This is a genomic window from Micromonospora marina, from assembly GCF_900091565.1.
GTDB classification, from domain to species: Bacteria; Actinomycetota; Actinomycetes; order Mycobacteriales; family Micromonosporaceae; genus Micromonospora; species Micromonospora marina.
Genome location: NZ_FMCV01000024.1, coordinates 1 through 54,422 on the forward strand (window position 1 = coordinate 1; position 54,422 = coordinate 54,422).

58 protein-coding genes, 1 pseudogene and 1 riboswitch (1 of these 60 running past the window's edge) are annotated in these 54,422 nt (G+C 73.5%); of the genes and pseudogenes, 23 read left to right on the forward strand and 36 right to left on the reverse strand.

Annotation, left to right across the window (positions count from 1 at the left end):
- Positions 1-202 precede the first annotated feature (202 nt).
- From GA0070215_RS22995 to GA0070215_RS23010, 3 genes are all read right to left on the reverse strand, one after another.
- Positions 203-457 carry a Txe/YoeB family addiction module toxin gene (locus tag GA0070215_RS22995; protein WP_091046349.1) on the reverse strand — a complete coding sequence of 85 codons (255 nt, stop codon included), beginning with the start codon at positions 455-457 and terminating at the stop codon, positions 203-205.
- The gene (locus GA0070215_RS23000; RefSeq protein WP_018787151.1) at positions 454-738 is read right to left on the reverse strand and encodes a type II toxin-antitoxin system Phd/YefM family antitoxin; all 285 of its coding nucleotides are present in this window, start codon (positions 736-738) and stop codon (positions 454-456) included. The genes GA0070215_RS22995 and GA0070215_RS23000 overlap by 4 nt, the downstream gene beginning before the upstream one ends.
- A 735-nt stretch (positions 739-1,473) precedes the next feature.
- Positions 1,474-2,157 (reverse strand): HAD family hydrolase, encoded by a 684-nt coding sequence (locus GA0070215_RS23010; RefSeq protein ID WP_091049665.1) that lies wholly within the window; start codon positions 2,155-2,157, stop codon positions 1,474-1,476.
- Positions 2,158-2,400: 243 nt separating this feature from the next.
- Between GA0070215_RS23010 and GA0070215_RS23015 the strand changes: the two genes are divergently transcribed.
- Positions 2,401-2,715, forward strand: a complete 315-nt coding sequence (locus GA0070215_RS23015; RefSeq protein ID WP_244167102.1) for a hypothetical protein — start codon at positions 2,401-2,403, stop codon at positions 2,713-2,715.
- A gap of 269 nt (positions 2,716-2,984) precedes the next feature.
- Here GA0070215_RS23015 and GA0070215_RS23020 read toward each other — a convergent pair whose 3' ends face one another.
- Positions 2,985-3,452 carry a hypothetical protein gene (locus GA0070215_RS23020; protein WP_244167103.1) on the reverse strand — a complete coding sequence of 156 codons (468 nt, stop codon included), beginning with the start codon at positions 3,450-3,452 and terminating at the stop codon, positions 2,985-2,987.
- Positions 3,453-3,525: 73 nt separating this feature from the next.
- Between GA0070215_RS23020 and GA0070215_RS23025 the strand changes: the two genes are divergently transcribed.
- A complete protein-coding gene (locus GA0070215_RS23025; RefSeq protein WP_231394823.1) occupies positions 3,526-3,966 on the forward strand; it encodes a hypothetical protein in 441 nt (146 codons plus the stop codon).
- 497 nt (positions 3,967-4,463) lie between these two features.
- Positions 4,464-5,234: a GNAT family N-acetyltransferase gene (locus tag GA0070215_RS23030; protein ID WP_091049677.1), complete on the forward strand. Its 771-nt coding sequence runs from the start codon at positions 4,464-4,466 to the stop codon at positions 5,232-5,234.
- Between the two features lie 74 nt (positions 5,235-5,308).
- Here GA0070215_RS23030 and GA0070215_RS23035 read toward each other — a convergent pair whose 3' ends face one another.
- On the reverse strand, positions 5,309-6,001 hold the full coding sequence (locus tag GA0070215_RS23035; protein WP_377469278.1) for a hypothetical protein: 693 nt from the start codon (positions 5,999-6,001) through the stop codon (positions 5,309-5,311).
- An 83-nt stretch (positions 6,002-6,084) separates the two neighbouring features.
- On the opposite strand from GA0070215_RS23035, the gene GA0070215_RS23040 reads away from it, so the two are divergent.
- From GA0070215_RS23040 to GA0070215_RS23050, 3 genes are all read left to right on the forward strand, one after another.
- The gene (locus GA0070215_RS23040) at positions 6,085-6,468 is read left to right on the forward strand and encodes a hypothetical protein (RefSeq protein ID WP_018787143.1); all 384 of its coding nucleotides are present in this window, start codon (positions 6,085-6,087) and stop codon (positions 6,466-6,468) included.
- Positions 6,469-6,515: 47 nt separating this feature from the next.
- Positions 6,516-6,788 (forward strand): hypothetical protein, encoded by a 273-nt coding sequence (locus GA0070215_RS29280; RefSeq protein WP_244167104.1) that lies wholly within the window; start codon positions 6,516-6,518, stop codon positions 6,786-6,788.
- A gap of 330 nt (positions 6,789-7,118) precedes the next feature.
- A complete protein-coding gene (locus GA0070215_RS23050) occupies positions 7,119-8,048 on the forward strand; it encodes an LLM class F420-dependent oxidoreductase (protein ID WP_091049683.1) in 930 nt (309 codons plus the stop codon).
- A 56-nt stretch (positions 8,049-8,104) separates the two neighbouring features.
- On the opposite strand, the gene GA0070215_RS23055 is transcribed toward GA0070215_RS23050, so the two are convergent.
- Positions 8,105-8,455, reverse strand: coding sequence for a hypothetical protein (locus tag GA0070215_RS23055; protein ID WP_091049686.1), 351 nt, complete (start codon positions 8,453-8,455; stop codon positions 8,105-8,107).
- Positions 8,456-8,522: 67 nt separating this feature from the next.
- On the opposite strand from GA0070215_RS23055, the gene GA0070215_RS23060 reads away from it, so the two are divergent.
- Complete coding sequence (locus GA0070215_RS23060; protein WP_091049912.1) at positions 8,523-9,749, forward strand: FAD-binding protein; 1,227 nt, start codon at positions 8,523-8,525, stop codon at positions 9,747-9,749.
- Positions 9,750-9,771: 22 nt separating this feature from the next.
- On the opposite strand, the gene GA0070215_RS23065 is transcribed toward GA0070215_RS23060, so the two are convergent.
- Positions 9,772-10,911: a site-2 protease family protein gene (locus GA0070215_RS23065; RefSeq protein WP_091049690.1), complete on the reverse strand. Its 1,140-nt coding sequence runs from the start codon at positions 10,909-10,911 to the stop codon at positions 9,772-9,774.
- 93 nt (positions 10,912-11,004) lie between these two features.
- Between GA0070215_RS23065 and GA0070215_RS23070 the strand changes: the two genes are divergently transcribed.
- Positions 11,005-11,274: a type II toxin-antitoxin system prevent-host-death family antitoxin gene (locus GA0070215_RS23070; RefSeq protein WP_091049915.1), complete on the forward strand. Its 270-nt coding sequence runs from the start codon at positions 11,005-11,007 to the stop codon at positions 11,272-11,274.
- A 193-nt stretch (positions 11,275-11,467) separates the two neighbouring features.
- Here the strand turns inward: GA0070215_RS23070 and GA0070215_RS23075 are convergent, their stop codons facing one another.
- From GA0070215_RS23075 to GA0070215_RS23085, 3 genes are all read right to left on the reverse strand, one after another.
- The gene (locus GA0070215_RS23075; protein ID WP_141708239.1) at positions 11,468-11,890 is read right to left on the reverse strand and encodes a hypothetical protein; all 423 of its coding nucleotides are present in this window, start codon (positions 11,888-11,890) and stop codon (positions 11,468-11,470) included.
- Positions 11,891-11,980: 90 nt separating this feature from the next.
- The gene (locus GA0070215_RS23080; RefSeq protein WP_091049699.1) at positions 11,981-12,187 is read right to left on the reverse strand and encodes a DUF397 domain-containing protein; all 207 of its coding nucleotides are present in this window, start codon (positions 12,185-12,187) and stop codon (positions 11,981-11,983) included.
- Positions 12,188-12,200: 13 nt separating this feature from the next.
- Positions 12,201-13,037: a helix-turn-helix domain-containing protein gene (locus GA0070215_RS23085; protein WP_091049703.1), complete on the reverse strand. Its 837-nt coding sequence runs from the start codon at positions 13,035-13,037 to the stop codon at positions 12,201-12,203.
- Positions 13,038-13,305: 268 nt separating this feature from the next.
- On the opposite strand from GA0070215_RS23085, the gene GA0070215_RS23090 reads away from it, so the two are divergent.
- The 3 genes from GA0070215_RS23090 (at position 13,306) to GA0070215_RS28535 (ending at position 14,086) form a co-directional block, all read left to right on the forward strand.
- Positions 13,306-13,620 carry a DivIVA domain-containing protein gene (locus GA0070215_RS23090; protein ID WP_018787134.1) on the forward strand — a complete coding sequence of 105 codons (315 nt, stop codon included), beginning with the start codon at positions 13,306-13,308 and terminating at the stop codon, positions 13,618-13,620.
- Entirely contained in the window at positions 13,617-13,871 is a 255-nt protein-coding gene (locus GA0070215_RS23095; protein ID WP_091049706.1) for a hypothetical protein, read from the forward strand. Before GA0070215_RS23090 ends, GA0070215_RS23095 begins: the two co-directional genes overlap by 4 nt.
- A 62-nt stretch (positions 13,872-13,933) precedes the next feature.
- Complete coding sequence (locus GA0070215_RS28535; RefSeq protein WP_155945559.1) at positions 13,934-14,086, forward strand: hypothetical protein; 153 nt, start codon at positions 13,934-13,936, stop codon at positions 14,084-14,086.
- Positions 14,087-14,154: 68 nt separating this feature from the next.
- Here the strand turns inward: GA0070215_RS28535 and GA0070215_RS23100 are convergent, their stop codons facing one another.
- The 4 genes from GA0070215_RS23100 to GA0070215_RS23115 form a co-directional block, all read right to left on the reverse strand.
- Complete coding sequence (locus tag GA0070215_RS23100; RefSeq protein WP_091049710.1) at positions 14,155-14,574, reverse strand: PIN domain nuclease; 420 nt, start codon at positions 14,572-14,574, stop codon at positions 14,155-14,157.
- Positions 14,571-14,780, reverse strand: coding sequence for a type II toxin-antitoxin system VapB family antitoxin (locus GA0070215_RS23105; RefSeq protein ID WP_018787130.1), 210 nt, complete (start codon positions 14,778-14,780; stop codon positions 14,571-14,573). Before GA0070215_RS23105 ends, GA0070215_RS23100 begins: the two co-directional genes overlap by 4 nt.
- A gap of 123 nt (positions 14,781-14,903) precedes the next feature.
- Positions 14,904-15,794 carry a L,D-transpeptidase gene (locus GA0070215_RS23110; protein WP_091049714.1) on the reverse strand — a complete coding sequence of 297 codons (891 nt, stop codon included), beginning with the start codon at positions 15,792-15,794 and terminating at the stop codon, positions 14,904-14,906.
- A gap of 73 nt (positions 15,795-15,867) precedes the next feature.
- Positions 15,868-17,313 (reverse strand): alpha-amylase, encoded by a 1,446-nt coding sequence (locus GA0070215_RS23115; protein ID WP_091049717.1) that lies wholly within the window; start codon positions 17,311-17,313, stop codon positions 15,868-15,870.
- A gap of 291 nt (positions 17,314-17,604) precedes the next feature.
- On the opposite strand from GA0070215_RS23115, the gene GA0070215_RS23120 reads away from it, so the two are divergent.
- Genes GA0070215_RS23120 through GA0070215_RS23130 form a run of 3 tightly spaced genes read left to right on the forward strand, consistent with a single transcriptional unit; the run spans position 17,605 to position 21,294 of the window.
- Positions 17,605-19,230, forward strand: a complete 1,626-nt coding sequence (locus GA0070215_RS23120) for a hypothetical protein (protein ID WP_026268301.1) — start codon at positions 17,605-17,607, stop codon at positions 19,228-19,230.
- Positions 19,227-20,693: an NADH-quinone oxidoreductase subunit NuoF family protein gene (locus tag GA0070215_RS23125; RefSeq protein ID WP_091049720.1), complete on the forward strand. Its 1,467-nt coding sequence runs from the start codon at positions 19,227-19,229 to the stop codon at positions 20,691-20,693. Before GA0070215_RS23120 ends, GA0070215_RS23125 begins: the two co-directional genes overlap by 4 nt.
- 16 nt (positions 20,694-20,709) lie before the next feature.
- Entirely contained in the window at positions 20,710-21,294 is a 585-nt protein-coding gene (locus GA0070215_RS23130; RefSeq protein ID WP_091049722.1) for a TlpA family protein disulfide reductase, read from the forward strand.
- A gap of 67 nt (positions 21,295-21,361) precedes the next feature.
- Here the strand turns inward: GA0070215_RS23130 and serS are convergent, their stop codons facing one another.
- From serS to GA0070215_RS23155, 5 genes are all read right to left on the reverse strand, one after another.
- On the reverse strand, positions 21,362-22,645 hold the full coding sequence (gene serS / locus GA0070215_RS23135; RefSeq protein ID WP_091049724.1) for a serine--tRNA ligase: 1,284 nt from the start codon (positions 22,643-22,645) through the stop codon (positions 21,362-21,364).
- Positions 22,646-23,089: 444 nt separating this feature from the next.
- A complete protein-coding gene (locus GA0070215_RS23140; RefSeq protein ID WP_091049729.1) occupies positions 23,090-24,211 on the reverse strand; it encodes a DNA polymerase III subunit beta family protein in 1,122 nt (373 codons plus the stop codon).
- Between the two features lie 31 nt (positions 24,212-24,242).
- Positions 24,243-25,418, reverse strand: a complete 1,176-nt coding sequence (locus tag GA0070215_RS23145) for a saccharopine dehydrogenase family protein (protein WP_091049732.1) — start codon at positions 25,416-25,418, stop codon at positions 24,243-24,245.
- 31 nt (positions 25,419-25,449) lie between these two features.
- Entirely contained in the window at positions 25,450-26,589 is a 1,140-nt protein-coding gene (locus tag GA0070215_RS23150) for an alcohol dehydrogenase catalytic domain-containing protein (RefSeq protein WP_018787122.1), read from the reverse strand.
- Positions 26,586-26,975 (reverse strand): hypothetical protein, encoded by a 390-nt coding sequence (locus GA0070215_RS23155; protein ID WP_377469283.1) that lies wholly within the window; start codon positions 26,973-26,975, stop codon positions 26,586-26,588. The genes GA0070215_RS23150 and GA0070215_RS23155 overlap by 4 nt, the downstream gene beginning before the upstream one ends.
- A gap of 205 nt (positions 26,976-27,180) precedes the next feature.
- Between GA0070215_RS23155 and GA0070215_RS23160 the strand changes: the two genes are divergently transcribed.
- Complete coding sequence (locus GA0070215_RS23160; protein WP_091049740.1) at positions 27,181-29,955, forward strand: helix-turn-helix transcriptional regulator; 2,775 nt, start codon at positions 27,181-27,183, stop codon at positions 29,953-29,955.
- 3 nt (positions 29,956-29,958) lie between these two features.
- Here GA0070215_RS23160 and GA0070215_RS23165 read toward each other — a convergent pair whose 3' ends face one another.
- The 3 genes from GA0070215_RS23165 to GA0070215_RS23175 all read right to left on the reverse strand — a co-directional run bounded on the left by GA0070215_RS23165 (position 29,959) and on the right by GA0070215_RS23175 (position 31,854).
- Positions 29,959-30,513 (reverse strand): DsbA family protein, encoded by a 555-nt coding sequence (locus tag GA0070215_RS23165; protein WP_018787119.1) that lies wholly within the window; start codon positions 30,511-30,513, stop codon positions 29,959-29,961.
- A 100-nt stretch (positions 30,514-30,613) separates the two neighbouring features.
- Complete coding sequence (locus GA0070215_RS23170) at positions 30,614-31,288, reverse strand: BON domain-containing protein (protein ID WP_091049744.1); 675 nt, start codon at positions 31,286-31,288, stop codon at positions 30,614-30,616.
- A 161-nt stretch (positions 31,289-31,449) separates the two neighbouring features.
- A complete protein-coding gene (locus GA0070215_RS23175) occupies positions 31,450-31,854 on the reverse strand; it encodes a hypothetical protein (RefSeq protein ID WP_018787117.1) in 405 nt (134 codons plus the stop codon).
- Between the two features lie 419 nt (positions 31,855-32,273).
- Here GA0070215_RS23175 and GA0070215_RS23180 point away from each other — a divergent pair, with 419 nt between their 5' ends.
- The gene (locus GA0070215_RS23180) at positions 32,274-32,633 is read left to right on the forward strand and encodes an STAS domain-containing protein (RefSeq protein WP_018787116.1); all 360 of its coding nucleotides are present in this window, start codon (positions 32,274-32,276) and stop codon (positions 32,631-32,633) included.
- A 101-nt stretch (positions 32,634-32,734) separates the two neighbouring features.
- Complete coding sequence (locus GA0070215_RS23185; RefSeq protein ID WP_018787115.1) at positions 32,735-33,187, forward strand: SRPBCC family protein; 453 nt, start codon at positions 32,735-32,737, stop codon at positions 33,185-33,187.
- Positions 33,188-33,209: 22 nt separating this feature from the next.
- Here GA0070215_RS23185 and GA0070215_RS23190 read toward each other — a convergent pair whose 3' ends face one another.
- From GA0070215_RS23190 to GA0070215_RS23205, 4 genes are all read right to left on the reverse strand, one after another.
- Positions 33,210-34,325 carry a coiled-coil domain-containing protein gene (locus GA0070215_RS23190; protein WP_091049749.1) on the reverse strand — a complete coding sequence of 372 codons (1,116 nt, stop codon included), beginning with the start codon at positions 34,323-34,325 and terminating at the stop codon, positions 33,210-33,212.
- Positions 34,326-34,329: 4 nt separating this feature from the next.
- Positions 34,330-34,460, reverse strand: a riboswitch (cyclic di-AMP (ydaO/yuaA leader).
- Positions 34,461-34,603: 143 nt separating this feature from the next.
- Positions 34,604-35,518 carry a cation diffusion facilitator family transporter gene (locus GA0070215_RS23195; protein WP_091049753.1) on the reverse strand — a complete coding sequence of 305 codons (915 nt, stop codon included), beginning with the start codon at positions 35,516-35,518 and terminating at the stop codon, positions 34,604-34,606.
- A gap of 92 nt (positions 35,519-35,610) precedes the next feature.
- Positions 35,611-37,725 (reverse strand): HelD family protein, encoded by a 2,115-nt coding sequence (locus tag GA0070215_RS23200; RefSeq protein ID WP_091049756.1) that lies wholly within the window; start codon positions 37,723-37,725, stop codon positions 35,611-35,613.
- A gap of 125 nt (positions 37,726-37,850) precedes the next feature.
- Positions 37,851-38,765, reverse strand: a complete 915-nt coding sequence (locus GA0070215_RS23205) for an alpha/beta fold hydrolase (RefSeq protein ID WP_091049760.1) — start codon at positions 38,763-38,765, stop codon at positions 37,851-37,853.
- Between the two features lie 145 nt (positions 38,766-38,910).
- Between GA0070215_RS23205 and GA0070215_RS23210 the strand changes: the two genes are divergently transcribed.
- Positions 38,911-39,540, forward strand: a complete 630-nt coding sequence (locus GA0070215_RS23210) for a carbonic anhydrase (protein WP_018787110.1) — start codon at positions 38,911-38,913, stop codon at positions 39,538-39,540.
- Between the two features lie 37 nt (positions 39,541-39,577).
- Here the strand turns inward: GA0070215_RS23210 and GA0070215_RS23215 are convergent, their stop codons facing one another.
- On the reverse strand, positions 39,578-39,907 hold the full coding sequence (locus tag GA0070215_RS23215; RefSeq protein WP_026268296.1) for a hypothetical protein: 330 nt from the start codon (positions 39,905-39,907) through the stop codon (positions 39,578-39,580).
- Positions 39,908-40,237: 330 nt separating this feature from the next.
- On the opposite strand from GA0070215_RS23215, the gene GA0070215_RS23220 reads away from it, so the two are divergent.
- Both GA0070215_RS23220 and GA0070215_RS23225 read left to right on the forward strand, forming a co-directional pair.
- Positions 40,238-40,729, forward strand: a complete 492-nt coding sequence (locus tag GA0070215_RS23220; RefSeq protein WP_091049763.1) for a DUF3145 domain-containing protein — start codon at positions 40,238-40,240, stop codon at positions 40,727-40,729.
- A gap of 33 nt (positions 40,730-40,762) precedes the next feature.
- Positions 40,763-42,487 (forward strand): glycoside hydrolase family 3 protein, encoded by a 1,725-nt coding sequence (locus tag GA0070215_RS23225; RefSeq protein WP_091049767.1) that lies wholly within the window; start codon positions 40,763-40,765, stop codon positions 42,485-42,487.
- A 179-nt stretch (positions 42,488-42,666) separates the two neighbouring features.
- Here GA0070215_RS23225 and fabF read toward each other — a convergent pair whose 3' ends face one another.
- The 5 genes from fabF to GA0070215_RS23250 form a co-directional block, all read right to left on the reverse strand.
- Entirely contained in the window at positions 42,667-43,893 is a 1,227-nt protein-coding gene (gene fabF, locus GA0070215_RS23230) for a beta-ketoacyl-ACP synthase II (RefSeq protein ID WP_018787106.1), read from the reverse strand.
- 1 nt (position 43,894) lies between these two features.
- Complete coding sequence (locus GA0070215_RS23235) at positions 43,895-44,134, reverse strand: acyl carrier protein (protein ID WP_007072348.1); 240 nt, start codon at positions 44,132-44,134, stop codon at positions 43,895-43,897.
- Positions 44,135-44,217: 83 nt separating this feature from the next.
- Entirely contained in the window at positions 44,218-45,162 is a 945-nt protein-coding gene (locus GA0070215_RS23240) for a beta-ketoacyl-ACP synthase III (protein ID WP_018787105.1), read from the reverse strand.
- Positions 45,163-46,332: an acyltransferase domain-containing protein gene (locus tag GA0070215_RS23245; RefSeq protein ID WP_018787104.1), complete on the reverse strand. Its 1,170-nt coding sequence runs from the start codon at positions 46,330-46,332 to the stop codon at positions 45,163-45,165.
- Between the two features lie 97 nt (positions 46,333-46,429).
- Positions 46,430-47,704, reverse strand: coding sequence for a PucR family transcriptional regulator (locus GA0070215_RS23250; protein ID WP_369753671.1), 1,275 nt, complete (start codon positions 47,702-47,704; stop codon positions 46,430-46,432).
- Positions 47,705-47,807: 103 nt separating this feature from the next.
- Here GA0070215_RS23250 and GA0070215_RS23255 point away from each other — a divergent pair, with 103 nt between their 5' ends.
- Positions 47,808-48,137, forward strand: coding sequence for a hypothetical protein (locus tag GA0070215_RS23255; protein ID WP_018787102.1), 330 nt, complete (start codon positions 47,808-47,810; stop codon positions 48,135-48,137).
- Positions 48,138-48,203: 66 nt separating this feature from the next.
- Here the strand turns inward: GA0070215_RS23255 and GA0070215_RS23260 are convergent, their stop codons facing one another.
- Complete coding sequence (locus tag GA0070215_RS23260; protein WP_091049770.1) at positions 48,204-48,866, reverse strand: hypothetical protein; 663 nt, start codon at positions 48,864-48,866, stop codon at positions 48,204-48,206.
- Positions 48,867-49,079: 213 nt separating this feature from the next.
- On the opposite strand from GA0070215_RS23260, the gene GA0070215_RS23265 reads away from it, so the two are divergent.
- The gene (locus tag GA0070215_RS23265) at positions 49,080-49,688 is read left to right on the forward strand and encodes a copper resistance CopC family protein (RefSeq protein WP_244167105.1); all 609 of its coding nucleotides are present in this window, start codon (positions 49,080-49,082) and stop codon (positions 49,686-49,688) included.
- A gap of 81 nt (positions 49,689-49,769) precedes the next feature.
- Here GA0070215_RS23265 and gltX read toward each other — a convergent pair whose 3' ends face one another.
- The 3 genes and pseudogenes from gltX to GA0070215_RS23280 all read right to left on the reverse strand — a co-directional run bounded on the left by gltX (position 49,770) and on the right by GA0070215_RS23280 (position 53,844).
- On the reverse strand, positions 49,770-51,179 hold the full coding sequence (gene gltX, locus GA0070215_RS23270) for a glutamate--tRNA ligase (protein ID WP_091049776.1): 1,410 nt from the start codon (positions 51,177-51,179) through the stop codon (positions 49,770-49,772).
- Between the two features lie 145 nt (positions 51,180-51,324).
- Positions 51,325-52,536, reverse strand: a complete 1,212-nt coding sequence (locus GA0070215_RS23275; protein WP_091049779.1) for an MFS transporter — start codon at positions 52,534-52,536, stop codon at positions 51,325-51,327.
- Positions 52,533-53,844, reverse strand: a pseudogene (locus GA0070215_RS23280) (GH1 family beta-glucosidase). Before GA0070215_RS23280 ends, GA0070215_RS23275 begins: the two are co-directional and overlap by 4 nt.
- A 201-nt stretch (positions 53,845-54,045) precedes the next feature.
- On the opposite strand from GA0070215_RS23280, the gene GA0070215_RS23285 reads away from it, so the two are divergent.
- Positions 54,046-54,422: the 5' portion of an SRPBCC family protein gene (locus tag GA0070215_RS23285; RefSeq protein WP_018787096.1), read on the forward strand. The gene runs 70 nt beyond the window's last position; the window shows 377 of its 447 coding nt (coding positions 1-377); it begins with the start codon at positions 54,046-54,048; its stop codon lies off the right edge, out of view.

Consider the following 54,422-nt stretch of genomic DNA (forward strand, 5'->3'; position numbering starts at 1 on the left):
CGGCCCACCTTGTTGATCTTTCATGGGAACCGGTGCCCGCGCCGCGTGGTGACGCTCGGCTCGGCTTCTCGACGCGGACTGTGGCTGACCACGGTGGCGCGGTGCTGGACGGGCCGGGATGTTGTCGTACGGCAAGTCGCATGACGACGGCACGCAGCCGCCGCAGGGCCGTGTCCCTCGGCGGAGGGCGTGGTCCTCTACCTCATTCGTAGTGGTAGCGGCACTGGGCGACCTGCACTGTGTCGTCCATGATCCGGTATACGAGGCGGTGTTCCTGGTCGATGCGTCTCGACCAGAATCCCGCCCAGTTTCCGCGGAGCTGCTCCGGTTTGCCGATGCCCTGGTGGCCGTTGCGTCGGATGTCCTCGATCAAGGCGTTCACTCGTTTGAGCATCTGGCGATCTCGTTGCCAGGTCAGATAGTCTTCCCAGCCTCGGCCGGCGAACTGGACCTTCACGCTGCCGATGCCTCGCCTGAACTGGCGTCGGGGTCGATCAGGTCGTGCATCTCCCCACCCCCGTTACGCAGCTCTTCGACGGCTTCATTCAGACGGCGGGCGTTGGCGGGGCTGGCCATCAGGTAGGCCGTCTCCTTCAACGACTCGTACTCGCGCAGCGAGATGATGACCGCGGCCTCCCGGCCGGAACGGGTGACCACCACTTCCTCGGCGTCGTCCACGACATGGTCGAGCATCTTGGCCAGGTTCTGCCGGACCTCTGAGTAGGGAACGGTGCGCATGCTGCCGCCTCCAAACGTTACGTACAACAAATTGTACAAGTCTGCCGAGGCTCCTCGTCACATGGTCCGACGTCTGGCCCTGAACTGTCGATCAGGCTCAGGAGCGGCGCGGGCGTAGCGGCAGCGGATCACCGGTGATCGTGGCGAGGTGGGTTTTTCCTGTTCATCGCGTTGGTGGCGACCCGGGCTGATCGCGTCGAGGTCCGGTCCGACGCTCTCGGTCCGCACCGAGGCGTCAGGCCCGCGAGTCCGACCCACGGCTTCTCCCTACCGCACGGGAATCTGGATCTGCCGTTTGGCGATCGTCTTGGCTGTTTTTCCGTGGCCGTTCCGGGCGGCGGGGGTGCGGCTGATGTCCCCACAGGGGGCGGCGACGATGGCTGCCGTTGGCGTCATCCTGGTGTTAGTCGGCCATAGTCTCGTTCTCCGTGCTCATCAGCGAGCGGGGTATTTCGGTGACGGCTACGACCCGTTGCGGCCGCCGGGCGGCCTGGTTGCCCGAGACGTGTTCCGCCTGACGTACTGGTAGCCGCATCGGTTCGGACAGCCTGTGACGGTTGTGCTGTACAGCCGGTCGTACAGCCAAGACCACCGGCTGACGCCGACAACACCCGACAACGACAGACGGGCTGACCATGTGCGCGGCCACCTGATCAGCCATCCGTGATCTCCTTTGGGATCCCAAGGCCGCAGGTTCGGCTCCTGGCCAGGCAAACAGGTACTGTCCTTCGGACATCAGACCTGTCCGGACGCAACCTGGGCAAGCCTGAGCACGTACTCGAAGCCGCGGTTCTGGGCGGGTGAATTCACCATCGGCAGGATCAGCGCTGGTATGCCGGCGGAAACCGATCCGCCGTCGCCGGTGGGATGATCACCGACCATCAGGGTCTGGCCCGGTACGGCATGGAGGGCGTCGAGGGCGGTGCCCCAGAACCGAGGGTCCGGTTTGACGAAGCCGACCTCGTAGGACAGTACGAACGCGTCGACATAGCCGTCGAGTCCGTGCCGCGCAAAACATTCGCGGATGTCCCAGCCGACGTTGCTGACGACGCCGATGCGAACACCGCTGTCACGCAATGCGGACAGGGTGGCGACGGTGTCGGCGTACGGCTCGATCGCTTCGGCGTGTGTCTCGTGCAAGATCGATGCCAGCCGCTGGTCCACCCCCGGGATCTGCTCCAACACGGTGAGGATCGCCCGATCCCAGACTCGCGGATCCAGATCTCGGGCGATGTGAGCCGGATCCGTGGCCGTCTTCCGCAACAGTTCCGCGAAGTCGCGAGCAATGCGGTGCGCCTCGCCGGCAGTCAGTGTCCGGCCGATCGATGCCGCCGCGTTGCCCACCCAGCGCTCCGAGTTCCGGGCGAACAGAGTCCAAGCGAAGTCGAACAGTACCGTCGTCACGGGCCTGGCGGTCATCGCATCACCCTAGATAGATAATTCGATGGGTGGCGCCGCGGGGGTCGTCGAGGACCGCGGGTTCCCGAGGGCCGGGGGGTCGACCACACGCCGAGGCGGTGAGCAGCGTCGCAGCAACCGCAGAGTCCGAGCCGTCGTACCGTCACGTCGTATCCCATTTCGCGATCTTGCGGAAGCGTGACGGTACACGGCGGGCGCGGTGGCGGCCATCAGCCGGCTGGACCGGCCGGGCATGCTTGCCGGATGGAGAACGCTCATGTGGCGGCGCCGCTTGCTCTGCACCTGTACTGCAGGGTCGACGTCCTGGTGACCGATGCCGAGGCTCTTGCCGATCACGCTGTCGACGAACTGCGAGATGCAGATGTCGACTGGTCTGCGGAAGACGACGACTTCGAATCGGCGGCCGGAGAGCTGCGCGGCAGCATCGCTGACTCGCTCGGGGCGGTAGCGGACATCAGCCGCCTCATCGAGAACGTCCCGGGAGTCGAGTTCCGAGGCGGTTGGTGCCGGGCGGAGCCGGGACCGCCGCGAGAGATCCCCGCTCCTGAAGGCCGTTGAGCGACGGGATCCGTCGGCGTGCGGCCTGCGATCGATCCGGCAAGAACTTGCCGATGACGGCCCCGAACGCCGCGGCATCAGCCCGTACGGCGAGCTGTTGCTTTCCCTGCCAGCGGCGATGCTGCGGGTGCCGTCTCCGCGAGTTCGGCGGGAAGGTGCCCACGGTCGAACGCTCGCCGCTCGGCCCTGAGAAGGCGGTCGTCTACCTCTGCCTCGTCTCGCAACCTGATCACGCCGATGGTTCCCGGTCGCCAGCACGTTCCCGGCGATCAGACTTTCGGCGTGACCTGGACGATGCTGCTGCCACTGGTCGTGGTGTTTCCGTCGCCGATCACTGAGGTGGTCAGGTCGTAGAAGCCCGGCTCGGCATCGGCACCGATCGCGATCGTGCTGACGGGGCGTTCGCCGGGTGCGCCGACCGGCCGCACCGGCGCGGCTTCGAAGGTGACCAGTCCCGGAACCGTCGAAGCGGCCTTGAGGTCGTCCACCGTGCCGTACGGACCCGTCAGCCGTGCGGCCAACTCGACCTGCGGCGAGGTGGAACTCGGCTCGTCCGGGAATTCGACCGTCCAGTGGACGGTCAGGGTCTGGCCCGGCTGGTACGGCCGGTCGACGTCCAGGGCCTCACAACAGGTGTACGTCGGCGGCGCTGCCGCCACCTCCGATGGTCCGGTGCCGCAGGCTGCCAGGAGCGGCACTGCGAGGCAGCAGAGGAGGCGCAGGCGCGGCGAGTTCATGCGCAGGATCGTAGGCGGGGCTCGCCGCTGCCAGGGGGCGGCGGAGAGATGCGCGGCGACCTATGGTTGCCGCGTGAACAGACGCCTCTGGGTGATGTCGGCACTGGCCGTGACCGCGTTGCTCGCCGTCCCGGTGACGGTCGTCGGCGTCCACGTGGCCCACCCGCGGAGCGAGAGCGGATACCTGGCGCACCTGAAGCAGTACGGCGACCGGCGGAACGACCGGCCGCTGGCGGTGCTGCCGCCCAGCACTGACCTGGTCGCCGAGGGCGACGCGGCGTGTGACTGGTTGCGCGAGCAGCCGTACGCGCTCTGGCGGCACGATCCGGAGTACCGCGAGCTGGTCGTCTACGAGCGCTATGTCCGGCAGGTCGAGAACCGCCTGCCGGCCTGGGGTGACGAGCTGCCCGATCGCAGATCGGTGACGGGAGCCGCGTGGACCCACCTCTGCCCGGCGGAGTGGGAACTACGCCAGCCCCGCCGTAACCCCTTCGCCCCCGAGCCGCCGGACTGAACGCCCCACGTCCATCGCCCTCGCAGGATTGATCTTGAAGTTGTGTGCCTCGCAGAAGCCGCGGGCAGGACATTCGAGGCGCCACAACTCCAAGACGACGAAGAGCCCCGCGCGGGCGCGGTCAGTGCGCGCCGTTCGTGGCCATCCAGGCGGTGGCGAAGTCGACGAGGGTGCGCTGGCGCATCAGCCGTGCCGTCGCGTTGCCGACCCGACCGGTCGTCGAGCCAGGTCATGGTCATGGTGCCCGCGTACGCCGGGTCGTCAGCCTGGAACACGGCCGTCTGCCGCCGGAGTGGCGGCGATCGTCCGCCCGCCCCGATCGATCCTGTCCACCCTCCGACCATAGGTCCCACGGCCCGCAAGTGTGCTCGTCGACCTCGGCGTCGTGGCGGTGAACGAATGCCCCCGAACGGGGCGATACGGACGCCACAACTCCACGATGGACGGGAAGCGAAACCGGGACGCGGGACCGGGGCGCGCCCGGTACGCTGCCGCGAATGCCGGTACGCCCCCACGCCGAAGACCCCGCCGATGTCCTGCTGCTCGGCGACGACGACACCCCGCTGGCCCGGATGCGGCTGCGGGACGACGACGGCACGGCGGTCGCGGCCGAGGTTCGGCCGCTGCCCGAGGCACCGCTCACCCGGCTCGTCGTCCAGGTGCGGCGTGACCTCGCCGGGCACCGGCTGGAGACGCCGGACGAGGCGCTGGCGGCGGCGCTGGTGGCCGACGGCCTGAAGCTGGACCGGGCCGCCACGGACATGCGGCACGACCTGACCGACGTACCGGAACCGGTGGTGCTGCCGGACGGCTGGTCGCTCGGCGCCCCCGGCTGGGACGACGACCTCGCCGCAGGGCTGGACGCGGCGTACGGCCCGGACCACCCGGACGGCCGCTGGCAGCCCGGTGACACCGACGAGGTACGGGGGATGTTCGACACCGGCGAGCCGGTCCCGCCCCTGGTGCCGGCGTCGGCCCGGCTGGTCGACAGGGACGGCCGCAGCGCCGGGCACGTGCTGTGCGCCGGGCCGGTGCCGTGGACCGACGACGACTGCGTCTGGATCCTCAACCTGGGCGTCGCGCCCCGCGCGCAGCGCCGTGGGTTCGGCCGCGCGTTGCTCGTCCACGCGTTGCGCGGCGCGCGGGAGGTCGGCCTGCCGTCCGTCGGCCTGTCGGTGGCCGACGGCAACCCGGCCCGCCGCATGTACGACGCGGCCGGCTTCCGCGTCCTCACCCGGGTGCTCACGGTCCGGATCCCCGCCGCTTAGGCCGCCCCGACCTGCGGCGTTGCGCCGTTCGCGGTCGCCGTGCCGTTCCGCTGAGATCCCGTACGCGTACCAGCTCACGCGCCGGTGAGCAGCGGGCGGTGCTCGGCCCAGAGCCAGCGCAGGTAGTCGCGCAGGCGTTCGGGGGTGGCGATCCAACCCTGGCCGGGATAGCGCAGCAGCCGGCTGACCTCGCCGGCCACCAGGTCGTACCCGGCCGCGCCGGTCTCCGGCACCGGGGCGTCCGGTGCGACGGCTACGGGCAGCGGGACCATCGGGAGCCGCACACCGGCGTCGTCGCAGGCCCGCAGCACGGTGAGGTAGACCCGGACCAGGTGGTACGGCGAGACGACGAGCGCGGCGCTGCCGATGCCCAGCGCTCGCACCCGCTCCACGATCCACGCGGCCTGCCGGCCGGTTCCGGTGATCGGCTCGGTCTGGAGCACGACCCCGTCGGTCCGGCGCAGGCCGAGACCGCGCAGCCGGTCGAGCGTGAGCGGGCGGTAGGTCCGCTCGGCGGGATCGGTGTTGGCCACCAGCAGGTGCCGCAGTGCCGGGCCGCTCTCCCAGACGCCGATCGCGTCGGTGAGCCGCCAGTCCTCGCCCTGGCCGGTGGGCACCACGAGCGCGTCCACCCGCCCGGCGGCGTGGTGGGGAAGCGTGAGGACCATCGTGACCGCCTCCAGCACCGCCAGGAGCCGGTCCGCGGGGACGTCCGCTAACGCCTCCGCCGGCACCAGCCGCGGCAGCGGGCGGGACACACTCGTCACGCCCACGATCTTGCCACCCCGGGCCGGAAATCGAGTACGGATGCTCAGGCATCCAACCGCTGCCGCCGGGAAGGATTTCCGGTGTGACGACGAGACGTACGCTGCTCGGCGGTCTGCTCCTGGCGCTGGCCACAGCCGGTGCCTGGGCGGCCTGGCTGAGCTGGGAGGCCGGCTGGACCGTGGACCCGGAGACCGGCGCGACGAGCGGGCCGTACGCGGTCTGGCAGGTCGCCGCCGCGGTGCTGACCCTGGGTGCGCTCGCCGCGGTCGCCGGCTGGTGGTTGAACATCTGGCTGGTGGCGATCGTGATGACTGTGGCGTTCACCGTGCCGTGGGCGGTGCACGCGGCGTCGACCGACGACAGCGGCCTGTGGGCGGTGGGGGCGGCGCTGGTGGCGATCGGCACGACCATCGGTACGACGCTCGTCGGGGGCGCCGCGGGCTGGCTGCGCCGCCGGACGGGGTGACGAGTCGGATGGCGCGGCAACGCCGGCTGCTGCCATAGGATGACCTCATGAGCGCTGAGGCGGTCGGCATGCACATGCCCGCCGTCGTGACGCTCGACGACGTGGCGACGATGAATGCCGCCGACCCGAACGGCCACCGCTACGAGACCAGCCCCGAGAGGGTTCTGTCGGTCATGCCGCCGCCCGACTCGGAGCACGCCATCATCGCGAGCCGGATCTTCGCCTGGCTGATCATGGCTGGTTGGCCCTGCCGAGCAGGTGCTCCAGGCCGTCGGGGTGCGGGTGCCGGGGCCCAGCGGCGACGGTGGCCGGATCCCTGACATCACGGTGTGGCGGAAGCCGCCCAGCCGGCGCGTCTGGTCCGCCGTGGCCGACATGGTGCTGGTGGTCGAGATCGTCTCGCCCGGCTCGGCCGGTACACCGAGCACGCCCGGATGCCGCTCGCCTGGCTGCTGCAGACCGCGCCCGCCGACCACCTCGACGCATAGGGCGGCGGGTCGTGCCCAGCGCGTCCACCAGCTCGCCCACGCTGCTCTCCGCCCGGCGCAGCCGGTCGAGCATGCGGCTGCGATATGCCTCAGCGGTCATCCGCCTGGCAGGTGATGACAGGTCGCGCTGCCCCGGCACGGCCGGCTCCATATGCTCGGGGGATGGAACTGCGGATCTTCACCGAGCCCCAGCAGGGGGCCACATACGACCAGCTCCTTGCCGTGGCCCGCCGCGCGGAGGAGACCGGCTTCGCCGCGTTCTTCCGCTCCGACCACTACCTGAAGATGGGTTCGGGGAGCGGAGATCCCGGCCCGACCGACGCCTGGACCACGCTCGCCGGGCTCGCCCGCGACACCACCCGGATCCGGCTCGGCACGCTGATGAGCGCCGCCACGTTCCGGCTGCCCGGCCCGTTGGCGATCACCGTGGCGCAGGTCGACCAGATGAGCGGCGGCCGGGTCGAGCTGGGCATCGGCACCGGCTGGTACGCCGAGGAGCACACCGCGTACGGCATCCCGTTCCCGCCGCTGGGGGAGCGGTTCGACCGGCTGGAGGAGCAGCTCGCGGTCATCACCGGGCTCTGGTCGACCCCGGAGGGCTCCACGTTCGACTTTTCCGGCACGTACTACCCGGTCAGCGACTCACCGGCGCTGCCCAAGCCGGTGCAGCGCCCCCGCCCGCCGATCCTGCTCGGCGGCATGGGCCCGAAGCGCACGCCCCGCCTGGCCGCCCGGTACGCCGACGAGTTCAACCTGCCGTTCGCCTCCGTCGAGGACACCGTCGCGCAGTTCGGGCGGGTGCGGGACGCCTGCGCCGGGATCGGCCGTGACCCGTCCACGATGACCTGGTCCAACGCGCTCGTGCTCTGCTGCGGACGCAACGAGGCCGAGGTGAGGCGCCGTGCCGAGGCGATCGGCCGTGACCCGGCCGAGCTGCGCGCCAACGGCGCCGCCGGCACGCCCGCCGAGGTGGTCGACACGCTCGGCCGGTACGCCGAGGCCGGCAGCTCGCGCGCCTACCTCCAGGTGCTCGACCTTACCGACCTGGACCACGTGGAGCTGGTGGCCGCCGAGGTGATGCCCCAGGTCTGACCCGCCGCCGCCCGCCGTCCGGCGAGATCTTGGTATGGAACGGTAGCGGCGGGGCGTCAGCGTGGGGTTGCGCGGCGGACGGTGTCGAGGCGACCGTCGCGGTCGCTGTCCAGGTACGTCACGTCAGGCACACCGTCGCCGTCCAGGTCGACCTGCACCACGTCGGCCACACCGTCGCCGTCCAGGTCGGTCACCACCTCGACGGAACCGTCCAGGTGCCGGGTCACTATCGACCGGCCGGACGCCTGGCGGGGCGGCGGCCCCGGGTGGGGCACCGGGTCCGGCTCGGGCTCCGGCGTGGGCCCCGGCACCGGCGCGGTGGCGACGGGCCCCACGCCGGTCGGGTCGATCTCCTCCTCCGACGGGTACACGTCGCCGCGGAGGCTCGGGTCGCGGTAGCTGCTCATCCCGCCAGGATTCCCGCCGAGTGGCCGGGGCAACCCTGCCGGCGCATGATGGCGCATGATGCAGCGCATGACTCACACCAACTGGGCCGGAAACGTGAGCTGGTCGGCGCGTACCCGATCGCGGCCGACCTCGGCCGACGAGCTGCGCCGGCTGGTCGCGGAGACCGACCTGGTCCGGGCCGTCGGCACCGGCCACTCGTTCAACCGGCTCGGCGACACCACCGGCAGACAGGTCGCGCTGGACGGCCTGCCGCCCGCTGTCGCGCTCGACCCGGACCGCGGCACAGTCACCGTCGCGGCCGGTCTGCGCTACGGCGACCTGGCCACCGCGCTCCAGGCCCAGGGGTACGCGCTGGCGAACCTCGCCTCGCTGCCGCACATCTCGGTGGCCGGCTCGGTCGCCACCGCCACCCACGGCTCCGGCGCGCGGAACCGCAACCTCGCCGCCGCCGTCGCCGCGCTGGAACTGGTCACCGCCGACGGCGACCTGATCACCGTCGACCGCAGCGACGGGCGGTTCGCCGGGCTGGTGGTCAACCTGGGCGCGCTGGGCGTGGTCACCCGGCTCACGCTCGACGTGGTGCCCACGTACGAGATCCGGCAGTACGTCCGTCTCGGTCTGCCCCGCGCGGCGCTGGACGAGGCGCTCGACGCCGCGTACAGCGTCAGCGTCTTCACCTCGTGGCGGTCGGAGCGCTTCGACCAGGTGTGGCTGAAGCAGTACGCCGACGAGGCGCCGCCGCCCGCCGACTGGCTGGACACGGTGGCCGCCGACTCGCCCCGGCACCCGGTGCCCGGCATGTCACCGGAGCACTGCACCGCGCAGCTCGGCGAGCCGGGGCCGTGGCACGAGCGGCTGCCGCACTTCCGGCTCGGCTTCACCCCCAGCAGCGGTGACGAGTTGCAGTCCGAGTGGCACGTGGCCCGCGGCGACGCGTCGGCGGCGCTCGCCGCGCTCGATCCGGTCGCCGACCGCATCGCCGCCGTGCTCCAGATCTGCGAGCTGCGTACGGTCGCCGCCGACGAGCTGTGGCTCAGCCCGAACTTCCGGCGCGAATCGCTGGCGCTGCACTTCACCTGGATCGGTGACCCGGTGGCTGTCGCGCCGGTGCTGGCCGAGGTGGAGGAGCGGCTCGCCCCGTTCGCGCCGCGCCCGCACTGGGGCAAGCTGTTCGAGCGCGATCCCGCCGCCGCGTACCCCCGGCACGCCGACTTCGCCGCACTGCTGCGCGAGTTCGACCCGAAGGGGAAGTTTCGCACCGCCGAGCTGGACCGCTACTTCCCCCGGGACTGAGCCGGCTTTTTTCGGGACTGGCTCAGCGCCCGGCCGGCATCTGCTGGCGCAGGCTGCCGCGCTGGACCGCCCGGCTGATGTCGCTGGGCGAGACGATGCCGACCAACTGGTCGTCGACCACCACGAGGGCCCGGCCGTCGGTGCACTCGTTGAGCCGGGGGAGCAGGTCGGTGAGTTGCTCCTCCGGGCGGGCGAGCACCAGTTCGTCGGCCCGGCAGGACACCTCGGCCAGCGTGGTCGACGCGCGGCGGTCCGCCGTGATGCCGCGTACCCGATCAAGCGTGACCAGACCGATCGGCCTGCCGGCGTCGGTGAGCGGCAGCGCCGAGTGCCGGTACGCGAACAGGTAGTGGTCGACGAAGTCGGCCACCGTGAGGTCGCCGGACGCGGTCTGCGGCTGCGGCGTCATCACGTCGCCCACCCGGACGCCGCGCAGCGCGTCGCCCATCCGGGCGGCGCGCTCCTCCTGGCCGGCCGCGCCGAGCAGGAACCAGCCGATCAGCGCCAGCCACAGCCCGCCGAAACCGGCGCCGCTCAGGAAGCGCCACAGCCCGAGTCCGATCAGCACGACACCGAGCACCCAGCCCGCGCGGGCCGCCACCACCGACGCCTTCGTCCGGTCGCCGGTGAACTTCCAGACCGCCGCGCGCAGCAGCCGCCCGCCGTCCAGCGGGGCGGCGGGGAGCACGTTGAAGACCGCCAGCAGCACGTTGATGCCCGCCAGCCAGGACAGCGCCCCGAGCAGCAGGCCGTCCCCGGCCGTCACCGCGACCGCCACCGCGATCGCGGCGAAGACCACGCCGATGATCAGGCTGACCAGCGGGCCGACCCCGGCGATCCGCAGCTCGGCGCCCGGGTTCCTCGCCTCGCCCTTCAGCTCGGCGACGCCACCGAACAGCCACAGCGTGATGCCCTCGACCTCGATGCCGTTGCGCTTGGCGACCACCGCGTGCGCCACCTCGTGGGCGAGCAGACCGAGGAAGAAGACCACGGCGGCGGCCAGGCCGGCCGCGACGTAGGCGACGGGGGAGTGACCGGGGTACGAGGAAGGGAACAGGCTGGCCGACAGCGCCCACGCGATCAGCACGAAGATGACCAGGACACTCCAGTTGACGCCGACTGGTACGCCCGCGATCCGGCCCAGCCGGAAACTCGCCCTCATGTTCCCGTCATACCCGGCGCACCCACCCGCACACCAGGGCCGGCAGGCGGCAATGTTCACTTGTACCAGTCGTACGAGCTGTACGATCGGGGTATGAGCGAGCCCGCCGCCGAACTCCCGATCTCCGATGCCCGAGACAGCCTCGCGGATGTCGTGTCGCGTGCCCACTACGCCGGGCGGATCACCTACGTGACCCGACGGGGGCGGCGCCTGGCGGCCATCGTCCCGGCCGAGCTTGCCGAAGCGATCGAGCGAGCCGAGGACGCCGCGGACGTCTCGGCAGCCCGCGATGCTCTGGCCCGTATCGACGCCGGCGAAATCCCCGTCCCGCTGGCCGACCTGCGCGACGAACTCGGCCGGTGAGCGTGCCACCTGAGCCGGTCTTCGCCGGGCGACGCGGCCGAGCGGGCCGGCCGTCGAATCCGCCGGTGACCGAGCTGAAGGCGCAGCGCACGACCCTATTGAGTGCGCATCGTTGCATCGACCGACCATCGTGGTCGATTCCGTGTCGGGCGGTTGCGGTCGCCGTCTGAGCACCGGAACCGCCGCATGTGCCTCATAGATGGCCGCGTCGGCTCTTGACCCCCCATCGCTTGCAGGTCTCCCGCTGCTCCTCCCAGAACCGGACGCTCGCCGTCGCGGCCTCCGGCTTGGCGCGGTCCGCGAGCGGGTCGGCAAGGCCGTTGATCCGGAAGTAGCCCGCTCCCGGGAAGCCAGCGCGGCGGGCGGCGATGTGCACGACGAGCGCGTCCAGGGGAGGGAGCTGCCGTTCCTTGCAACGGTTGTGAAACGCCTCCATGAACTCGGTGACCCGCTGAGGGTCGCCGTCCATGTGCAGGTATTGCGGCGCGGGAAGGCCCGCCGCATCGAACACCCGAGAGTACGAGACGGTCTGCCCGCGATCCTCCGCGCCGTTCCTGATCACGAAGTCGATCGCCGCGTCGACATCATCGACGCTGAATTCGTGCGAGGGGCTCATGGAGGGCACGGTAGCCGGGTTGTTCACCGGAAAAGCGCAGCACACTGTCAGCACGCCGACCCGGCCGCTCCAGTGCCGGCGCGCAACCGGTCAGCGGCTCAGCGTCTCGTCTTTGACGGCCCGGATGAAGGCGGCCCAACTGCTCGGCTGGAACGCGAGGGCCGGACCGGCGGGGTCCTTGCTGTCGCGTAGCCCGACCACGCCGGGCAGGCCGTCGGCGACCTCGACGCAGTTGCCGGAACCGTTGCTACGGGTGCTCTTGCGCCAGGTCACCGTCGCCTGGTTGGCCTCTTCCACCCGCGCCGTCCTCTCATAGCTCGTCGATCGCCCCCAGGATCAAGTCGCGCGACTCGCGGGCGCCGGCCGCCGTGGCGACCAGATGCTCGAAGACGCGGCTGTACTCCCTGACCTGTTGGCCTTCGAGATAGAGGCTACCCGCACGGGTCTCGACGTAGACGACCCCCGGATCGGCCGGCTCGGGGAAGGTCAGCACGCTGAAGGCGCTGCCCATCGACCCGTACTCGCCCGCGCCGAAGGTCAGGATCTGGATGGTGCGGCCGGGTCGGTCCGCCTCCTCGACCAGCCGCCGCAACTGCGCCGCGAACAGCTCCGCACCGCCGACCGGCCGCCGTAGTGCTGCCTCGTCCATCACCACCCAGAGCTTCGGCGGAGTCTCGGTGTCTTGACGGCGCATGCGCAACTCCACCCGCCGGTCCACCTCGTCGCTCGGGGCGTCCGGGTGCTCGGCCCGGATGACCGCGCGGGCGTAGTCGGCGGTCTGGAGTAGACCCGGAATCAGTTGTGGCTCGAACGCGCGGATCTCTGACGCCTCGGCTTCCAGCCCGACGTAGACCTCGAACCAGTCCGGCAGCACGTCGTCGTACGCCTGCCACCAGCCGCGCTTGCGGGCGTCGCGGGCGACCTGGACGAGCGCGTCCACCTCGTCGCCCTCCACGCCGTACAGCTCAAGGAGTCCACGGGCGACCGGCGGCATGACTGACACCTGGGCGTTCTCGATGCGGCTGATCGCCGACTTCGAGATGCCCACCTCCTTGGCGGCCTGGTCGGCGGTCATGCCGGTCTGCTCACGGAGGCGACGCAGGGCGGCGGCCAGGCGTCGACGTCGGACGGTCGGGCTTCCAGTCATGCCGGTCAGTGTGGCGGATCCGGACGAGCTTCGCAATGACACTTTCCCGAATCGGGAGTTGCGCAAAGGGCGCGTTCGCTGCACGATTAGTGAGTGGGCGGATCGCCTGGGTCACCGGTGTCGACCTGGCCCACGCGGTGTGCCCTGCTGACGTACTGCTGGTCGAAGGCTGCGGTGGCAGGTGCCGGGGTGGGTCCGCCAGTGCGGGGCGGGCCGGCGGGCCCGCCCTTCCACGGTTCGATCTCGACGGTGAGAGGCAGGTTCTGTCATGCGCGTCTTCCTCCGGCGTATCAGGCGTCGCCAGCGGTCGGTCCTCGGATCGACCTGCTACCGCTCGTCGGCCTACCACCCGCTGCGTCCCTGGCAGGTGCGCGAGCGGAGCTTCCGGACGACCCCGCTGGGCCGGCGCGGGCTCGACCCGCAGGACGTGCGGGAGTTCCTCGACCGCGTCGCCGGTGACCTGGCCGCCGTCTACGACGCGCTGGGCCAGAGCCGCCGGGAGACCGACCGGATCAAGAACGCGCTGCGCCGCTGGCAGTCGGAGCAGGCTCAGGCCCGCAACGAACGGGGATACGACAGGTGACCGAGCGATGGGTGATCCACCTGCCGGTCGTCGTCAACGACCTGCTCTCCGCTCAGCGGCTGGCCCGGGTGGTGGCGCACTGGACCCACGTCCTGCCGCAGACCGAGCCCGGCGGCACCACCGTCTCGGCGGAGGACGACCAGAACGTCCGCCACTGGGTGTTCTGCGACCGGTTGCTGGCCGGTGGGCGGCGGTGTCTGCTCCGGCCAGGACACGACGGTGAGTGCTCCCGGCGGTTCCGGCCGCGATGAGCATGCGCCGGAGCAGGGCCAGACGCCCGCGTGCCGCACCGGAAGCGGGGTATGCACGAGCCGTGGCCGAAAACGTCGGTTATGCGGTGACCGACGAGGACGTCGAGCGGGCCCGCCGGAGGCTGGCACAACAGCCGCCGATCACCGACGAGCAGCACGACCGGAACATGGAGTGGCTACGCCAGTTCGGGGGCGACAGGGCGGCCGGCGCGTGAACGGGCTTGTCCTGGACACCTCGGCGCTGCTCCCGGTGGCCCCAACCGGCATCGAGGGCCGGAGTCGGTCAGTCGGCCTTTCCGGCCGGGACGACCCACGCCGTCGGCTGGCCGGTGATCGCAGTGATCAGGTCGAAGTCACCGTCGTAGTGCAGAACGGTCACGCCATGCCGTTCGGCCGTCGCGGCGATCAGCAGATCGGCCATCGAGAGCGCTCGGTGGTTGCCCTTGTGTAGCGCCTGCACCTGGACGTCGATCGCACGATCCCAAACGTCGTCGGGCATGGCGAGCCAGTCGAAGCCGCGGAGCAGCCATCGAGCGCGCTTCGCGTCCTCGGCCGAGCGGGCGCTGTGTACGACCTCGATCTCAATGGCGCCGCAAACCGCCAGCAGACCGCGATCGGACAACTCGTCTAGGACCGGCGCCACGGCGGGCTTCGGCCACCTGGCCAGCGCAGACTTGTCGAGAAGGTAGCGCTCCCGCGTCATGCCGCTTCGGGCTTCGATGCCTGCTGCGGGTCGGTGAGGTCCGGTAGGCCGCCGCTCTTGAGCCAGTCGGCGAACTCCCGTCGTTTCTCCCGGTTGACCACTGCCTGAAGTGCGGCGTTGACGGTGGCCCTCTTGGTGCCGGTGCCGAGGATCTCGGCGGCCTCGGCCAGGAGTTCGTCGTCGACGTCGAGAATGGTGCGGGACATGGCATGCCTCCTCGTCCAGCAGGCGGACGAGGTGATGATATCAAGTTCTCGGCGTCATGATATACGCCTGCGGCGGTGTGGGGCGTCGGCGGGACTAGAGCCGCCCGGACGGAGGTGGGGCGGTCAGGGGAGCCGGTCGACCACCACGAAGGCGGTGCCCGGCTCCACCTCGGCCAGCAGCAGGCGCTGGGCGCTGCGGGTCAGCCGGATGCAGCCGTTCGTGACGTTCTTGCCGAGCGCGTCGTCGTTGTGCCAGCTGTGCAGTCCGATGTGCGCTCCCCGCAGCCCGGGGGGCACCGAGTCCGGGTCGTCGGGGATCGCGCCGAGGGCGAAGACGTCGACGCCGCCGTAGACGGCCTCCGGGGGCGGGGTGCGGCCCAGCACGAAGGTGCGGCCGAGCGGGGTGAGCTGGCCGGACATGCCGAGGCTCACCGGCCAGGACCGCATCGCCCGCCCGTCCCGGCTCCAGGTGAGACGGTGGGTGCGCCGCTCCACCAGGATCTGGTCGCGCAGCACCACTGTGGTCCAGCCGCCCGCCGGCACCCAGGCGATGGTGCGGTTGGCCGACGGCAGCAGCACCGCCGTCCAGCCGGAGCGGCGTTCGACGATCGGCACTGTCAGCCGTACGCCGCTGATGGTCGGCGCGAGGAAGGCCAGCGGGCGGCCGCCGGGTGCGTCGTACGCGGCCACGTTCCGGTTCGGGCGCAGCCCTTCGCTCAGCGGGCGGGTGTCGGCCGGGTCCGGGTCGGGCGGGAAGCCGCGCGGTGCCGGGTCGTAGGTGACCACCGGCAGGTCGTCCGGCGGTGGCGCGGCGGGCGGCACCGACTCCTGCGGGGACGGGCTCGGTGCGGCGGTCGTGGCCGGGGGCGCGGCGGCGGGCGGCGCGGTCTGGCGCGCGGGCGTGGCGGTGAGCGCGCGGCCCACCAGCAGCGCGGTGACGAGCAGCAGCGGTACGGCGAGCGCGGCGATCAGCCAGCCGGGAGGCCGGCGCGTGGCGAACCGGTCGAACAGCACGAAACGTACTGTAACCGACCGGAAGCCCCCGTACCCGCCACTACGGGTACGGGGGTTTCGCGGCCCGGGTGGCTCAGCTCAGCTTCGCGCCGACGTGGATGGCGATCGCGTCGTGGGCGGGGACGTTCGCGGCGAACCAGCCGCCCGAGTCCACGGTGATCACCGGCCCGCTGCACGAGCCGTTGCTGAACGTGCCGTGGATGACGTCGCAGTAGCGGCCCGCCGGCAGCCCGGTGTAGTACGACCGGCCGTTCACCGCGCCGTCCTCGTCGTTGATCGTCAGGTAGCCCTTGCCGGTACGGCTGAACGCGATGTGCTGGTAGCCGTTGTCGTACCAGTTGGCGACCGCGGCGCCCTTCGTGGCGTTGTGGAAGCCGACCATGTTGGCGATGACCTGCCAACGGTGCTCGCACTCCCAGCCGGAGTAGCAGGTGGTGTTCCTGGTCTTGTTGTTGGCGTCCGAGGGCGGGCCGGCGTCGCGGTTGCTGAAGGTGTAGCTGGACTGGACCGTCTTCGAGCCGTACGGCCAGGCCAGCATGAAGGCGTTGGCCAGGGCGTAGGTGCCACGGTTCTGGTAGGTCAGCACCCCGCTGACGTCGCGCTGGGTGTCGTGGTTGTCGACGAACACGGCAGCGGTGCCGCTGGGCAGGTAGCCCCACGCCTCGCCGAAGTTCTTCAGGTACGCCAGGCGCTCGTTGTTGAACATCCGGGCCAGGTCCTTGCCGTACCGGAACTCGTGCACGTCGCCGTTACCGGTGTACTCACCCGGGCCGATCGGCTCGCCCGCGCCGTAGATGACCTCCTGCACGATGTACGCCGAGCGGGAGAGCTTGCTCTTGATGGCGGCGATGTCGGCGGCCGGCATGTGCTTGCTGGCGTCCAGCCGGAAGCCGTCCACCCCGAGCGAGAGCAGGTCGTTCATGTACGCCGCGATCCGCGACCGCACGTAGTCCGACTCGGTCTTCAGGTCGGAGAGGTTGACCAGTTCGCAGTTCTGCACCTCCCACCGGTCGTTGTAGTTACTGATCTCGTTGCCGGGGCGGCCGCAGTAGTGGAAGTCCTGCGACTGGTAGATACCGGGGTAGTTGTAGTGCCCGTACGACGAGCCGGCCCAGCCTGTGCCGCCCGCGTCCTGGCCGGACATGTGGTTGATCACGGTGTCGACGATGACCTTCACGCCGGCGGCGTGGCAGGTGTTCACCATGGAACTGAACTGCGCCCGGGTGCCCTTACGCGACTCGATCCGGTAGCTGACCGGCTGGTAGGCCACCCACCACTGGTTGCCCCGGACGTGCTCCTGGGGCGGGGAGACCTGGACGTAGCCGTACCCCTTGGGGCCGAGCGTGCTGGTGCACTCGCTGGCCACCGAGGGCCAGTTCCACTCGAAGAGGTTGGCGATGACGTTGTTGGTGCCGGACGGCGCCGCGGCGGCCGGGGGAGCCGCGACGACGGTGGGCACGAGCAGGCCGGCGGACGCGACGAGGGCGACAAGCGCCGATCGGCATCGACGTCGAAGCATCGGTACTCCTGGGGTCGGGGGACGGTGGCGGTGCGGGGGAGTGGTCAGCTGACGACTTCTTGCAAGTCAGACTGAAATTTTGCGGCAAGGTTACGAGCCTGTTGCAAACTCTGTCAACGTATGGGCATCCGTCGTTGCGTCAGGTGCTACACGCGCGTCCGCTCCCGACGGTTCGAGAATCCGGCCGAGAAATTCGCCACCGGAGGTGATCCGTCCGCGCCGTCCCTCCGTACCTGAGGTGGGAGCAAGGTCGGCCGGTGGGGGCGCCGCCGCGAGACGATCGAGGAGCAGATGGCCCGGGCACAGCAGAACGAGAAGGCGACGACCGTCCGGACCACCAGCACCAGCCGAGGTGCCCGGACGATGTCGAAGTCCGCGATGGTGGCACTGACCGCCTCCGCGCTCGGCCTCGGGTGGGCCGGGTTGGAGCTGGCCGGCGCCGGCGGCGTCATGTACTCGTACGGATTCTTCTTCACCGAGTTCTTCGCCGGGGTGGTCGCCCTGGTCTCGCTCAGCATCACCGTGATGCTGGGCCTGCTCGCCACCGACCGCCTGGTGCTGCTCATCCGGCACCGCGTACTGCTGCAGTCGGCGCACCGCGCCACCGGCGTGCTCGGCGTGGCCGGACTGGTCTTCCACGTCATCACCAAGGTCGCGATCGGCCGGGCCGGGCCCACCGACGCGGTGGTGCCGTTCCTCAGCGGCAGCGGTCTCTACGTCGGGCTGGGCACCGTCGCCGCGCTGCTGATGGTGGGCGTGCTCTGGACCGGCCTGATCCGGGTCCGGTTCGCCGGGGTCGGTCCGAAGTGGTTCTGGCGCGCGCTGCACTCGATGGCGTACGTGTCCTGGCCGTTCGCGCTGGTGCACGGCCTCAACGCCGGCCGTCCGGCCGCCGCCTGGGTGGTGCTGAGCTACCTCGCCTGCGTGGTGCTCGTGGTGATGGCGCTGCTGGTCCGAGTCTCGGTCCACCTCGGCAAGCGCAGCCGCGAGCAGCACCAGGCGGTCGCGCTCAACAAGGCGATGGCCGGCAAGGGCGAGGAGCGTACCGGCGTGTTCGCCGCGCTCACCCGCAAGAAGGCCGCCGACAAGGAGGACGGCGGCACCGGCCGGGGCCGCTGGGCCGAGGCGACCGCCACCTGGACCGCGCCGGCCGGCACCGCCCGGCGGCGCGATCCGGAGCGGTTCGCCGTACCCGTGGTGCCGGAACCCGGGTCGCTGCGCGAGCCGGTCCGCGTCGCCGCCGCCCGGCGGCGCGACGCCGAGCCGGACGCTCCGGCCCGCCGGACCGACACCGAGCCGGACGCGCCCGCCCGCCGGACCGACGGCGAACGGTCCCGCCGCCGTCGCCGCGACGACGAGGAACGCGTCACCCGCCGGTCCCGGACCGAGGAGCGGGTGAGCCGCCGGTCCCGCGACGACGAGGACCTGGTCGCCCGCCACGCGGCGTCGCCGGAGAGCGCCGGCCGGCACTCGGCGCCGCCGGACACCGGTGGTCGCCACTCCGCACCCCCGGACAGCGGCCGGTACGCCACCACGGCCGAGGTGGCCCGCTACTCCGCGCCGCCGCGCGCGACCGACGAGCCGGAGGAGCCGTGGGACAGCCCGCGCCGCTGGGAGACCCGCCCGGCCTCCGGTGAACCGATCTCCGGCATCCCGCTGTCGGCGGAACCGCTCAGCGGGTCCGGCCGGCGCTACCGGGACGAGGAGGAGGTGCCGGAGGAGCCGGACTACTGGCGTCCGCCGGCCCGTTACGCCGCCGACGAGGCGTTCGTCGACGACACCCCGACGCTCGTCGACCTCGCCTCCCGCCGGGCGATGCGCGCGGGCAAGGAGAGCCGGTCCAGCCGTCGCAAGCGGGCCGACGCGGACGCGGTCGACGGCGCGTACTGGGCCGGGCTGCGGGGTGAGGCCCGGTGACCCGCACGACGGTCCCGCCGGTCGCCTGCATCGGCGAGCCCCGCCTGACCGCCGGGTTCGCCGAGTTCGGCCGGCTCGACCTGCCGGCCCACGAGGAGGTGCACGGTCCGATCGGCCCGATGGAACCGGCGGCGCTGCTGCGCCTCGCCGAGGCGATCGACCTCAAGGGCAAGGGCGGCGCCGGCTTCCCGTTCGCCCGTAAGCTGCGCGCCGTGCTGGAGTCCTGCGCGCGGCAGGACCTCGGCGCCGTGGTGGTCGTCAACGCCTCCGAGGGGGAGCCGGCGAGCTGGAAGGACAAGGTGCTGCTCACCCGCGCCCCGCACCTCGTCCTGGACGGCGCCGCGCTCGCCGCGTTCGCGCTCGACGCCGAGGAGATCGTGATCGGGGTGGCCGACGACGACGTGGGCCGGCCCTCGCTGACCGAGGCGTTGCAGGAACGGCAGATGCCGGTGCCCACCACCATCGTCACGGTCCCGCACCGGTTCATCTCCGGTGAGGGCGGCGCGCTCGTCAACGGCATCAACGGACTGCCGCACATCCCGCCCGGCACGAAGAAGCGGTCCAGCGACTCCGGCGTCGGCGGGCTGCCCACGTTGCTGTCGAACGCCGAGACGTACGCCCAGCTCGCCGTCGCGGCCCGGATCGGCCCGTACGAGTACGCCGCGCTCGGCACCGACGACGAGCCGGGCACCGTGCTGCTCACCGTCACCGGGTCGGCGAAGCGCCCCGCAGTGGTGGAGTGCGCCGCCGGCACCCCGCTGCGCGAGGTCCTCGACCTGTGCGAGGTGCCGCCCGGCCCGGGCATCCTGACGGGCGGCTACCACGGCAAGTGGATCACCGCGGCGGCCGCCGAGCGGGCCGAGGTGTCCCGCAAGGGACTCACCGCTGTGGGCGGCGCGCTCGGCGCCGGCATCGTCGTGCCGCTCGGCGCCGACACCTGCCCGCTCGGCGAGGCCGCCCAGGTCGTGCGGTACCTCGCGGGCGAGTCCGCCGGGCAGTGCGGCCCGTGCAAGATGGGCCTGCCCGACCTGGCCCGCTCGGTCGACCTCGCGGTCTCCGGCAGCGCCCCGGTCGAACTGGTCCGGGCCGCGGCCGGCGACGTCAAGGGACGCGGCGCGTGCAGCCACCCGGACGGCACCGCCCGGTTCGCGCTGTCCGCCATGGAGGTGTTCGCCGACGACCTGCGGCTGCACGCCACCGGCGAGGGCTGCGGCAAGCGGGTCAAGGGCACGATGGGCCTGCCCGGCGCGCCGGACGCCAATCCGCAGAAGCTCACCCTGGACTGGTCGCGTTGCGACGGCCACGGGCTGTGCGCGCACGTGGTGCCGGACTTCATCCGGCTCGACGGCAACGGCTACCCCGCGTTCCCGCCCACCCCGGTGCCGACGTGGCTGCGCGAGGGCGCGCTCAAGGCGGTCAAGGTCTGTCCCGAACTCGCGCTCCGCCTGGTCCGGGCCGAGTAGAACCCAGGAGCCGCCGATGCGTACCGCCGTTCGTGTGACCGCCGCCGCAGTGCTCGCCCTCGGCGCCGCGACCGCCTGCGCCGCCGGACCTGAGCCCGGGACGCAGGCCGGAGCGGTCGCCCCGGCGTCCCCGTCCGTCGCGTCCCCGTCCGCCGCGTCCCCGTCCGGGCCGGCGTCCGCGTCGACGGCCGCGGTGCCGGCCGCGCTGTCGTTCACCGGCAAGACCCTCGACGGTACGGCGTTCGACGCCGCCGCCCTCGCCGGGCGGCCGGTGGTGCTCTGGTTCTGGGCACCCTGGTGCGCCACCTGCGCCAGCCAGGCGTGGACGGTGGCCGAGATCGCCCCGGCCTACCGCGAGACGGTCGCCGTCGTCGGCGTCGCCGGGCTCGGCGAGGAGAAGGCCATGAAGTCGTTCGTCACCGAGTTCGACCTGGGCGGTACGACTCAGATCGACGACCGGACGGGCGCGCTGTGGCGCCGGTTCGAGGTGGCCGAGCAGAGCACGTTCATCGTCCTGGACCGCACCGGACGGGTCGTCCACAGAGGATTCCTCGACGGCGAGGCGCTGACCCGGCAGGTCGAGACGCTGGCCCGGGGATGACCGGGGGTGGCCCGCGCCGCCCCGCCCCACTCGCGAGGAGGGGCGGGGACGGTGACGGGGGAGCGGGTCAGCGCGGGGTGAGGCGGTCGGTGCCGAGCTTGTCGCGCAGGACCTCCGGGACCACGACCGAGCCGTCGGGCTGCTGGTGCTGCTCCAGGATGGCCGGGAACAGGCGGCTGGTGGCGAGCGCCGAGCCGTTGAGCGTGTGCACGAAGCGGGTCTGCTTCGCGCCCGGCTCGCGGTAGCGGATCGCCGCCCGGCGGGCCTGGTAGTCGCCGGCCCAGGAGACCGACGACACCTCCTTGTACTTGCCGGTGCTCGGCATCCACACCTCGACGTCGAGCGTCTTCTTCATCGAGGCGCTGGAGTCACCGGCGGCCAGCAGGCTGGTCTGGAAGTGCAGACCGAGCTTGCCGACCAGGCCCTCGACGTGCCCGACCATCGCCTCCAGCGCCGCGCCCGCCTGGTCCGGCAGCGTGAACTGGAAGATCTCCACCTTGTTGAACTGGTGGCCGCGCACCGTGCCGCGCTCGTCGGAGTGCGAACCGGCCGCCTCGCGCCGGTAGCACGGCGTGTACGCGAACGCCTTCAACGGCAGCTTCGGGGTCTCCAGGATCTCGTCCTGGTACGCACCGAGGATCGCCGTCTCGGCCGTCGGCAGCAGGAACTGGCCGCGCGAGGACGACTGCTTGTCGATGTGGTAGACGTCGTCGTGGAACTTCGGGAACTGCCCGGCGGCGAACCCGGCGCTCTCCAGCAGCAGGTGCGGCGGCAGCAGGAACTCGTAACCGGCCTGGATGTTCTGCTCGATCAGCCAGTTCACCAGCGCCCACTCCAGCCGGGCGCCCAGACCGGTGTACATCCAGAAGCCCGAGCCGCCGAGCTTCACGCCCCGCTCGTGGTCGACCAGGCCGAGCGCGCGGCTCAGCTCCACGTGGTCGCGTACCTTCTCGATGGCCGGCGCCTCGCCGAACGTCCGCACCACCCGGTTGGCCTCCTTGCCCCCGGCGACCACGTCGTCGGCGGGCAGGTTCGGCAGCTCGCTCATCGTCGAGCGGAGCCGGGACTGCACCTCGTCGAGCTGGGACTCCAGCTCCGCGAGCTGCTTGCGCTCGGCCTCCGGGGCGACCGGTTGCGGCGTGCCGCCGGACCGTTTCGCCTCCGCGTACGCGCGCGCCTCGGCCTTGCGGCGCTGCCGCTCGGCGTCGATCTCCGTGATCAGGGCGCGCCGTTCCTGGTCGAGCCGCTGGATGTCGTCCAGCGCCCGGGTGACCTCGGCGGGATCCAGACGCTTCGCCAGCGCGGTCGCCACCGCCTCGCGATCCTTCCGGATCAACTCCATGTCGAGCATGCTGCTCGTACGCCTCCGTCCAGGCAGTCAGGTGGGACCTCCAGATGCTACCGTCGCGCCCCCGCCGCTCCGGCCCGGCCCGCGCAGCCCGCCGCCGCGGGGCCCTTTCCGGTGACGGTGCGTGGTGGTGGTGCCGCAGGTCGGCTCTGCTCACGTTCCGTGATGCTGCTCCGGTGCCCGCGCCACCCCGGCTCAGCTCGTCAGTTCGCTGAACTGGTCAATCTCTCGGATCCGCTCTCCGGCGGACATGTCCCTCCGGCGACTTTGCTCTGCAGCCACCGACGCGGCGTTCGACGCAGCGTCAGCGTCGCGCGGATGGCTGCAGAGCAAAGTCTGCAAGGGGTGAAGGACCGGGGGCGGCGGTTCCGTCACTCATGGTCACCGATTCCTGTCGCGGTGCGGTGCCGGGGCCGGCGCGCTGCGGACCTGATCGCGCGGCGTCGGTCAGAGGCGTACCGGCATCAGGACCGAGAAGGCGTGCGCGTCGTCGGCCCGGCGCACGGCCAGCGGGGTGATCGGGCCGTCCAGCTCCAGCACGTGCTGGCCGTCGCCGGACCCCAGCGCGTCCAGCAGGTACTCACGGTTCACCGCCACCCGAAGCGCATCCGGGCCACCCGTGCCGTCCACGCCGCCCGCGCCGTCGCCCACCCCGTTCGGGTCGACCAGGCGCAGCTCGCCCCGGCCGTCCAGGCCGAGCGCGACCACCTCGTGCTCGACGCCCTCGTGCGCCCGGTGGCAGACCGGGACGCCGTCGGCGGTGAGCGCCGCGCGCAGCGCCGCGCCGTCGAACGGGATCCGGTACGTGGGCACGTCGCCGAGCTGCGCCCGCAGCAGCCGCCGGAAGTCGGGGAAGTCGTACGGCAGCGGGACGGCGACCACCGGGCGGCCCGCCGCCGTGACCGTCACCCGGTCGGCGGCCACGACGACCTCGGCGGCGTCGGCGCCGTCGAGATCCAGCAACGCGCGCACCTCGTCGACCGACGCCACCGGCAGCAGCGCGCTCACCGGCGGACCGTCGACGGTGCCGGCGACCCGGGCCACGGCCAGCCGGAACCGGTCGGTGGCGAACAGGTGCACCCCGTCCGCGGCGACCTCCAGCAGCACGCCGGACAGCACCGGCAGGTCGGGGTCGGCGCCGACGGCGAAGCGTACGGCGTCCACGGCGGCGGCGAGGTCGGTGCGGGACAGCACGAGGCGGGTGGTCACGACGGTCTCCTCCGGGTCGATCAGGCTGCGGATCCGGGAGAGTTCGCGACGCGCGTCGGCCAGGCCGTCCTCCAGACGGCGCAGATGCGCGTCCAGCAGCCGGTGCACCTCGGCCGGCCGGTGCCGGTGCCGCAGCGCCTCGGCGATGCCGGTCAGCGGCATCCCCACCCGGCGCAGCCCGGCCACCAGCCGGGCCGGGTCCACCTGCTCCTCGGTGTACCAGCGGTAGCCGGTGACCGGGTCCACCCGGGCCGGGGCCAGCACGCCGGAACGGTCGTAGAACCGCAGTGCGCTGACCGTCAACCCGCTGACCCGGGCCAGTTCCCCGATGCTGCGAAGCTCGCTCTCCACGGCCGCCATCCTGTGACCTCGAGCGGGTCGAGGGTCAACCTCACGCCGACAGTGTGCGGAACGTGATGCCCGCGCGTACCAGCCGGTCCAGCAGCGCGTCACCCATCGCCGCGACCGGCGTGACCTGCCCGGCGGTCTCCGGCAGGTCGTCGAAGGCCAGGCAGAGCGCCGACTCGGCGAGCATCTTGGCCGTCTCGTCGTACCCCGGGTCGCCGCCGGCCACCTCGGTCACCACCCGCTGCCCGCCGCCGGTGCCCACGAACCGCACCCGGAACCACGACCTGGCCCGCTGCTCGGCGGTCGGACCCTGCCCGGAGGCGAGCCGACCGAGCAGCCAGCGCCGCGTCGGCGCCACCTTCACCAACCCCATGACACCGGCCAGCCCGACACCGGCGACCAGCACCGTCGGCAGCCGCTTCATCGCGGCGAAGTGCCGGTAGCGGAAGTCCGGGCCGTACTCCGGGCGGGCCGCCGCGGACCGGCGGACCACCTGCGGATCGATGGTGGGCAGCGGCACCGCCCACTGGTCGAACTCGCGCACCCGGCCGACCCTGCCCGGCACCGCGCGGACCCGGCGTCCGTCCGGTCCGGGCTCCATCGCCCGGCGGGCCCGCGCCGCCCGGCTCGTCTCACCGGTACGGGAGAACGCGGTGAGCGCCGAGTGGTACGTCCCGGCGGAGAACCGGCCACCGGCCCGCACGTAACCGTCGACGGCGATCGGCGCGTCGGCCGGCAGTTGCTTGACCGTGTACCAGACGCCCAGGTCGTGCGGGATCGAGTCGAAGCCGCAGGCGTGCACCAGGCGTGCCCCGGTGCGCACCGCCTCGGCGTGGTGCCGCACGTACATCCGGTCCACGAACTCCGGCTCGCCGGTGATGTCGAGGTAGTCGGTGCCGGCCGCGGCGCACGCGGCCACCAGCGGCTCGCCGTGGTGCACGTACGGGCCGACCGTCGTGGCCACCACCCGGGCGCTCTCCGCCACCGCGCGCAGCGACGCCGGGTCGGTCACGTCGGCGGTGAGCAGCGGCAGGTCGGCCAGGGCCGGGTCGATCGCGACCAGCCGGTCCCGCGCCGCTGCGAGCTTGTCCGGGTTGCGCCCGGCAAGTGCCCAGCGAAGCCGGTCCGGCGCGTGCCGGGCCAGGTAGTCGGCGGTCAGCCCGCCGGTGAAGCCGGTGGCGCCGAACAGGACGAGGTCGTACGGACGGTCTGCGCGCATCAGCCGAGTGTGCCATCCAGAGCGCTCACCTTCACGGCGTGAAGACCACCCGGACGCAGCCGTCGGCCCGGTCCCGGAACAACGCGTACCCCTCGGCGCCGCGCTCCAGCGGCATCCGGTGCGTGGCCAGATGCTCGGTGACCAGCTCGTCGCGGGCCATCCGCTCCAGCAGCGCCGGGATCGCGGCACCGCCCCGGCGCCGGGCGGCGCGGACGGCGAGCCCCTTGTCCGCGAACGCGCCGAGTGGAAACCGGTCCACGAATCCCGGCCGGGCGTCGAGCACCACCACCACGCCGCCCTTGCGGCAGGCGTGCACCGCCTCGCGCAGCGCCGCCCCGCCGTCCGGCTCGACCGCCGGCCACCGGCCCGGTCCGGCGGCTGTCACCCCGGAGGCGTCGACGCACACGTCCGGACCCCGGCCGCCGCTGCGCTCGCGCAGCTCGGCGAGCACATCCACGTACCTGTGGTTGAGGGCCTCCACGCCGTCGTGCCCGGTGACCATCCGCAGGCGGTCGTCCCGGTCGTCGACCACCACCACCCGGTCCGCGCCCCGGGCCACCGCCGCGTCGGCGGTGAGCTGGCCGACCGCGCCCGCCCCCCACACCGCCACCACGTCGCCGGGGGCGACCTCGCCCAGCTCCGCGCCGTACCAGCCGGCCGGCGCGGCGCCGGCGGCGAACACCGCCCGCTCGTCGCTCACCGACTCCGGTACGGCGAACGCGCCCACGTCGGCGTACGGCACCCGCACGTACTCGGCGTGACCGCCGGCGAAGCCACCCAGCCGGGCCGGCCGGCCGTAACCCCCGGCGGGCGGCTGCCCCCACTGCGGCTCGGCCGCCACCCCGCCCGTGCCGTTGTCGCAGCAGGCCGGCATTGCCTGCCGGCAGAACCAGCACGCCCCGCAGGCCACCGCCGCGCCCACCACCACCCGGTCGGCGACCCGGTGCCGGCGTACCTCCGGACCGACCTCGACCACGTCGCCGAGGAACTCGCGCCCGAGCACCTCGCCGGCGGACGCCTCGGGCACCCGCCCGGCCAGAAGCGGCAGGTCCGCGCCGCAGGTCGTGCTCCGCCGGACCCGGACGATCATGTCCTGGGCGTTGCGCAGCTCCGGGTCCGGGACGCGACGCACTTCCACGAGGCCGGCACCGGCCCAGCACAGCGCCCTCACGGCGCGGCTCCCGGCCGGTCCAGCGGTGACCGGTCCGCCAGCAGCACCTCGCCGGTCTCCAGGAGCTGCTTGGTCTGCCGCAGCACCTGGCGCAGGAACCGGCCCGGATCGTCACCGACCAGGTGCGCGGCGAACCCCGGGAGCGCGCACTCCCCGCCCAGCGGGCGGACCGCCAGCTCGGTGCCGCGCCCGCCGGGGGCCGGGCGGGCCCACACCTCGACCGCGCCGTCGAGGCGCCGCAGCGGCTCGGGCCACCGCCCGGCCGGTAGCACCTGCTCGGGCGGCGCGGCCACCGTCACCACCTGCCACCGGCCCGGCCGCGGATCGGCACCGGCCCGCCGCGCACGGCGGCGGGCCAGCACCCGCGCACCCGCCGGAGCCAGCATCCGTGCCCCCGCCGACGCCAGCGCCCCGGCCGCCAGCCGTCTGCTCCGCGCCACCTGACCTCCGCCGTCCCCGGGCGGCCGCATCCGGCCGGCCGCCCCGCGTGCCTACAGGGTGCGCGCCGCCCGGGTGAGCGGGGTTCGCCCCGAAGGGGTGAACCGGCGCGGTGCGGGTAACCGCTGCCCGCACCGACGGGGGGAGGGGCGCATGCCGGAGGAGGCAGACCAGGTCGTCACCGCACCGAGTGGCACAAACGAGATCACCGGTACGCCCGATCTGCTCACCACCGGCCTCGACGCACCCGATGTCGCCGGTGGTGCGCTGCCGGGTGGTCCGCCGCTGCTGGCGTCCCGGTTGACGCCGCCCGCGCCGCCCGAGCCGGTCCTGCTGCGTCCCCGGCTGCTGGACCGGCTGGAACAGGGCGCGTCGGGGCCGGTGACGCTCGTCTGCGCCCCGGCCGGCTGGGGCAAGACGACGCTGCTGTCGACGTGGGCGCAGGGGGAGCGGGACGGGCCGGCACCGGCCTGGGTGACGGTGGCCGAGGGGGAGACCACCCGGCGACTCTGGGGCTACCTCGCGGCGGCCCTGCGCACCGCCGCCGCAGGCGACCCGGACGACGGGCCGCCGCCGGTGCCGGACGGGCCGCCCCGGCCCGAACAGCTCGAAACGCTCGCCGCCGCGCTCGCCGCACGGGACCGGCCCGCGCTGCTGGTCCTGGACGACCTGCACCGGGTCACCGACCCGGCCGCCCTGACCGGGCTGGAGTTCCTGCTCCGGCACTCCGACGGCCGGCTGCGGCTGGTGGCCGGCTCGCGCGGCGAACCACCGCTGGCGCTGCACCGCTGGCGGCTGGCCGGCGAACTGACCGTGATCGGCGCCGACGACCTGGCGTTCACCGCCGACGAGGTGGCCGACCTGCTCGTCGCGCACGGCGTGGCCGTACCCGCACCGGCCGTGACCCGGCTGGCCGAGCGCACCACCGGCTGGCCCGCCGGGCTGCGCTTCGCCGCGCTCGCGCTCGGCGACGGTGCCGACCCGGCGCGCACCGTCCAACGCTTCGCCGGTGACCAGCCGGACGTCGCCGCGTACCTGCGGGACGAGGTGCTCGGCCCGCTGGAACCGGCGACCCGCGACGTCCTGCGCCGGGTGGCGGTGGCCGTCGCGGTCCACGCCGACCTGGCCGCCGCGCTGACCGGGCGGCCCGACGCCGGGCACCTGCTCGCCGAGGCGGCCCGGGAGGGCGGCTTCCTCCACCAGGACGACGGCAGCCCGCAGTGGTACCGGCCGCACCCGCTGCTGGCCGACGTGCTGCGCGACGAGCTGGACCGGCTGCCCGCCGACGAGGTGCGCGAACTGCACCGGCGGGCCGCCCACTGGTACGGCACCCACGACCGTCCGGCCGAGGCTCTGCGGCACGCGCTTCTCGCCGGTCGCTGGGCCGACGCCACCGAGCTGCTCGTCACCCGGTGGCCCGAGCTGGCCCCGGACGACCCGGCTGCCGCGCCGGCCCCACCCGAGCCGCCCGCCGAGGCGGTCCACCGGGATCCGGAGCTGGCGCTGGCCGCGGCCGCCGAGCGGGCGTACGCCGGGGATCGTGCCGCCGCCGACGCGCAGCTGCGGCGGGCGCTGGCCGAGGCCGCCGGCCTGCCCGCGCCGCGCCGCGACCGGTTCGGCCGGCTGGCCGCCGCCGTGGAGCTGAGCCTCGCCCGGCTCGGCGGCGACCACGAGGAGGTACGCCGCGCCGCCGACCGACTGCTGGCCACCGGCCCGGCGCAGGCGCTCCCGAGCCCGGACGGCGGAGCCGGCGACCCCCGCGCCGGGACGGCGGAGCGGGACGACGTACGCGCGGTGGCCGGGGCGGCGCACGGGCTGGCCGCGCTGGCCGAGGGGGAGCTGTCCACCGCCCGGGACCGGTTCGCCACCGCCCGGGAGGCGGCGCGGCGGGCCGGGCGGCCGCGTACCGAGCTGCTCTGCGTCAGCCGCTCGGCGCTGCTGGAGGCGGCCCGGGGGGCGCTGCGGGCCGCCGAGGAGCTGGCCCGCGAGGCGCTGGCGATGCCGCCCTGCCAGGGCTGGTCGTCCCGGTCCGACTGCGGCTACGCGTACCTGGCGCTGGCGCTCGTGGACTGGCAGCGGGACCGGCCGGCGGAGGCCACGACCCACCTGGCGCTCGCCGGGCCGGCCGGCGCGGAGCCGGGCGGCGCCGCGCTCACCGCGCTGTGCCGGGCCGGGCTGCTGGCCGACCGCGACGACCCGGGCGGCGCGCTGCGCACGCTCGCCGCGGCGCGGGCCGTCGCGCCCGGCCCGGAGCTGGGCGAACGGCTCGCCGCCGACGAGGCACAGGTACGCGCCGCAGTGGGCGACGTCGACGGCGCCCGGACGCTGCTCGACGCGGCGGGCGACGGGCCGGCGCCGGCACTGGCGGCCGCGCGGCTGCGGCTGCGCGCCGGTGACGTCCGCGCGGCCGAGCGGGAGCTGCCCGACTGGACCGCGTCCGGCGCGGCGGACTGGCCGCTGCCGGTGCGGCTGGGCGCCGGGCTGCTCGACGCGGCGCTCGCCGACGCCTCCGGTGACGCCCGGCGGGCCGGCCGGCTGCTGGAGGAGGTGCTGGCGCTCGCCGAACCGGACGGCTTCCGGCGCGTCTTCACCCGGGCCGACCCCGGGGTACGGGACCTGCTCGCCGCGCGGCTGGACTCGGGCACCGCGTACTGGGCCACGGTGAGCGAGCTGGTCCGGGGCGTGGACGCGCAGCCGGTCGCCGCGGCGGCCGACGATCCGGCCCGGACGCTCGACGAGCCGCTCACCGAGCGGGAACTGACCATCCTGCGCTATCTCCAGAGCATCCTGTCCAACGTGGAGATCGCCGCCGAGCTGTCGCTGTCGGTCAACACGGTCAAGACGCACGTGCGCAACATCTACCGCAAGCTCGACGCGACCCGCCGGCGGGACGCCGTCCGGCGGGCACGCGAGCTGCGGCTGATCTGACCGTCAGCCGTCGTCGGTGGCGGCGTCCACCACTGTCAGCAGGTCGGCCAGGTCGTAGCCGCCGTCGTGCCGGACGTCGTTGACGAACAACGTCGGGGTGCCGTTGACGCCGCTGCGGATGCCGCCGACGAAGTCCTGCCGGACCCGGTCGGCGTACTCCTGCCGGCCGACCTCCGCGGCGATCTCCTCCGGCGACAGGCCGATCTGCTCGACGCCCAGCGACAGGTGCACCGGGTCGAGCTGGTCCTGGTGCTGGTAGAGCCAGTCGTACATCTCCCAGAACCGGCCCCGGGCGGCGGCGGCCTCGGCGGTCTCCGCGGCGCTCTCCGCGTACGGGTGGACGTTGGTGATCGGGAAGTGCCGGTACGCCAGCCGCACCACGTCGGCCCGTTGGCGTAGCACCTCGGTCAGGTTCGGGTACGCGGCGCCGCAGAACCGGCACTGGAAGTCGCCGTACTCGACGATGGTGACCGGCGCGTCCACCGGCCCGCGGACGTGGTCGCGTTCGGTCACCGGGATCCGCAGCCGTGCGGTGGTGACCTGGAGAGGCGTGGTCATCCGGCGCTCACCCGCCGGTCCGCGCCGTTCGGATCACTCATGCCCCCACCCTGGCCGGGGCCCGGGTGAGGCGGGCTCACCCGGGCGGGGTGGTTCCCCGTCAGCGCACGACGAGGTGGTTGTGCACCTCCCGGATGCCGGGGGCGTTCCACACCACCCGCTCGATCTCCGCACGCTCGCCGGCCGAGTGGACCTGCCCGTCCAGCAGCACCGTGTCGCCGTGCACCCGTACGTCGACCTCCTCGGCCTCGGTGGCGCGGTTGCGGGCCAGCGCGTCCACGATCCGCTCGGCCAGGTCGTGGCCGCCGGTGTGCACCGCCGGGCGTATTGCGATCCCGTTGCTCACCCCGCGTACGCCGGTGAGCCGGCCGACCGACCGTTCGGCGGCCCGCCGCTGGTACTCCCACTCGACCTCGCCGTGCAGCGTGACCCAGCCGTCGGCGACGGTCACCTGCAACGCCTCGATCGGGACGAACGCGTCCCACTCCAGCGCCCGTACGGCGGCGACCGCGATCTCCGGGTCCTCCCGCCCGGCGGCGGTGTCGATCCGGACGGCGAGGTCGTTGGCGACCGCACGGACCCGGGCGACCCGGTGGGCGGCCCGCTCGGCTGCCCACTTCTTGGCGTAGCTGTCCACCCGGCCGGTCAGCGTCACCACGCCCTCGGTGACTGTCACCCCGATCTCGTCCGGGCCGACCCGTGGCTCCCAGGTCAGCTCGTCGAGCACGGCGGACTGGATGTCCCGGTCGGTACGCGTGATCGTGTCGGTGGCCATCCGGCTCTCCCTCCCGTCGATCGCGGCACGGGGTGTGTGGTCCCGCACCCGCGATCCTGCGCGTGTCCCGGGTGAGCGGGCCTCACCCGGTGCGGGTGGGGCAGCACGGTGGCCGCCCCCGGGCGTCCCGGGAGCGGCCACCGTCTCGGGTCGCCTGACGCTCAGCCGTCCAGGCCGGCCGGCGAGTTCGGCCGGTCGACGTCCACGAACTCGATCTCGTTCGCGGTGCGGTCCCGGCTGCCGGCGGCGCGTGCGGCGGTCCCGGCGGCCCAGCCGATCGCCGCGCCGGCGAGCGCCGCCGCGATCAGCAGCGTCCAGGGCAGCGCGGGCCGGCGGCCGGCGAGCGCGTCGAACGCGAGGCCGGCCCGGCGGCGTGCCTCCTCGGCGGCGGTGCCGACCAGGTCGGTGGCGTCGTCGGCCAGGCCGGAGGAACTGCGGCGGGCGGTCCGGGTGGCGTCGCGCACGCTGTCGCCGGCGGAACCGACGGCGGAGAGCAGGTGCTGCCACGCCTGGTCGGCGACCCGCTCGGCCTTGCCCCGGCGGTCCAGCAGGTTGGATCCGAACATCGTTCTGCCTCCTCGGGTGCCGAAGGCCGGCGGCCACTTCGGACTCCGGTGTCCATCCGGCGGGTTCACTGTCTCGGGCAGTGCCCAGCGGGCGGGCGCGGCAAACCACCCCCGGGTCACGGCGACCGGGCGGTGAACGGGACTAACCACTCGAACGCGCCGGGACCGGTGCCCGCGGGACGTGCGTGCGCCCGCTACCCTGGTCGGCGGATCGGCGGGGCCGACCAGCCGCACGGCTGGTCGCGACCCGTCCTTGAAGGGGAAACTGGAACCCGGAGGTCCGGATTGGGTACGCCCAGGTGTGCCCAGTTCGCGAATTGCTCATCCCGGGGGGTGGCGACCGGGCCGTGAGAGGAATACGCTCGGTCGCGGCCCGCGTACTGATGAGGCGCCCGTCATGGGCGAGTGGAGGTGCTCGCGTGAGCCTGTCGATCGTGAAGTCGATGCGACCGGGTGGTGTCGTCCAGATCGCGCCCCGTGGGGAGATCGACGTCGACACCGCGTACGAGGTGCGGGAAGCGATCGCCGAGGTGCTCGCGAAGGGCCGCCCCTCGCGGATTGAGCTGAACATGCGGCTCGTCACGTTCATCGACTCGGTCGGCATCAGTGCCATGGTCGCGGGCTTCCAGACCTGCGAGGTCAGCGGCGTCAAGCTCGTGGTCACCGAGCCGAGCCGGTTCGTGCACCGGCAGCTCTGGGTGACCGGGCTGCTCGGCCTGTTCGGCGCGCCCGAGCCGTGGTTCGCCGACGACACCCCCGAGGTTCTGCCCGGCGCCTGAGCGCCGTTCACACCCCCTGCGACCAGGGGACCTTCTACCCGTTGCCAGTCCGGCGTCGGTACGGGACGATCGTCGCGACGCACGACGGCGAGGGGGCCCGCTTGCAGAGCAGCGACAGCTTCAGCTACACCGTGCAGGCCCGGTGCAGCCGGGCCGAAGCGGTGGCCCTGCTGGGTGATCTGAGTCGCCAGGGCGAGCTGCATCCGTTGATCGTCCGGGTCCGGAAGCTGCCGGCCCGGCCGGGCGCGCTGGCCAGCTACGCCATCACCGACCGGCTGCAGCTCGGCCCGCTGCACTTCCCGGTCACGTACCAGGCGGACGTGCTGATCGCCGGCGAGGACGAGGTGGTCACCGTGGCGCGGCAGCAGCCCGCGACGACGGTCCGCAACCACACCCGGCTGCGCGACGAGCCCGACGGCACGGTACGCATCGACGTGGAGATCACGCTGACCGCGCCGGCGCCGCTGTTCGGGTACGCGTTCCGCCAGGCCCGGGCGGCTCACCTGGGCCTGGCGGCACGTCTCGGAGCGACCCTGGAGGGCCGGCCGGCCTGATCCGGCCGGCCCGCCGGGGCGCTCAGTACACCGACAGGTGCACGTGGTTGGTGTGGTCGCTGGACGGGTCGCCGTTGGCCCCGCTGTACGACTTCCATCCGCTGCTGGGCAGCCAGATCTGCTTGAACCAGATCACGTAGAGCACGGCGAGCGGGTCGGCGTTGCGCACGAAGTACGCGGCCAGGTTGTTGCCGTACGTCCGGTCACCGCCGGAGGCCACGCCGCCGAAGCCGCTCTTCTGCGCGGCGAAGTCGCAGGCCCGCCCCTTCGGGTGCTCACCGGAGCCGCTGGGCCGGTGGCACGAGACGTACCGGGTGAAGCCGGCCGCCTTGGCCTGCTGCAGCGCGTGCAGCGTGCGCGGGGTGATGCAGCCGTTCGCCGGGGTGGGGTCGTTGACGCTGCACGACTCCGACGGCCAGGAGCCGTCCGAGTTGCGCGGCGCCGGCTCGGCGTTCTTGCTGGAGGTGCCCTGCACGCTGCTGCCGCTGCCGCTGCCGCTGCCGCTGCCGCTGCCGCTGCCGCTGCCGCTGCCGCTACTGCGCGAGGCGCGGTCGTTCGCCGCCTCCAGGGCGCGCTCGACCTGGTCCTTGCGCCGGGCCATCACCGTCACCTGCTTGCGCTGCTCGCGGATCTCGCCGTCGAGCTGGGCGCGGGTGCGGGTGGCCTCGTCCCGGGTGGCGATCAGGTCGCGCAGTGTGCGGTCCTCGTTCGCGGCGACCTGCTCCAGCGCGGCGGCCCGGTCCATGAAGCCCTCCGGGCTGCTGCTGCCGAGCAGCGCCCCGGCTGTGCCCAGGCGGCCGTTGCGGTACGCCACCGCGGCGATCTCGCCGACCTTGGCGTCGCGTACTGCGAGTTCGGCGCCGACTGCTTCGAGCTGGTCGTTGAGCTGCTTCTGACGGCTCACCGACCGGTTCAGCGCGGCTTTCGCCTCCAACCAGCCCTTGCTGGCCGCGTCGAGCTGGGCACGCAGTTCGGGCGTGCCGCCCTCGTCGTCGCCGGGCGCGGCGGCGAGCAGGCCGGTCGCGGGCGCCGCCGAGGCGGGGGAGACCGGAACGGTCGCGACGCCGAGGGCCAGCGTCGCGACGATCAGGGCCGCCATCCGGGCGGCCGTCCGTCGTACAGGTGCCACTGGGGGCATTCACATGTCCTTCCGTCAACGCCGACCGGGTTAGCTGACGGGTTCGGGACGGAAGATCCCTACCGCTGACGCGGATGCACCCCACGTACGTGGTTCCCCGGCTCGTCCCTGCGGACGATTAGGCGACGGCCGCCCCACCGGGGCCGGTGGCGCCCGCGGGTGCGGCCGCGATCGAGACTACCGGCGCTGCCCGGGTACGGCTCCGTGGAGCAATACCGCCAGGCGGGGCAAAACCGGCATAACTGTACATTAGCCACAGTGATTTAAGTGTGTCCTAATCACCACTCGGTCGGTCCGCAGACCCCGGCCGACGCTCCGGGTTCGACCTGCAACGTGGCGTGATCGATGGAGAAGTCCTCGTGCAGGGCGGCCCGTGCCGCGGCCAGCACCGCGCCCGGGTCCACGCCCGGATCGGTGGTCAGGTGCGCCGAGGCCACCTCCATGCCCGAGGTGAGCGTCCAGACGTGCAGGTCGTGCACCTCGGCCACGCCGGGCACGGCGGCCAGCCGGTCGAGCACGGCGGTCACCTGGAGGTGCTCCGGCGCGGCCTGCACCAGGATGCGCACCGCGGCCCGGCCGAGCCGCCAGGTGCGCGGCAGGATGAACAGGCCGATGCCGACGGCGACCAGCGGGTCCGCCCACCACCAGTCGGTCACCGCGATGACCAGCGCGGCGGCGATCACGCCGAGCGAGCCGAGCAGGTCGCCGAGCACCTCCAGGTACGCCCCGCGCAGATTGATGCTCTCCTGCGACCCGGCGCGCAGCAGTGCGAACGCGACGATGTTGGCGAGCAGGCCGAGCACGGCCACCACGAGCATCGGGCCGGCCAGCACCTCCGGCGGCTCGCCGAACCGGCGTACCGCCTCGACCAGGACGTAGACGGCGACGGCGGCGAGCAGCACGGCGTTGGCGAGGGCGGCGAGCACCTCCAGCCGGTAGAGCCCGAACGTGCGCTGCGGGTCGGTGCCGGCACGTCGGGTGGCGGTGATCGCGGCGAGCGCCATGCCGATGCCGAGGACGTCGGTGAACATGTGCCCGGCGTCGGAGAGCAGTGCCAGCGAACCGGTCGTGAAGGCGGCCACCGCCTCGACCACCATCAGGACGGCGAGCAGCGCGAAGGCGGCCCAGAGTCGGCCCCGGTGGCGGTGTGCCGCGTTGGTCACCGCGCCGCTGTGGTCATGGCCTGCGCCCACGCCAACACCCTTCCTGCCCCGTACCGGCCCCGGCCCAATGTATGTTCACATCGCTATGTATGCTAGTGAACTGCGGGTGGCGGCGGGGCCACTCACCCCACCGGGTCGAGCGTGGTGAGGCGCTGGGTGGCCCGGGACAGCGCCACGTAGAGCGTGCGCACGCCCGAGGGGTCGGCCCGGATCTCGCCCGGCGCCACCAGCACCACGCCGTCGTACTCCATGCCCTTGGCCTGGAGGCTGGTCACCACCTGGAGCCGGCCCGCGCCGACCCCGCCCAGCCAGCCGGCCACCTCGTCCCGGCGCGGCACCGGCGTGATCACGCCGACCGTGCCCTCCACCTGCCCGAGCAGCGTCTCGGCCGCCTCGACGGTGGCCGCCGGCAGGTCGGCGGCGGGCACCGTCCGCTCCACCGGCGGCACCCCCGTGGACCGCACCGCGTCGGGCAGCGGCAGGTCCGGATAGAGGCGGCGGATCTCCGCCGCCGCCACCGCGAAGATCTCCGCCGAGTTGCGGTAGTTGGTCGTCAGCTCGTACCGGTGCCGCTTGCGCCGGCCCAACGCCTGGTCACGGGCCCGGTCCAGCTCCTGCGGGTCGCCGGTCCAGGCGGTCTGCGCCGGGTCACCGACCACGGTCCAGGACGCCAGCCGCCCGCGCCGGCCGACCATCCGCCACTGCATCGGCGAGACGTCCTGCGACTCGTCCACCACCACGTGCGCGTAGTCGCGGTAGTCGGCCGGACGCTCCCGCGCCGCCGCGCGGGCGGCGCGCTGCCGGTCGGCGTACGTGCTCAGCTCGCGCACGCCACCGGCGAGCTGGTACGGGTCGCGCCTGGGCCGGGCCCGCTGCACCGGCTTGCCGAGCAGCGCGTCCAGCTCGTCCAGCAGCGCGATGTCGGCCACCGTCAGTCCCTCGGCCCCGAGCGTCCGGTACGCGTCGCCGAGCAGCCGGATCTCCGCCGAGGAGAGGATCCCCCCGGCGTAGCGGCGCAGCCGATCCGGGCGGGCCAGCCAGCCCAGCACGTGCCGCGGGTGCAGCCGGGGCCACCACGCCTTGAGGAACTCGCGGAACTCCGGCCGCTCGATGATCTCGTCCTCGAACGCGGGCTGCTCCGGCAGCCGGCCCACCCGCAGCGTGCGGGCATGCGCGTAGAGCGCGGCGAGCACCGCGTCGAACGCCGTTCGGCGTACCTCGTTGCGGCGCGCCCCACGGGCCAGCGTCCGGTCCCGGATCGCGTCCAGCGCGGGGCGTTCCAGGCGCAGCAACTCGCCCCGGTAGAGCAGGCGCAGCTCGGCCGGAGAGTCCGGCACCGCGTCGCGTACCGCGCGTTCCAGCACCCGGCGCATCCGCAGCGAGCCCTTCACCGCCGCCACGTCCGGCGGGTCGGTCCGGGACGCGGACAGGCCGGGGAACAGCGAGCCGAGCGAGTGCAGCGTGGCGGTCTCCTCGCCGAGCGAGGGCAGCACCGAGGCGATGTACTCGACGAACACGCCGGACGGGCCGACCACCAGGATGCCGCCGCCGGCGTACCGGGCCCGGTCGGAGTAGAGCAGGTACGCGGCCCGGTGCAGCGCCACCGCCGTCTTGCCGGTGCCGGGGCCGCCGGAGACGATCGTGACGCCGTTGCCGGGGGAGCGGATCGCCTCGTCCTGCTCGCGCTGGATGGTGGCGACGATGTCCCGCATGCCCCGGCCGGTGGCCCGGGACAGCGTGGCCAGTAGCGCCCCGTCACCGACCACCGCCATGTCCGGTGGGGCGGCCTCCGGGTCCAGCAGGTCGTCCTCGATCCGGGTGACCTTCTCGGCCGCCGACTGGATCGTGCGGCGGCGCACCACGCCACGCGGCGCGGCGGGCGTGGCCTGGTAGAACGCGGCGGCGGCGGGCGCCCGCCAGTCCACCACCAGCGTCTCCGCGTCCACACCCCGCACACCGAGACGCCCGACGTGCAGCACCTGCCCGGTACGCAGATCCAGCCGCCCGAACACCAGCCCCTCGTGCTCGGCGTCCAGCACGTGCCGGCGCCGGGCGGCGTGGAAGACCATCGCGTCCCGCTCGACCAGCGCGCCGAAGTTGCCGACCCGGGCCAGCCGGTAGCCCTCCCGCTCGGCGTCGGCCGCCGACCGGCGCAGCTCGGCCAGCCGGGCGTACACCCGGTCGAGGTGGCGCTGCTCGGCGGCGATCTCCCGGTCCAGCGTGGTCTGGTCGGTCAACGCGGATGCTCCTGTGTTCGGAGGGCACGACGGGCTGAATGAGGGTACGGGCCGCCGGCAACCGGCACGTCGGGGCATGCCGCGCACGTGGCGTACGCCGGTGCCGCTCGGCGAGCGGGAGAAGCTCAGAGGCGGGCGGCCGGGCGGCCGGCCAGCACCCGGTCCAGCACGCCGGTGAGGGCGGCGTTCACCTCGCCGGGGCGCTCCATCATCAGCATGTGCCCGGCACCCGGGCAGACCGTCAGCTCCGTGGTGGGCAGCGCCGCCGCGATCGACTCGGCGCAGGGTGGCGGGGTGAGCCGGTCCCGGTCCCCGACCAGCGCGGCGGCCGGCAGCCCGCCGAGCGCGGCGAGCGTCTCCAGCCGGTGCTGGGCGCCGATCGAGGCGCGGAAACCGCCGATCGAGCGCAGCGTGGCCCGGGCCACCGCGGCGGTGACCAGCCGGATGTCGGCCGGGTCGCAGCGGTCGCCGAACAGCATCCAGCGGATGCTCGGGCGCAGCGCGCGCAGCAGCGCGTGCGGGGGCCGCCAGCCACCGCAGCGGGCCAGCACCCCGGCGCCTGTGGTCTCGGCCAGGCGGATCAGCCGGGTGATCCGGGGGGACAGCCCGTACGCGGTGTGCGTGTGACCCTCGGCGGTGGTGGAGACGAAGACCAGCCCGGCGGTACGCGCGGCGAACCGGTCGGGGTGGCGGTGAGCGTACTCCATCACCGTCATCCCGCCCATCGAGTGCCCGACCAGGACGATCGGCCCGGACGGGGCGATCTCGTCGACCACCGCCGCCAGGTCGTCGCCGAGCTGGGCGAGGGTGGCGTCGCGCAGGGCCAGGCAGCTCGACCGGCCGTGTCCGCGCGCGTCGTAGGTGATCACCCGGACCCGGCCACCGAAGCGTTCCCGCAGCTCCGCGACCTGGTGGTGCCAGCTGCGCCCGTCCAGCGTCCAGCCGTGCAGCAGGACGGCGGTCACCTCGGCGTCGACCGGCCCGGTGACGTCGACGTGCAGGCGTACGTCGTCGGGGAGCCGCAGTTCCAGGTCCGGCATCGTCCACCTCCCGGGCCCGCCGGTGTGTCCACCGGATGACCCGGCGGTGACACCGGCGTTACCCGCCATCAGACCACGGCAACCGGCCTGGAGAGAAGATTCCCGTCCGGCCCCGCGGCGTCGGATCGGTGACCAGGCTGAAGGCATGCCCTCCACCGCCCGCGGCCCGCGCGCCGCGCTGGCCGAGCTGCTCGCCGGCAACCGCCGCTTCGTCAGCGGGCAGCCGGTGCACGGGCACGACGTCACCGCCGCCGCGGCGGTGGCCTCCGGTGACCAGCAGCCGTACGCGGTCGTGCTCGGCTGCATCGACTCGCGGGTGCCGTTGGAGGCGATCTTCGACCAGACGTTCGGTTCGATCTGCGTGATCCGTACCGGCGGGCACGTCCTGGACCGGGCCGTCCGGGGCTCGATCGAGTACGTGGTGGAGCAGCTCGGCGTACGCCTGGTGATGGTGCTGGGGCACGAGCGCTGCGGCGCGGTCGGCTCCACGGTCGAGGCGCTGCGCACCGGGCGGTGCCCCGGCGGCGACCTGGCGTACGTGGTGGACCGGATCGCCCCGGCGGTCACCGACGTCGGGGTGGACGACCCGGACGCGCACCCGCTGGCGATCCGCCGCCACGTCCGGCGCACGGTGGACGCGCTGCGCCGCGACGACCGCCTGGCCGGGCCGGTGGACGCCGGCGAACTCGCCGTGGAGGGCGCGCTCTACGACCTGGCCACCGGCGAGGTGGCGCTGCTGCCGCAGGAGCAGACGCGAAACCGCCCGCCGGGGTGATCCCGGCGGGCGGTCGCGGTGGTGCGGGTGGGGGCGCTCAGCCCTCGAAGACGCCGGCCTCGACCAGGCGCTTCTCGGTGGCGTCCCAGCCGTGGTCCGGGTAGGACGCGGCCAGGCCGTTGATCTCGGCGCGGATCTTGGCGGCGTGGCCGGCGGCGGCCAGCACACGGATCTCCTCGACGAACGCCTCGGAGTCGGTGCGCAGGTGCGCGGTCTTGCCGTTGGTCAGGTTGCGCACGTAGGCGTGCTTGCCGCCGTTGAGCGGGATCAGGTACTTGAACTCGCCCAGCACGCTGAGGGCGCCACCCTGGCCAGCCTGGCCGGCCCGGACGGACGCGCGCGCGGTCTTAGAGGTGTTGCTCGCCACGGAGGTACTCCTTGCAGACGTACGGTGGGGACGGAAGGCCGTCCGGGGGCTGTGCGGGTGACGCCCGGGTGGGCGCCGGCCCGCGAAGATGTACGGCGGCACAGAGAACCGCCCAGAGAACTGTACACGACCACGACACCTGGCTGGTCGTCGCGGCGTCAGAGGGCACAACCAGGTCCACCACCCGGGTATTTCCCGGCCCCGGGGCCCGGCGAATTTTCCGATTCGCTGGCGCACCACCAGTCACACGGGTCATCATGTGTGCCAGGTACCACTCGCGTAGGACGAGGTCGTAGGGGAAGACGCACCTCGGCTCACCGGGAGGTCACCGTGCCAACGCGTGGCGTCGTATACGTCCACTCGACCCCGCTCGCCGTGTGCTCGCACGTCGAGTGGGCGATCGCGCGCGTCCTCGCCGCGCCGGTCAACCTGCACTGGACGGCACAGCCCGTCGATCCGGGCGCCCGCCGCGCCGAGTGCGGCTGGACCGGCAACCCGGGGACCGGCGCGGAGCTGGCCGCTGCCCTCCGGCAGTGGCCCATGATCCGCTTCGAGGTCACCGAGGAACCCAGTCCCGGCGTCGACGGCGAGCGCTTCATGTACGTACCCGGCCGGGGCCTGTTCCGCGCCGCGGTCGGCGCGGCCGGCGACATCCAGCTCGGCGAGGACCAGCTCCGCAGCCTGATGGCCGCCGCACGCGGTCCGGAGGCGCTGGCCCACGCCCTGGACAAGGCGCTCGGCACCGCCTGGGACGCCGAACTGGAGCCCTACCGGTACGCCGGCGACGGTGCGCCGGTGACGCTGCTCACCCGGGTCGGGTGACGTAGGCCGAGTTGCCCCGATACGGTGGGCCGCGTGTCGATTTCCTCGCGCCGCTCCGCCGTCGCGCTCGCCGCACTGACCGCGCTGCTCGCCTCCGGGTGCTCGGACGGGCCGGACCGGCCCCGGCCCACCCCGTCGAGCCCGGCGCCGTCGTCGGCCGCGCCCGCGCCGAGTGACCCGCCCGCCGCCGACCCGGCCGCCCGGGCCGCCGCGCTCGCCGGCACGCTGAGCGACGAGGACCTGGTCGGGCAGGTGCTTATGCCGTACGCCTACGGCAGCTCGGCCACCGAGGTCTCGGCCGGATCGGCGGCCGGGAACCGGGCACTCGCCGGGGTCGACACCCCCGCCGAGATGGTGGCGAAGTACCGGCTCGGCGGCGTGATCCTGGTCGGCTTCAGCGCCGACGACCCGACCTCGGGCAACCAGGCCACCACGAACGTGGACAACCCCAGGCAGGTCCGTGCGCTCACCGACGGGCTGCGCGCCGCCGCCGGCAAGCTGCCCGCGGGCGCCGCACCGTTCCTGATCGGCACCGACCAGGAGCACGGCGTGGTCACCCGGATCACCGACGGCGTGACGCTGCTGCCGAGCCCGCTCGCCGCCGGCGCCGCCGGGAACCCGGCGCTGACCGAGGCCGCCTGGCGGGCCGCCGGTGCCGAACTGGCCGCGATGGGGATCAACCTCGACTTCGCGCCGGTCGCCGACGTGCTGGCGACCCGCAGCACGGTGATCGGCTCCCGCTCCTTCGGCGCCGACCCGGCCACCGCGTCCCCGCAGGTGGCCGGCGCGGTACGCGGTCTCCAGGCCGAGGGCGTCGGCGCCGCCGTCAAGCACTTCCCCGGGCACGGCCTGAGCGCCGAGGACTCGCACACCGAACTGCCGGTGATCAAGCAGTCCCGCGCCGAGCTGGACCGCCTCGCGTTCCCGCCGTTCCGGGCCGGGATCGGCGCCGGGGCCATGGCGGTGATGTCGGCCCACCTGGACGTCAAGGCCGTCGACCCGGGCACCCCCGCGACGTTCTCCCGCAAGCTGCTCACCGACGTGCTGCGCGGCCAGCTCGGCTTCCAGGGCGTGGTGATCACCGACGGCATGAACATGGCCCCGGCGAAGAAGTGGTCGCCGGGCGAGGCCGCCGTGCGCGCGCTCAACGCCGGCAACGACCTCATCCTGATGCCCCCGAACGTCAACCAGGCGTACGACGGGTTGCGCGCCGCGCTCAAGGACGGCTCGCTGCCCCGCGCCCGCCTGGTCGAGGCGGTAACCCGGGTGCTGACCATGAAGTTCCGGCTGGCCGGGCGGGACGCGCCCGCGCTGTCCACCCTCGACGGCACCGCGCACCGCAAGGCCGCCGACGACCTGGCCGCCGCTGCGGTGACGGTGCTGCGCGGCACGTGCGGCGGCGCGGTGAAGGGGCCGGTGAGCGTCACCTCCTCCGGCGGCCGGGAGCGCACCCGCAAGCTGCTGACCGAGGCGCTCACCGCGGCCGGGGTCAAGGTGGTGCCCTCCGGCGGCACGGTGGTGCACCTGGTCGGATACGGCGACGGCGCGAAGGACCTGAGCGCGGGCGCCGCCGTCACGGTGGCGATGGACACGCCGTACGTGCTGTCCGGGGCGAAGTCGCCGACGCTGATGGCCACCTACTCGTCCACCCGCGCCTCGATGGCCGGGCTCGCCGCGGTGCTCGCCGGCAAGGCCCGCCCGGCCGGCCGGTCCCCGGTGCCGGTCTCCGGCCTGCCGGCCACCACCTGCCGCACCTGACCCGGCCGTGCCGAAACCCGCGTGCGTCCGGGCGGTCCCGGCTGGCCAAGCGCGCATGGGTGAGGCCACACAGGGATTCCGGTACGTGCGTAAGGAAGGGCCCCTTGTTAACGCCTGCGGTAGAGGAAGGGCCCCTTCTTAACGGAGGCTGTTAAGAAGGGGCCCTTCCTTACGTCCGGTCAGGGACGGGTGAAGACCAGCGCCACGTTGTGCCCGCCGAAGCCGAACGCGTTGTTCAGCGCCGCCGGGATCTCCATGTGACGCGCCTTGTGCGCTGCCACGTCCAGCGTCAGGCCCTCGTCCGGGTCGTCCAGGTTGATCGTCGGCGGGATCACGCCGTCCCGGATGGCCAGGATGGTGGCGATCGACTCCAGCGCGCCGGCCGCGCCGAGCAGGTGCCCGGTCATCGACTTCGTGGCGGTGAGCACCGGATGGTCGCCGACCGCCTGACGCAGCGCGCCGATCTCCAGCATGTCCCCGACCGGGGTGGAGGTGGCGTGTGCGTTGACGTGCACGATGTCGGTACGGGCCACGTCCGCGTCGGCGACCGCCCGGGCGATGGCGCGGATGGCGCCCTCACCCTCGGCGTGCGGCTGCACGATGTCGTACGCGTCCGAGGTGATGCCCGCGCCGGCCAGGCGCGCGTACACCCGGGCGCCCCGGGCGGCGGCGTGGTCGGCGCGCTCCAGGATGACCAGGCCCGCGCCCTCACCGAGCACGAAGCCGTCGCGACCGGAGTCCCACGGCCGGGAGGCCCGCTCCGGCTCGTCGTTGCGGGTCGACATGGCCCGCATCGAGCTGAAGCCGGCGATCGGCAGCGGGTGGATGACCGCCTCGGTGCCGCCGGCCACCACCACGTCGGCCCGGCCGGCGCGGATGATGTCCAGCCCCAGCGCGATCGCCTCCGCGCCGGTCGCGCAGGCGCTGGCCACCGTGTGCACGCCGGCCTTGGCGCCCAGTTCCAGGCCGACCCAGGCGGCCGGGCCGTTCGGCATCAGCATCGGGATGGTGTGCGGGGAGACCCGCCGCGGCCCGGACGCCTCCAGGATGTCGTCCTGGGCGAGCAGGGTGGTGGCGCCGCCGATGCCGGAGCCGACGCTGACCGCCAGGCGCTCCGGGTCCGGGCCGGCGTCGGCCAGACCGGCGTCGGCCCACGCCTGCTTGGCGGCGATGATGGCGATCGCCTCCGAGCGGTCCAGCCGGCGCAGCTTCACCCGGTCCAGCACCTCGGACGGGTCGACCGCCAGCTCGGCGGCGATCCGGACGGGCAGTTGCGCGGCCCACTCCTGGGTGAGCGCACCCACCCCGGAGCGGCCGGCGAGCATGCCGTCCCAGGTCGACGCGACGTCCCCGCCGAGCGGGGTCGTCGCGCCGAGCCCGGTGACGACGACGTCGGGACGACTCATATCAGGACTGCGCCTCGATGTAACTGACCGCGTCCCCGACGGTCTTGAGGTTCTGCACCTCGTTGTCCGGGATCTTGACGCCGAACTTCTCCTCGGCCGCCACCACGACCTCGACCATGGAGAGCGAGTCGACGTCGAGGTCGTCGGTGAAGGACTTCCCCTCGGCCACGTCGTCCGGGTTCACCCCGGCAACCTCTTCGAGGATCTCGGCGAGGCCGGCGGTGATCTCGTCACGGGTCATTGCGGTTGGTTCCTCTCATCGGGGGTCACGTGCGGCAGGCGTCGCCTGTCACACACCTCGGCGCGTTCGCGCCCGAGGGGGTCTCAGGGGCAGCGGACGACCTGACCGGCGTAGGTCAGGCCGCCGCCGAAGCCGAACAGCAGCACCGGGGCGCCCGAGGGCACCTCGCGCCGCTCGACCAGCTTCGACAGGGCCAGCGGGATGCTCGCCGCCGACGTGTTGCCGGACTCGACGATGTCCTTGGCGATGATCGCGTCCGGGATGTTCAGCCGCTTGGCGATGCCGTCGATGATCCGGGCGTTTGCCTGGTGCGGCACGAACGCGGCCAGCTCCGACGGGTCCACCCCGGCGCGCTCGCACGCCTGGAGCGCGAGCGGGGCCAGCGCGGTGGTGGCCCAGCGGAACACCGACTGCCCCTCCTGGATGATGTACGGCTGCCAGCCCTCGATCCGGACCGCGTCGCTCTTCTCCGGCGCGGAACCCCAGACCACCGGCCCGATCCCGGCCGGCTCGTCGTCGGCGGTCGCGCTGACCACGGCCGCCCCGGCACCGTCGGCGAAGATGATGCAGGTCGAGCGGTCGGTCCAGTCGGTGACGTCGGAGAGCTTCTCGGCGCCGATGACGATCGCGTTGCGCGCCGCGCCGGCCCGGATCGCGTGGTCCACGGTGCCCAGCGCGTACGCGAAACCGGAGCAGGCGGTGTTGAGGTCGTACGCCCCGGGCGCGTCGATGCCCAGCTTGGCCGCGACCCGGCAGGCCACATTGGGGCTGCGGTCCACGGACGTGCAGGTCGCCACCACGACCAGGTCGATGTCGGCGGCGGTCAGCCCGGCGTTGGCGAGCGCCTTGCCGGCGGCGGCGGTGGCCATGTCGGCCACCGTCTCGTCGCCCGCGATCCGGCGGGTGACGATGCCGACCCGGTCCCGGATCCACTCGTCGTTGGTGTCGACCATCTGGGCGATCTCGTCGTTCGTGACGACGCGGGAGGGCTGGTAGTGCCCCATCGCGACGATCCGGCTGCCGGCCATTTAGTGCGTTCCTCCGATACGGACGAGGGGCTGGCCCGGTGCGACCGGGTCGTCGTGGTGTGCGAGCCACTCGACGAGCGACCCGTTGTCGTGCGCGGTCACCTCGACCTGCCCCCGGCCGGTGGCGATGTGGCCGACGACCTGTCCGGTGCGTACCCCGGCGCCCTCGGCCGGTGCGGCCGACCGGTCGAGGCGGCCGGCGGCGGGGGAGACGACCACCCGGAACGGCGGCGCGGCCGGGCGGGCCGCGGGGCCGGCGTGCCGGGCGATCAGGCGGCGCGCGGCGGGCAGGTCGGCCGGGGTGTTCAGGGTGACGATCTCGGGTGCGCCCTCGCCCTTGAGTTCCCGCTTGACCAGCCCGGCGAGGGTGCCGGCCGGCGGCAGCTCGATGACGCCGGTGACGCCGAGGTCGGCCAGCGAGCGCATGCACAGGTCCCAGCGGACCGGCGCGGTCACCTGCCGGACCAGTCGCCGTACCGTCTCCGGGCCGTGCCCGGCCGGTGCGCCGTCGAGGTTGGACAGCAGGATCCGGGCCGGTGCGGAGGCCGGGACTCCGGCGGCCACCGCGGCGAGGGCGGTCTCGGCGGGCGCCATGTACGGCGTGTGGAACGCGCCGGCCACCTGGAGCCGGATGACGCGGGTCCGGGCGGGCGGCTCGGCGGCCAGCTTGTCCAGCGCGTCGACGGCGCCGGCGGCCACGATCTGACCGGCGCCGTTGCGGTTGGCCGGGTGCAGCCCGAGCGCCGTCAGCGCGGCGATCACCTCGTCCGGGTCACCGCCGAGCACGGCGGCCATCCCGGTCGGCTCCAGCGCGCAGGCGGCGGCCATCTCCCGTCCGCGTACGCCGGCGAGCGTCACGGCGGACTCGGCCGGCAGCACCCCGGCCAGCGCGGCCGCGCCCAGCTCACCGACGCTGTGCCCGGCGACCAGCCCGACGTCGTGCATCGGCAGGTGCTCGGCGGCGAGCAGCGCGGCGGCGACCAGCAGCGGCTGGGTGCGGGCGGTGTCCTTGATCTCGTCCGCGTCCGCCCGGGTGCCCAGGTGGATCAGGTCCGCCCCGGCCAGCGCCGACCACCAGCGCAGACGCGCCTCGGCGCCGGGGAGGTCGAGCCACGGCGCGAGGAAGCCGGGCTTCTGCGAACCCTGTCCGGGAGAGAGTACGGCGAGCACGTGTACGACTCTGACGGATACCGGCGTGCCGCGCTGTAACGTACGGCACGAAACCGCACTAGAACCTTTAGAGGAAACCTACAAAGATCGTCGGTGGTCATCGCCGGTCGGAGGCCGTCGGCACCACCGGGTCGAGGCGTCCCACTGTCAGCGCGACCTGCAACGCGAACGCGTCGCGCGGGGCCAGCGGCGAGAAGCCGGTCACCTCGGCGATCCGCTTCAGCCGGTAGCGCACGGTGTTCGGGTGCACGAACAGCGCCCGGGCGGCGCTCTCCAGCGTGCCGCCGGCGGCGAAGAACGCGTCGAGCGTCTCCAGCAGCTCACCGCCGGAGCGGGCGAGTGCCGCGTACACGTCGTGACGTAACCGGCGGCGGGCCTCGGTGTCGCCGGCCAGCGCGCGTTCGGGCAGCAACTCGTCGGCGGCGACCGGGCACGGCGCGGTCGGCCAGGCCGGCGCCGCCCGGAACCCGGCCAGCGCCGCCCGCGCCGACTCGGTGGCCTCGTCCAGGCTGGGCACCGCCGGGCCGACCACCACCGGCCCGTCGCCGAAGGCGGTACGCAGCTTCTCCGTGGCCGCCACCGGGTCGGCCGCGCCGCCCAGCACGATGACCAGACGGTCGCCGTGCACGCCGCCGATCACCTCGACGCCGATCCGCCGGGCCTGCCGGTAGACGGTGTGCAGCACGGCGGCCACCTCGCCGCCGGGGGAGCGGCCCACCGCCACCGCCACCGGCGGCGCGTCCGTCCAGCCCAGCGCGGCGGCCCGGCTGGCCAGCACGTCCGGGGAGTCGCCGCGCAGCAGCGCGTCGACCAGCAGCGCCTGCAGCCGGGCGTCCCAGGAACCGCGGCTCTCGGCGGCCCGGGCGTAGACCCGCGCGGCGGCGAACGCGATCTCCCGGGAGAAGCGCAGCACCGCCTCGCGCAGCGACTGCTCCTCGCCCGGCACCGCCAGGTCCGACACCTGCTCCTCGACCACGTCGATGGTCACCTTGATCAGCGCCACGGTCTGCTGGAGGCTGATCGAGCGGGCCAGCGCCTGCGGCGCGGCGGCGAAGACCTCGTCCGACACCTCCTGGGTGCGGTCGGTCGCGCCGCCGCCCTGGCGCAGCCACTGCACCAGCGAACGCACGCCGGCCTGGGCGACGAGCATGACCCAGGAGCGCTGGTCGGCGGGCAGCTCACGGAACCACGGCAGCGTCTCGTCCATCCGGGCCACGCTGGCGGTGGCCAGGCCGCCCGCCGCCCGTTCGATGCGGCGCAGCGTCGCCGACGTCTCCGTTCCGCCCGGTTCGCTCACCGCACCAGCCTGACACGGCGTGACCAGCGGATCCACTTCGAGGCGACGCCCTGGCCGCGGCGTGACGATCTCCACCGGTACGCGATGACGATCTTGTCCGGCCGGGCCAGTACGGTGTCAGGGCACGCCGGGCCAGACTCGGCCGGGCGGGCGAGGCCGACACGTGAGGGGGGCCGGGATGGCGCAGGGGGAGGCCGAGCACGGTTGCGCCCAGGGTGAAGCCTGCCGGCGCGGCCACGACCAGCCGGCGACTGCCACACACCCGCGCCGGCCGTGCCTGAACCAGCAGGGGGAGCAGCCGTCCGGGCGGGCGCCGGAGCGTGCCGAGGACGAGCCGGGTGTGCCCCGGCAGCGGGCGGCGGAGCCGGCCCGTCCGGCCGACGAGGAACCGGCCGACCCGGGTTGCCGCAGCGGCCTGGCCGGCTGGGCGGGCGCCCACCGTCACGGCGCGGTACGCCCCCGCAACCGCACCGTCCGCCGGGAGCGCCCGCCGCGCCGCTGGTGCTGACGCGTCGCCGGCCGGGCTGACGGGTGCCGGCGGGAGCTGTAGGGGTTCGGGCCGGGCTGCCGCGGCTCAGCGGGTGCGGCGGCGGACCAGGAGTGCGATGCCGGCCAGCCCGGCGGTGATGACCAGCACGACGCCCACGTTGAGCAGCAGCAGCCGCTGGAGTTCACCGAGCGCGGTGTCGATGTTCTGCACCGGGTCGAGCGCCTCCTCCGGAAGCACCCGCTCGCCGCCGCCGATGCCGCCGGCGAGCGTGTCGAACTGCGCCGGCATCGGCACGCCGACCGAGCGCAGCGTCTCGGGCATGTTGAGCCGCCCGAAGAACCAGCCGGCACGGGTGCTGCTCTGGTCCGGCTGCTTACCCGGCCGGTAGATCCGCGGACCGCCCTTGGCCAGCGGGAACAGGTCGTAGGCACGCTGTGGGCCGGCGGCGACGAGCACCACCACCGTGTACTTCGGACCGAGATCCTTCGCGGCCGGGCCGCGCAGCTGGCCGGTGGTGCCCAACCACTTGACCTGGTCGACCAGCAGGTTGACCTCGTTCGGGCTGGTGTCGGACCGCAGCTTCAGCGGCGCGTCGAGCCGCTCCCCGCTGATGTCGACGCCGGTCGGGGCCGCCGCCTTCGGCTTGGGCGCCGCCTGGGCCGTCGCCGTGCCGGCCAGGGCCAGCGTGCACGCGAGAGCCGCCACGCTCCCGGTCACGGCGGCCAGCCGTCTCACCCTTCGGATCATCGCCGCCTCCTCGCCCCGTTCGATGGCTGGCTTCCGCTGCAGGTCACACTGGACCGGTGCCCACCACAAAGACTCCGCAGAACGGCGCTCGGTTGCAGCTGGTGGAAGAGTATTTGGAACTATCTGCGAGCTGTGACCGACCAAAGAACGGTCGATGATCATCGGCCGGATCCTACCCGGACGGGGGGAACCATGGGGGGCAGGGTCGCCCGTGTGGCGCGTACCTGGGCGGTGGTGCTCGGGGTGGTCGCGGCATCCGCGCTGCTGCCGGCCGCGCCGGCCGCCGCGCACAACTCGCTGACCGGCAGTGATCCGCGAGACGGGGCCCGGCTGGCCGCCGCACCGGAGCGGATCGAGCTGCGGTTCCTCGCCACGCCGAAGGAGGCCACCACCGAGGTCACCGTCACCGGCCCGGACAACGTGGCCGCGACCGGCGGCACACCGACCTTCGCCGGCAAACGCGTGACGGTCCCGTTCCGGCCGGGAGCGGCCGGTCTCTACATCGTCACCTACCGGCTCGCGTCCGACGACGGCCATCCGGTCAAGGGGGAGATCCGGTTCACACTGACCACCGGCACCCCGGCAGAGCCCTCGTCGGCGAGCACGCCGCCCACCAGTGCCGCACCCACCGCCGCGCCCACCAGCGCTGTACCCAACGCCGCGCCGACCAGCGCCGCGCCGTCCGCGGCGAGCCCGACCCCGGCCGCCGCCGGAGCGGACGACGACGGCGATACGGGCTGGCTGTGGGCGGCCGGCGCGGTGGTGGTGCTCGCGGCGCTGGGCGGCGGGCTGCTGCTGCGCCGCCGGGCCACCCGCCGGTGATCGTGGCCAGCGCGCTCGACCGAGGTACCGCTTTCCGGCCCCGACACGCCCGAGCGTCGGAACCGGCGCCCTGCCTGCGGCTCAGACCAGGCGTACGCGGGCGGCGCGCAACCGGGTCAGCGTACGGTCGCGGCCGAGCACCTCCAGCGACTCGAACAGGGGCAGGCCGACGGTGCGCCCGGTGACCGCGACGCGTACCGGCGCCTGCGCCTTGCCCAGCTTCAGCCCGCGCTCCGCGCCGACCGCCTCCAGCGTGGCCTTCAGCGACTCGGCGTCCCAGGACTCCAGCGCCTCGAACGCGGCGATCGCCGCGTCCAGCAGGTCGGCGGCGCCCTCCTTCATCGCCTTCGCCCAGGCCGCCTCGTCGATCAGCGGGTCGGCCAGGAACAGGAAGTCGACGTTCGGCACGATCTCGCTGAGCACCGCGATCCGGGTCTGCGCCAGCGGGGCCACCGCCGCGAACGCGGCCGGGTCGAACTCGTCGGGCCGCCACGGCGGCGGGGCGATGGTCCCGGTGCCGGTGAGCCATGGACGGCACGCCTCGACGAAGTCGGCCACCGGCAGCGCCCGGATGTAGTCGCCGTTGAACGCGCGCAGCTTCTTCTCGTCGAAGAACGCCGGGGACGGGTTGACCTCGTCCAGCCGGAACTCCTCCTCGATCACCGGCCAGGGCACGATCTCCCGGTCGCCCGAGGGCGCCCAGCCCAGCAGCATCAGGTAGTTGCGCATCGCGTCGGCGAGGTAGCCCTCGTCCCGGTACGCCTCCAGCGCGACCTTGTCCCGCCGCTTGGACAGCTTCTGCCGCTTCTCGTTCACCACCACCGGCACGTGCGCCCAGACCGGCGGCTTGACGCCGAGCGCGTCCCACAGCAACTGCTGCTTCGGGGTGTTCGGCAGGTGCTCCTCGGCCCGGATCACGTGGGTGATCCCCATCGACATGTCGTCGACCACGTTCGCCAGCAGGAACACCGGGGAGCCGTCACCGCGGGCGATGACGAAGTCCTCGATCAGCTTGTTCTCGAACGTCGGCTCGCCGCGGACCAGGTCGACCACCACCGTCTCGCCCGCGTCCGGCGTACGGAAGCGCAGTGCCCGGCCCTCGCCCGGTTCCAGGCCACGGTCGCGGCAGAAGCCGTCGTAGCCGCGCTGCTGCGGACCGGTCCGCGCCTGCACGTCGTCCCGGGTGCAGTCGCAGTAGTAGGCCCGGCCGCCCTCGTACAGCCGCTGTGCGGCGGCCCGGTGCTCGCCCGCGTACGAGGACTGGAAGTACGGCCCCTCGTAGCTGCCCCGGGCGATGCCGATCCAGTCGAGCGCGGAGAGGATGCCCTCGGTCCACTCGGGCCGGTTACGTGCCGCGTCGGTGTCCTCGATGCGCAGCACGAACACCCCGCCCTGCTGCTTGGCGAAGATCCAGTTCTGCAGCGCCGAGCGGGCGCCACCGACATGGAACATACCGGTCGGGGAGGGGGCGAAGCGTACACGTACCGTCACGCCCCCCAGCCTACGGCGGGCCGCCACCGTGTAAGGAAGGGCCCCTTCTTAACGTCTCCGGAGGTGAAGGGGCCCCTTCTTAACACGCGCCAGCACGCGCCAGCACGCGCCAGCACGCGTCAACACGCGCGGCGGCCGGCGGGCGTCACGGCACGGAGCGGATCTTCACGACCAGGGCGCTGCCGAGCACTGTGACCGCCGCGGTGACCGCGTACAGCGTCGGGTAGCCGCCGAGGTGCACGACGATCGGCGCGGACAGCGCCGGGCCGAGCACCTGCGGCGCCGAGTTGGCGATGTTGATCACGCCGAGGTCCTTGGCCCGGTCGGTGGCGGCGGGCAGCACCTGGGTGATCAGCGCCGCGTCCACCGACAGGTAGACGCCGTACCCGGCGCCGAGCAGCAGCGCCGCCACGATCGCCATCGGCCAGACCGGCGCCGCCGCCAGCAGTACCGCCGCCACCGCCATGATCAACCCCGAGGCGATCACGAAGACCTTGCGCCGGCCGGAGCGGTCGGACATCCGCCCGGCGACCACAGCGGTGAGCACCATGCCCAGCGTGTAGAGCAGGTAGAGCGTGCCCAGCGCGTTGCCGGTCTGCACCAGGAACCGGGTGAACCAGGCCCAGGCGAAGTCGGGGTGGCGGCGCGGGCTGATCCACATCGAGGCGAACAGGGACCGCAGCCGCAGCGGCGAGCGGTGCTCCCGGGGCAGGTGGTCGTCCTGGGTCAGCAGCGCGAACGGCAGCGACAGCAGCAGCACGGCGAGCGCGATCGCCGCGTACCCGGCCGCGTTGCCGGTGACCACGGCGGTCACCAGCACCGCGCCGAGCACCAGGCCCAGCGCCTGCGGGATGCCCACCCAGCCGGACACGCCGCCGCGCTGTGCCACCGGCACCCGGTCCGGGATCGCGGCGGTGAGGCTGGCCAGCATCGCGTTGAAGCAGACCTGCGCGGCCACCCAGGCCACCGCCACCCCGGCGATGGTGTTCTCCCGGGCCAGCAGCACCAGGGCGAGCGCGCCGACGACCGCGCCGAGCGCGGTCCAGACGTGCCGGCGGCCGAAGTGCCGGTTGGCCAGCCGCAGCGAGGTGCGGTCGGACAGCGCCCCGGCCAGCGGGTTCGCCAGCACTGCGGCGAGCGCGCCGAGGCCGGTGACCACCGCCAGCATGGCTTCCTTGTCGGCCGGGGCGATCCGTTCCACCTGCTGCGGCAGCAGCACCTGGATCGGAGTGAAGAACGCCATCCAGACCCCGAGGTTGGCCGCGAAGATCAGCGCGATCCAGCCCCGCCGTACCGGGACGGTCGGCTCCGCGAGCGCCGCCGGCAGCGAGGCCGGCGTCGGGTTCATCGTGGTCATCGTCGGACCAGATCCGAGAACCAGGCGTACGACGACTTCGGCGTCCGCCGCTGCGTGTCGAAGTCGACGTGTACCAGGCCGAACCGCTTGGTGAAGCCCTCGGCCCACTCCCAGTTGTCCAGCAGCGACCAGACGAAGTACCCGGTCACCGGCACGCCCTCGGCCATCGCCTGGCGCACCGCGCGGATGTGCCCGTCCAGGTACGCGATCCGCTCCGGGTCGTGCACCCGGCCGTCGGCGTCGGGCGCGTCGGCGTACGCGCAGCCGCTCTCGGTGACCTGGATCGGCGGCAGCGCGCCGCCGTACCGCTCGTGCAGGAGGAGCAGCAGTTCGCGAAGCCCGTCCGGGGCCACCGGCCAGTCGAACGCGGTACGCGGGTAGCCCTCCAGCGGCACGAGCTCGAACGGCAGCGGCGAGTCCGCCTCCGGCGCCCGGATGCCGGTCGGGTTGTAGTAGTTGACGCCGAGCACGTCGATCGGGGCGGCGATCACGTCCAGGTCGCCGTCGCGCATCACGCCCGGGTCGAGGCCGAGCGCGTCCGGGTAGCCGCGTCCGAGCAGCGGATCGGTGAACAGCCGGTTGTGCAGCGCGTCGTACGCCGCGGCGGCGGCCCGGTCCGCGTCGGTGTCGCCGGCCGGCCGCACCGGGGAGTAGTTGTTGGCGATCGCCACGGGGGACGTGCTGCGGGCGCGCAGCGCCGCGACCGCGAGGCCGTGCCCGAGGAGCTGGTGGTGGGCCACCGGGAAGGCGTCGAACAGCAGCGTCCGGCCGGGCGCGTGCTCGCCCATGCCGTGGCCGAGGCTCATGGATGAACGGCTCGTTGAGCGTGATCCAGAGTTTGACCCGGTCGCCGAGGCGCGCCGCGGTCAGGTCGGCGTACTCGGCGAAGCGGGCGGCGGTGTCCCGGTGCAGCCACCCGCCGGCGTCCTCCAGCGCCTGCGGCAGATCCCAGTGGAACAGCGTGGCGACCGGGTCCACGCCGACGGCGAGGAGGCCGTCCACCAGCCGGTCGTAGAAGTCCAGCCCAGCGGCGTTCGCCGCGCCGGTGCCGGCGGGCTGGATCCGCGGCCAGGCGATCGAGAACCGGTACGCGGACACCCCCAGCCCGGCCAGCAGCGCGGTGTCCTCGGCGTACCTGTGGTAGTGGTCGCATGCCTGGTCGCCGGTGCTGCCGTCGGCGATCCGGCCCGGGGAGTGGGCGAACGTGTCCCAGATGGACGGACCGCGACCGTCGACCGAGGTCGCGCCCTCAATCTGGTAGGCGGAGGTGGAGACCCCCCAGCGGAAGCCGGCGGGGAACTCGGGCATCGGCGCGGTCGTCAAGTCACCCTCCAAGACGTGAAGCGTGCTCGCGACTCTAGGGTCCTGCGGACCGCTGCGCCATAGGTCGTCGTGGGTGGATGACGCAAGGCGGTTCGGCGTGTCTTTTCCGAACCCGTCCGCTTAAGTCCGATTTACACATAGAGTGCCAAATATCGCGGATGTGATTTAAGTGGGGGAAAGATACTCATGATCCTCGTGGAACGCAGCGCACACGTGGCGGCGCCGGTGGAAGTGGTCTGGGACGTCGTGCAGCGCGCCGAGCAGCTGCCGGCCTGGCTGGCGGGAGTCCGCGCGGCGGAGGTCCTGTCCGGGGAGGGATTCGGGCGGCGGCAGCTGGTCCAGGCCGGACGCGGCGCCGCGCACGAGGCCGAGGTGATCGCCTTCCAGGAACCGACCCTGATCGGCTGGCGCGAACGTGCCAAGGGTGCCGGCGCCAGGGCCGAGGCGCGCACCGAGATCTACGTCCAGCTGACCCCGGACGAGGAGGAGGGCGGCACAGTCGTCCGCCTGATCGTCGTGCGGTGGCCCGCCGGACCCGTCAAGGCGGCCCTGCTCCGGCTCGG

What these genes read in the sequence shown, in the direction of transcription:
- GA0070215_RS23255 (WP_018787102.1), top strand. Translation starts at nt 47,808, where the DNA reads ATGGCGCAGGGGGAGGCCGAGCACGGTTGCGCCCAGGGTGAAGCCTGC.
- GA0070215_RS23055 (WP_091049686.1), bottom strand. Translation starts at nt 8,455, where the DNA reads ATGAGCAGCTACCGCGACCCGAGCCTCCGCGGCGACGTGTACCCGTCG.
- GA0070215_RS23165 (WP_018787119.1), bottom strand. Translation starts at nt 30,513, where the DNA reads ATGACCACGCCTCTCCAGGTCACCACCGCACGGCTGCGGATCCCGGTG.
- GA0070215_RS23240 (WP_018787105.1), bottom strand. Translation starts at nt 45,162, where the DNA reads ATGGCCGGCAGCCGGATCGTCGCGATGGGGCACTACCAGCCCTCCCGC.
- GA0070215_RS23090 (WP_018787134.1), top strand. Translation starts at nt 13,306, where the DNA reads ATGCGCGTCTTCCTCCGGCGTATCAGGCGTCGCCAGCGGTCGGTCCTC.
- GA0070215_RS23275 (WP_091049779.1), bottom strand. Translation starts at nt 52,536, where the DNA reads ATGACCACGATGAACCCGACGCCGGCCTCGCTGCCGGCGGCGCTCGCG.
- GA0070215_RS23210 (WP_018787110.1), top strand. Translation starts at nt 38,911, where the DNA reads ATGCCCTCCACCGCCCGCGGCCCGCGCGCCGCGCTGGCCGAGCTGCTC.
- GA0070215_RS23170 (WP_091049744.1), bottom strand. Translation starts at nt 31,288, where the DNA reads ATGGCCACCGACACGATCACGCGTACCGACCGGGACATCCAGTCCGCC.
- serS (WP_091049724.1), bottom strand. Translation starts at nt 22,645, where the DNA reads ATGCTCGACATGGAGTTGATCCGGAAGGATCGCGAGGCGGTGGCGACC.
- GA0070215_RS23175 (WP_018787117.1), bottom strand. Translation starts at nt 31,854, where the DNA reads ATGTTCGGATCCAACCTGCTGGACCGCCGGGGCAAGGCCGAGCGGGTC.
- GA0070215_RS23140 (WP_091049729.1), bottom strand. Translation starts at nt 24,211, where the DNA reads ATGGCGGCCGTGGAGAGCGAGCTTCGCAGCATCGGGGAACTGGCCCGG.
- GA0070215_RS23065 (WP_091049690.1), bottom strand. Translation starts at nt 10,911, where the DNA reads ATGAGGGCGAGTTTCCGGCTGGGCCGGATCGCGGGCGTACCAGTCGGC.
- GA0070215_RS23020 (WP_244167103.1), bottom strand. Translation starts at nt 3,452, where the DNA reads ATGAACTCGCCGCGCCTGCGCCTCCTCTGCTGCCTCGCAGTGCCGCTC.
- GA0070215_RS23235 (WP_007072348.1), bottom strand. Translation starts at nt 44,134, where the DNA reads ATGACCCGTGACGAGATCACCGCCGGCCTCGCCGAGATCCTCGAAGAG.
- GA0070215_RS29280 (WP_244167104.1), top strand. Translation starts at nt 6,516, where the DNA reads ATGAGCGCTGAGGCGGTCGGCATGCACATGCCCGCCGTCGTGACGCTC.
- GA0070215_RS23015 (WP_244167102.1), top strand. Translation starts at nt 2,401, where the DNA reads ATGGAGAACGCTCATGTGGCGGCGCCGCTTGCTCTGCACCTGTACTGC.
- GA0070215_RS23115 (WP_091049717.1), bottom strand. Translation starts at nt 17,313, where the DNA reads ATGCTTCGACGTCGATGCCGATCGGCGCTTGTCGCCCTCGTCGCGTCC.
- GA0070215_RS23155 (WP_377469283.1), bottom strand. Translation starts at nt 26,975, where the DNA reads ATGCTGGCTCCGGCGGGTGCGCGGGTGCTGGCCCGCCGCCGTGCGCGG.
- GA0070215_RS23085 (WP_091049703.1), bottom strand. Translation starts at nt 13,037, where the DNA reads ATGACTGGAAGCCCGACCGTCCGACGTCGACGCCTGGCCGCCGCCCTG.
- GA0070215_RS23105 (WP_018787130.1), bottom strand. Translation starts at nt 14,780, where the DNA reads ATGTCCCGCACCATTCTCGACGTCGACGACGAACTCCTGGCCGAGGCC.
- GA0070215_RS23145 (WP_091049732.1), bottom strand. Translation starts at nt 25,418, where the DNA reads ATGCGCGCAGACCGTCCGTACGACCTCGTCCTGTTCGGCGCCACCGGC.
- GA0070215_RS23100 (WP_091049710.1), bottom strand. Translation starts at nt 14,574, where the DNA reads ATGACGCGGGAGCGCTACCTTCTCGACAAGTCTGCGCTGGCCAGGTGG.
- GA0070215_RS23130 (WP_091049722.1), top strand. Translation starts at nt 20,710, where the DNA reads ATGCGTACCGCCGTTCGTGTGACCGCCGCCGCAGTGCTCGCCCTCGGC.
- GA0070215_RS23075 (WP_141708239.1), bottom strand. Translation starts at nt 11,890, where the DNA reads ATGAGCCCCTCGCACGAATTCAGCGTCGATGATGTCGACGCGGCGATC.
- GA0070215_RS23160 (WP_091049740.1), top strand. Translation starts at nt 27,181, where the DNA reads ATGCCGGAGGAGGCAGACCAGGTCGTCACCGCACCGAGTGGCACAAAC.
- GA0070215_RS23030 (WP_091049677.1), top strand. Translation starts at nt 4,464, where the DNA reads ATGCCGGTACGCCCCCACGCCGAAGACCCCGCCGATGTCCTGCTGCTC.
- GA0070215_RS23205 (WP_091049760.1), bottom strand. Translation starts at nt 38,765, where the DNA reads ATGCCGGACCTGGAACTGCGGCTCCCCGACGACGTACGCCTGCACGTC.
- GA0070215_RS23190 (WP_091049749.1), bottom strand. Translation starts at nt 34,325, where the DNA reads ATGCCCCCAGTGGCACCTGTACGACGGACGGCCGCCCGGATGGCGGCC.
- GA0070215_RS23050 (WP_091049683.1), top strand. Translation starts at nt 7,119, where the DNA reads ATGGAACTGCGGATCTTCACCGAGCCCCAGCAGGGGGCCACATACGAC.
- GA0070215_RS23060 (WP_091049912.1), top strand. Translation starts at nt 8,523, where the DNA reads ATGACTCACACCAACTGGGCCGGAAACGTGAGCTGGTCGGCGCGTACC.
- GA0070215_RS23000 (WP_018787151.1), bottom strand. Translation starts at nt 738, where the DNA reads ATGCGCACCGTTCCCTACTCAGAGGTCCGGCAGAACCTGGCCAAGATG.
- GA0070215_RS23120 (WP_026268301.1), top strand. Translation starts at nt 17,605, where the DNA reads ATGGCCCGGGCACAGCAGAACGAGAAGGCGACGACCGTCCGGACCACC.
- GA0070215_RS23070 (WP_091049915.1), top strand. Translation starts at nt 11,005, where the DNA reads ATGAGCGAGCCCGCCGCCGAACTCCCGATCTCCGATGCCCGAGACAGC.
- GA0070215_RS23010 (WP_091049665.1), bottom strand. Translation starts at nt 2,157, where the DNA reads ATGACCGCCAGGCCCGTGACGACGGTACTGTTCGACTTCGCTTGGACT.
- GA0070215_RS23260 (WP_091049770.1), bottom strand. Translation starts at nt 48,866, where the DNA reads ATGATCCGAAGGGTGAGACGGCTGGCCGCCGTGACCGGGAGCGTGGCG.
- fabF (WP_018787106.1), bottom strand. Translation starts at nt 43,893, where the DNA reads ATGAGTCGTCCCGACGTCGTCGTCACCGGGCTCGGCGCGACGACCCCG.